This is a genomic window from Variovorax sp. DXTD-1 (assembly GCF_003984625.1).
Taxonomy (GTDB): domain Bacteria; phylum Pseudomonadota; class Gammaproteobacteria; order Burkholderiales; family Burkholderiaceae_C; genus Variovorax.
Window position 1 is genome coordinate 55704 of record NZ_RWKH01000022.1, and the last position, 46533, is coordinate 102236.

53 protein-coding genes and 1 pseudogene (1 of these 54 cut by a window edge) are annotated in these 46533 nt (G+C 66.1%); 29 read left to right on the forward strand and 25 right to left on the reverse strand.

Translation table 11 applies throughout. The annotated features are described in order from the left end of the window. A protein-coding gene (locus EJI00_RS19865; RefSeq protein WP_185868173.1) for a DEAD/DEAH box helicase crosses the window boundary here: on the reverse strand, window positions 1-1582 show its 5' portion. The gene continues 356 nt to the left of window position 1, outside the view; 1582 of the gene's 1938 nt are visible here — the first part of the coding sequence; it begins with the start codon at window positions 1580-1582; its stop codon lies off the left edge, out of view. A 230-nt stretch (window positions 1583-1812) separates the two neighbouring features. Continuing rightward, window positions 1813-2409, reverse strand: a complete 597-nt coding sequence (orn, locus tag EJI00_RS19870) for an oligoribonuclease (RefSeq protein WP_126749209.1) — start codon at window positions 2407-2409, stop codon at window positions 1813-1815. Between the two features lie 59 nt (window positions 2410-2468). On the opposite strand from orn, the gene EJI00_RS19875 reads away from it, so the two are divergent. Genes EJI00_RS19875 through rsgA form a run of 3 tightly spaced genes read left to right on the forward strand, consistent with a single transcriptional unit; the run spans window position 2469 to window position 5079 of the window. Then, window positions 2469-3734 carry a M48 family metallopeptidase gene (locus tag EJI00_RS19875; RefSeq protein WP_126749210.1) on the forward strand — a complete coding sequence of 422 codons (1266 nt, stop codon included), beginning with the start codon at window positions 2469-2471 and terminating at the stop codon, window positions 3732-3734. 31 nt (window positions 3735-3765) lie between these two features. Further along, window positions 3766-4113: a 4a-hydroxytetrahydrobiopterin dehydratase gene (locus EJI00_RS19880; RefSeq protein ID WP_126749211.1), complete on the forward strand. Its 348-nt coding sequence runs from the start codon at window positions 3766-3768 to the stop codon at window positions 4111-4113. A 12-nt stretch (window positions 4114-4125) separates the two neighbouring features. Continuing rightward, window positions 4126-5079, forward strand: coding sequence for a ribosome small subunit-dependent GTPase A (rsgA, locus tag EJI00_RS19885; protein ID WP_126749212.1), 954 nt, complete (start codon window positions 4126-4128; stop codon window positions 5077-5079). Window positions 5080-5098: 19 nt separating this feature from the next. On the opposite strand, the gene hisC is transcribed toward rsgA, so the two are convergent. The 7 genes from hisC to rpsP all read right to left on the reverse strand — a co-directional run bounded on the left by hisC (window position 5099) and on the right by rpsP (window position 10233). After that, window positions 5099-6187: a histidinol-phosphate transaminase gene (gene hisC / locus EJI00_RS19890; protein WP_126749213.1), complete on the reverse strand. Its 1089-nt coding sequence runs from the start codon at window positions 6185-6187 to the stop codon at window positions 5099-5101. 14 nt (window positions 6188-6201) lie between these two features. Continuing rightward, on the reverse strand, window positions 6202-7203 hold the full coding sequence (locus EJI00_RS19895) for a CobD/CbiB family protein (protein WP_126749214.1): 1002 nt from the start codon (window positions 7201-7203) through the stop codon (window positions 6202-6204). Between the two features lie 47 nt (window positions 7204-7250). Beyond that, window positions 7251-7970 (reverse strand): CoA pyrophosphatase, encoded by a 720-nt coding sequence (locus EJI00_RS19900; protein WP_185868174.1) that lies wholly within the window; start codon window positions 7968-7970, stop codon window positions 7251-7253. 159 nt (window positions 7971-8129) lie between these two features. After that, window positions 8130-8504 carry a 50S ribosomal protein L19 gene (gene rplS / locus EJI00_RS19905; protein WP_126749215.1) on the reverse strand — a complete coding sequence of 125 codons (375 nt, stop codon included), beginning with the start codon at window positions 8502-8504 and terminating at the stop codon, window positions 8130-8132. Between the two features lie 122 nt (window positions 8505-8626). Next, complete coding sequence (gene trmD, locus EJI00_RS19910) at window positions 8627-9373, reverse strand: tRNA (guanosine(37)-N1)-methyltransferase TrmD (protein ID WP_126749216.1); 747 nt, start codon at window positions 9371-9373, stop codon at window positions 8627-8629. 25 nt (window positions 9374-9398) lie between these two features. Further along, window positions 9399-9953 (reverse strand): ribosome maturation factor RimM, encoded by a 555-nt coding sequence (rimM, locus tag EJI00_RS19915; RefSeq protein WP_126749217.1) that lies wholly within the window; start codon window positions 9951-9953, stop codon window positions 9399-9401. A 16-nt stretch (window positions 9954-9969) separates the two neighbouring features. Further along, window positions 9970-10233: a 30S ribosomal protein S16 gene (gene rpsP / locus EJI00_RS19920; protein WP_028259818.1), complete on the reverse strand. Its 264-nt coding sequence runs from the start codon at window positions 10231-10233 to the stop codon at window positions 9970-9972. Between the two features lie 183 nt (window positions 10234-10416). On the opposite strand from rpsP, the gene EJI00_RS19925 reads away from it, so the two are divergent. Both EJI00_RS19925 and EJI00_RS19930 read left to right on the forward strand, forming a co-directional pair. Further along, the gene (locus tag EJI00_RS19925; RefSeq protein WP_126749218.1) at window positions 10417-10941 is read left to right on the forward strand and encodes a GNAT family N-acetyltransferase; all 525 of its coding nucleotides are present in this window, start codon (window positions 10417-10419) and stop codon (window positions 10939-10941) included. Then, entirely contained in the window at window positions 10938-11384 is a 447-nt protein-coding gene (locus EJI00_RS19930; protein ID WP_126749219.1) for an NINE protein, read from the forward strand. Before EJI00_RS19925 ends, EJI00_RS19930 begins: the two co-directional genes overlap by 4 nt. Window positions 11385-11407: 23 nt before the next feature. Here the strand turns inward: EJI00_RS19930 and EJI00_RS19935 are convergent, their stop codons facing one another. The 5 genes from EJI00_RS19935 to hda form a co-directional block, all read right to left on the reverse strand. Then, complete coding sequence (locus EJI00_RS19935) at window positions 11408-12418, reverse strand: inorganic phosphate transporter (protein ID WP_126749220.1); 1011 nt, start codon at window positions 12416-12418, stop codon at window positions 11408-11410. A gap of 13 nt (window positions 12419-12431) precedes the next feature. Continuing rightward, on the reverse strand, window positions 12432-13076 hold the full coding sequence (locus EJI00_RS19940) for a DUF47 domain-containing protein (RefSeq protein WP_124463399.1): 645 nt from the start codon (window positions 13074-13076) through the stop codon (window positions 12432-12434). Window positions 13077-13191: 115 nt separating this feature from the next. Then, window positions 13192-13860, reverse strand: a complete 669-nt coding sequence (folK, locus tag EJI00_RS19945) for a 2-amino-4-hydroxy-6-hydroxymethyldihydropteridine diphosphokinase (RefSeq protein WP_126749221.1) — start codon at window positions 13858-13860, stop codon at window positions 13192-13194. Beyond that, the gene (gene pcnB, locus EJI00_RS19950; RefSeq protein WP_126749222.1) at window positions 13857-15476 is read right to left on the reverse strand and encodes a polynucleotide adenylyltransferase PcnB; all 1620 of its coding nucleotides are present in this window, start codon (window positions 15474-15476) and stop codon (window positions 13857-13859) included. The genes folK and pcnB overlap by 4 nt, the downstream gene beginning before the upstream one ends. Window positions 15477-15494: 18 nt before the next feature. Next, on the reverse strand, window positions 15495-16181 hold the full coding sequence (gene hda / locus EJI00_RS19955) for a DnaA regulatory inactivator Hda (protein WP_312846484.1): 687 nt from the start codon (window positions 16179-16181) through the stop codon (window positions 15495-15497). A gap of 132 nt (window positions 16182-16313) precedes the next feature. On the opposite strand from hda, the gene purM reads away from it, so the two are divergent. The 5 genes from purM (at window position 16314) to EJI00_RS19980 (ending at window position 20744) form a co-directional block, all read left to right on the forward strand. Then, on the forward strand, window positions 16314-17354 hold the full coding sequence (purM, locus tag EJI00_RS19960; RefSeq protein WP_126749224.1) for a phosphoribosylformylglycinamidine cyclo-ligase: 1041 nt from the start codon (window positions 16314-16316) through the stop codon (window positions 17352-17354). 43 nt (window positions 17355-17397) lie between these two features. Then, a complete protein-coding gene (locus tag EJI00_RS19965) occupies window positions 17398-18462 on the forward strand; it encodes an AI-2E family transporter (protein WP_126749225.1) in 1065 nt (354 codons plus the stop codon). 112 nt (window positions 18463-18574) lie between these two features. Then, window positions 18575-19159 (forward strand): cysteine hydrolase family protein, encoded by a 585-nt coding sequence (locus tag EJI00_RS19970; protein ID WP_126749226.1) that lies wholly within the window; start codon window positions 18575-18577, stop codon window positions 19157-19159. Continuing rightward, entirely contained in the window at window positions 19156-19779 is a 624-nt protein-coding gene (locus EJI00_RS19975; RefSeq protein ID WP_126749227.1) for a DJ-1/PfpI family protein, read from the forward strand. The genes EJI00_RS19970 and EJI00_RS19975 overlap by 4 nt, the downstream gene beginning before the upstream one ends. After that, a complete protein-coding gene (locus EJI00_RS19980; RefSeq protein WP_126749228.1) occupies window positions 19749-20744 on the forward strand; it encodes a GlxA family transcriptional regulator in 996 nt (331 codons plus the stop codon). Before EJI00_RS19975 ends, EJI00_RS19980 begins: the two co-directional genes overlap by 31 nt. A gap of 15 nt (window positions 20745-20759) precedes the next feature. On the opposite strand, the gene EJI00_RS19985 is transcribed toward EJI00_RS19980, so the two are convergent. The 6 genes from EJI00_RS19985 to murJ all read right to left on the reverse strand — a co-directional run bounded on the left by EJI00_RS19985 (window position 20760) and on the right by murJ (window position 26013). Beyond that, a complete protein-coding gene (locus EJI00_RS19985; protein WP_126749229.1) occupies window positions 20760-22058 on the reverse strand; it encodes an RNA polymerase sigma factor in 1299 nt (432 codons plus the stop codon). Window positions 22059-22060: 2 nt separating this feature from the next. Then, a complete protein-coding gene (locus tag EJI00_RS19990) occupies window positions 22061-22480 on the reverse strand; it encodes a YciI family protein (protein ID WP_126749230.1) in 420 nt (139 codons plus the stop codon). Between the two features lie 29 nt (window positions 22481-22509). After that, window positions 22510-22938: a YciI family protein gene (locus EJI00_RS19995; RefSeq protein WP_126749231.1), complete on the reverse strand. Its 429-nt coding sequence runs from the start codon at window positions 22936-22938 to the stop codon at window positions 22510-22512. A 133-nt stretch (window positions 22939-23071) separates the two neighbouring features. Continuing rightward, window positions 23072-23500 (reverse strand): bleomycin resistance protein, encoded by a 429-nt coding sequence (locus EJI00_RS20000; RefSeq protein ID WP_126749232.1) that lies wholly within the window; start codon window positions 23498-23500, stop codon window positions 23072-23074. After that, window positions 23500-24351, reverse strand: coding sequence for a SirB1 family protein (locus tag EJI00_RS20005; protein WP_126749233.1), 852 nt, complete (start codon window positions 24349-24351; stop codon window positions 23500-23502). The genes EJI00_RS20000 and EJI00_RS20005 overlap by 1 nt, the downstream gene beginning before the upstream one ends. Before the next feature lie 108 nt (window positions 24352-24459). Beyond that, on the reverse strand, window positions 24460-26013 hold the full coding sequence (murJ, locus tag EJI00_RS20010) for a murein biosynthesis integral membrane protein MurJ (RefSeq protein ID WP_126749234.1): 1554 nt from the start codon (window positions 26011-26013) through the stop codon (window positions 24460-24462). Window positions 26014-26119: 106 nt separating this feature from the next. Between murJ and rpsT the strand changes: the two genes are divergently transcribed. After that, window positions 26120-26434, forward strand: a complete 315-nt coding sequence (gene rpsT, locus EJI00_RS20015; RefSeq protein WP_007831346.1) for a 30S ribosomal protein S20 — start codon at window positions 26120-26122, stop codon at window positions 26432-26434. A 137-nt stretch (window positions 26435-26571) separates the two neighbouring features. On the opposite strand, the gene EJI00_RS20020 is transcribed toward rpsT, so the two are convergent. Next, entirely contained in the window at window positions 26572-26901 is a 330-nt protein-coding gene (locus EJI00_RS20020; protein ID WP_126749235.1) for a DUF3579 domain-containing protein, read from the reverse strand. A gap of 160 nt (window positions 26902-27061) precedes the next feature. Here EJI00_RS20020 and EJI00_RS20025 point away from each other — a divergent pair, with 160 nt between their 5' ends. From EJI00_RS20025 to EJI00_RS20065, 9 genes are all read left to right on the forward strand, one after another. Next, window positions 27062-28270 carry an aspartate aminotransferase family protein gene (locus tag EJI00_RS20025; protein WP_126749236.1) on the forward strand — a complete coding sequence of 403 codons (1209 nt, stop codon included), beginning with the start codon at window positions 27062-27064 and terminating at the stop codon, window positions 28268-28270. Next, window positions 28267-29202: an ornithine carbamoyltransferase gene (gene argF, locus EJI00_RS20030; RefSeq protein WP_126749237.1), complete on the forward strand. Its 936-nt coding sequence runs from the start codon at window positions 28267-28269 to the stop codon at window positions 29200-29202. The genes EJI00_RS20025 and argF overlap by 4 nt, the downstream gene beginning before the upstream one ends. 22 nt (window positions 29203-29224) lie before the next feature. Then, window positions 29225-29533, forward strand: coding sequence for a YkgJ family cysteine cluster protein (locus EJI00_RS20035; RefSeq protein ID WP_126749238.1), 309 nt, complete (start codon window positions 29225-29227; stop codon window positions 29531-29533). 74 nt (window positions 29534-29607) lie between these two features. Beyond that, a complete protein-coding gene (gene kynB, locus EJI00_RS20040; protein WP_126749239.1) occupies window positions 29608-30264 on the forward strand; it encodes an arylformamidase in 657 nt (218 codons plus the stop codon). A 12-nt stretch (window positions 30265-30276) separates the two neighbouring features. Continuing rightward, window positions 30277-31563, forward strand: coding sequence for a kynureninase (kynU, locus tag EJI00_RS20045; protein WP_126749240.1), 1287 nt, complete (start codon window positions 30277-30279; stop codon window positions 31561-31563). Window positions 31564-31576: 13 nt separating this feature from the next. Beyond that, a complete protein-coding gene (locus EJI00_RS20050) occupies window positions 31577-31909 on the forward strand; it encodes a hypothetical protein (protein ID WP_185868175.1) in 333 nt (110 codons plus the stop codon). A gap of 16 nt (window positions 31910-31925) precedes the next feature. Then, window positions 31926-32762 carry a tryptophan 2,3-dioxygenase gene (gene kynA, locus EJI00_RS20055; RefSeq protein WP_126749241.1) on the forward strand — a complete coding sequence of 279 codons (837 nt, stop codon included), beginning with the start codon at window positions 31926-31928 and terminating at the stop codon, window positions 32760-32762. Between the two features lie 203 nt (window positions 32763-32965). Continuing rightward, entirely contained in the window at window positions 32966-34381 is a 1416-nt protein-coding gene (locus EJI00_RS20060) for a reverse transcriptase family protein (protein ID WP_126749242.1), read from the forward strand. Window positions 34382-34447: 66 nt separating this feature from the next. Beyond that, window positions 34448-35701 (forward strand): SMI1/KNR4 family protein, encoded by a 1254-nt coding sequence (locus tag EJI00_RS20065; protein ID WP_126749243.1) that lies wholly within the window; start codon window positions 34448-34450, stop codon window positions 35699-35701. Window positions 35702-35722: 21 nt separating this feature from the next. Here the strand turns inward: EJI00_RS20065 and EJI00_RS20070 are convergent, their stop codons facing one another. Genes EJI00_RS20070 through EJI00_RS20085 form a run of 4 tightly spaced genes read right to left on the reverse strand, consistent with a single transcriptional unit; the run spans window position 35723 to window position 39423 of the window. Then, window positions 35723-36907, reverse strand: coding sequence for an FAD-dependent monooxygenase (locus tag EJI00_RS20070; RefSeq protein WP_126749244.1), 1185 nt, complete (start codon window positions 36905-36907; stop codon window positions 35723-35725). A gap of 6 nt (window positions 36908-36913) precedes the next feature. After that, complete coding sequence (locus EJI00_RS20075) at window positions 36914-37201, reverse strand: DUF6587 family protein (RefSeq protein ID WP_126749245.1); 288 nt, start codon at window positions 37199-37201, stop codon at window positions 36914-36916. Window positions 37202-37229: 28 nt separating this feature from the next. Continuing rightward, the gene (locus EJI00_RS20080) at window positions 37230-39125 is read right to left on the reverse strand and encodes a ferrous iron transporter B (RefSeq protein WP_126749246.1); all 1896 of its coding nucleotides are present in this window, start codon (window positions 39123-39125) and stop codon (window positions 37230-37232) included. Further along, a complete protein-coding gene (locus EJI00_RS20085; protein ID WP_126749247.1) occupies window positions 39118-39423 on the reverse strand; it encodes a ferrous iron transport protein A in 306 nt (101 codons plus the stop codon). Before EJI00_RS20085 ends, EJI00_RS20080 begins: the two co-directional genes overlap by 8 nt. 342 nt (window positions 39424-39765) lie before the next feature. Here EJI00_RS20085 and EJI00_RS20090 point away from each other — a divergent pair, with 342 nt between their 5' ends. The 9 genes and pseudogenes from EJI00_RS20090 to EJI00_RS20130 form a co-directional block, all read left to right on the forward strand. Further along, window positions 39766-40197, forward strand: a complete 432-nt coding sequence (locus EJI00_RS20090; RefSeq protein ID WP_221885054.1) for a TcpQ domain-containing protein — start codon at window positions 39766-39768, stop codon at window positions 40195-40197. Further along, a complete protein-coding gene (locus EJI00_RS20095; RefSeq protein WP_126749249.1) occupies window positions 40197-41171 on the forward strand; it encodes a virB8 family protein in 975 nt (324 codons plus the stop codon). The genes EJI00_RS20090 and EJI00_RS20095 overlap by 1 nt, the downstream gene beginning before the upstream one ends. After that, window positions 41168-41947: a TrbG/VirB9 family P-type conjugative transfer protein gene (locus EJI00_RS20100; protein ID WP_126749250.1), complete on the forward strand. Its 780-nt coding sequence runs from the start codon at window positions 41168-41170 to the stop codon at window positions 41945-41947. Before EJI00_RS20095 ends, EJI00_RS20100 begins: the two co-directional genes overlap by 4 nt. A gap of 32 nt (window positions 41948-41979) precedes the next feature. Next, complete coding sequence (locus tag EJI00_RS20105; RefSeq protein ID WP_221885055.1) at window positions 41980-43200, forward strand: TrbI/VirB10 family protein; 1221 nt, start codon at window positions 41980-41982, stop codon at window positions 43198-43200. A 16-nt stretch (window positions 43201-43216) separates the two neighbouring features. Then, a complete protein-coding gene (virB11, locus tag EJI00_RS20110) occupies window positions 43217-44257 on the forward strand; it encodes a P-type DNA transfer ATPase VirB11 (protein WP_126749251.1) in 1041 nt (346 codons plus the stop codon). A 31-nt stretch (window positions 44258-44288) separates the two neighbouring features. Further along, a complete protein-coding gene (locus EJI00_RS20115) occupies window positions 44289-45083 on the forward strand; it encodes a lytic transglycosylase domain-containing protein (protein WP_126749259.1) in 795 nt (264 codons plus the stop codon). Window positions 45084-45122: 39 nt separating this feature from the next. Next, window positions 45123-45569: a TrbC/VirB2 family protein gene (locus tag EJI00_RS20120; protein WP_126749252.1), complete on the forward strand. Its 447-nt coding sequence runs from the start codon at window positions 45123-45125 to the stop codon at window positions 45567-45569. A 7-nt stretch (window positions 45570-45576) separates the two neighbouring features. Then, window positions 45577-45870, forward strand: coding sequence for a type IV secretion system protein VirB3 (locus EJI00_RS20125; RefSeq protein WP_260590791.1), 294 nt, complete (start codon window positions 45577-45579; stop codon window positions 45868-45870). A 20-nt stretch (window positions 45871-45890) separates the two neighbouring features. Continuing rightward, window positions 45891-46533, forward strand: a pseudogene (locus tag EJI00_RS20130) (VirB4 family type IV secretion/conjugal transfer ATPase); the annotation flags it as partial.

The window sequence follows — 46533 nt, forward strand, 5'->3', positions numbered from 1 at the left end:
CGGCATAGCCGCCGCCGTTGTTGCCGCGGTAGCCACCGCCGCCGCCTGCACCGCCGTTGCCGAACTTGCGGTCGCGCGACTGGTTGTCGCCGCGGCCACCGCGGTACTCGCCCATGGGCGGACGCGATTGCGGCATGCGCTGTTGCGGCTCGAGGCCTGCAACCACTTCAGCCTTGAACTGCTGGCGGCTGTATTGCTCGATGTCCATGATCTTGCGGCGATCGCGGAACTCGGCAAACGTGATGGCCAGGCCGTCGCGGCCTGCACGGCCGGTTCGGCCGATGCGGTGGGTGTAGTCCTCCGCCTTCATCGGCAGGCCGAAGTTGAAGACGTGGGTGATCGTGGGCACGTCGATGCCGCGGGCGGCAACGTCGGTGGCCACCAGGATCTGAACTTGGCCTTGGCGCAGCGCCATCAGGCGGCGGTTGCGCAGGCCCTGGCTCAGGGCGCCGTGCAGCGCGACGGCGCTGAAGCCTTCTTGCTGCAGGTCGCTGGCGAGGCCGTCGCACTCGACTTGCGTGCTGGCGAACACGATCGCCTGGTTGATGCTGGTGTCGCGCAGCCAATGGTCGAGCAGCTTGCGCTTGTGCTGGCTGTTGTCGGCCCAGTACAGCGATTGCTTGATGTTGGCGTGCTTTTCCTGCGGGCTGTCGATGGTGATGCGCTGCGGCTCGCGCATGACGCGCTGGGCCAGCTGCTGGATGCGCGGCGCGAAGGTGGCGCTGAACATCATGGTCTGCTGGCGCTCGATGGTGAGCTGGTTGACTTCAGCCAGGTCGTCGGAGAAGCCGAGATCGAGCATGCGGTCGGCTTCGTCGACCACCAGGAACTTGACCTGGTCGAGCTTGAGCTGCGACGAGCGCTGCAGGTCGAGCAGGCGGCCGGGCGTGGCAACCACGAGGTCGGCGTTCTGCAGCTTGGCGATTTGCAGCTGGTAAGGCATGCCGCCCACCACGTTGGCAACGCGGAGGCCCCGGCAATGGCGAACCAGCTCGATGGCGTCGTGCGCAACCTGCTGCGCGAGTTCGCGCGTGGGGCACAGGATGAGGGCGCCAGGGGTGGCGGCCTTGAAATGGCGGGCGTTGGTCGGGTCCTTGCGCTTCGGCTTCTTGGGTACGGCCTCGCCGCGGGCGGCGGCTTCAGCGGCCAGGCGCTGGAACTCGGCCTTGGCTTCGGCTTCGGCTTCGGCCTGGCGCTTGAGCAGCGTGTGCAGCACAGGCAGCAGGAAGGCAGCGGTCTTGCCCGAGCCGGTCTGGCTCGAAACCATCAGGTCGACGAAGCGTGCCTTGCCGTCCTGGCCGGCTTCACCGGCCATGGCGAGCGGAATCACCTTGTCTTGCACGGTGGTGGGCTGGGTAAAGCCCAGGTCCGCCACGGCGGCAATCAGTTCCGGCGCGAGGCCAAGCTTGATGAAGCCGTTGGGAACGCGGGCTTCTTCGGCCACGGCCGCTTCGGGAGCGGCGGCGTCGAGCGCCTCGAGAATCGGCGCTTCGGACATGGTGTCCGCGGCAGCGACAAATTCGTTGTTGTTGGTGGATTGCACAGGCGCGAACTCGCCCTGCGCTTCAAAAGCGTCGGTCATGTGAATATCAATCTCAAACGCGAGCGCTGCCGTAGGCGGCGCCCCGTTGGTGGTTAAAAACATCAACCATCCAACGACATTCAACTTCTGGCTTTCGCCGGAGGCTGCGGCCCTTTTTGATCAGCGGATGCGATCGGGCGCGGTGTGCAAGATAGGGAGATGCAAGAGACGCTGAACGGAAAACCCCGATCAGCGAAGCCCTCGATTATGACACGGCTCGGGGTTTTTACCTAATCCGTTAATTTCAAGAAGGTTTCCCGGTAGTGCGCGAGCTCCTCGATGGATTCGTGCACGTCGGCCAGCGCAGTGTGCGCCTGCTGCTTCTTGAAGGCGCTGTAGGCGGAGGGCTTCCAGCGCTTGGCCAGCTCTTTCAGGGTGCTGACATCGAGGTTGCGGTAGTGAAAGTACGCCTCCAGCTTGGGCATGAACTTGACCAGGAACCGACGGTCCTGCCCGATGGTGTTGCCGCACATCGGCGAGCCGCTCCGGGGGACGTATTTGGCAATGAATTCGAGCAACTGCTGCTCGGCGGCGGCTTCGTCGAGCGTGGAGGCCTTCACCTTGTCGATCAGGCCGCTGCGGCCATGCGTGCCCTTGTTCCACGCGTCCATGGCGTCGAGCACCGCGTCGATCTGGTGAATGACGAGCACCGGGCCGTCGATGCGGGGGGTGAGATCGGGGCCGGTCACGACCACGGCGATCTCGAGCAGGCGCTCTTTTTCGGGGTCGAGGCCGCTCATTTCGCAGTCGAGCCAGACCAGGTTCTGGTCGCTTTTCTTCAGGAACGGCGGGGTCGTGACGATCGTGGGGTCAAGGGATTCGGGCATTGCAGGATTGTCGTCGAAGGCCTGCGCCGGCCGGACCCGAGGGCTAAACTCGACGCTCCATGTCCTATTCGCTCATCTTCACCACTGCCTTCGCGGCTGCACTGGTCCTTGGCCTGCTCGTGAAGTTCTGGCTCGCATCGCGGCAAGTGCGCCATGTCGCACGGCACCGCGGCGCCGTGCCGCCCGCTTTCGAGCACAAGATCACGCTCGCCGCCCACCAGAAGGCTGCCGACTACACCATCGCCAAGGCGCGCTTCGGCATGGTCGAGATGGCGTGGGGCACGGCGCTGCTGCTGGGCTGGACGCTGCTGGGCGGCCTCGATGTGCTCAACAAGCTGCTGCTCGCCTGGCTCGGCGGCGGCATGGTGCAGCAGCTGGCCCTGCTGGCGGCCTTCGCGGTCGTCGGCGGCTTGCTCGAGCTGCCCTTCACGCTCTGGCAGACCTTCAGGCTCGAAGAGCGCTTCGGCTTCAACAAGATGACGTTCGGCCTTTGGCTGCGCGACACCGTCGTCTCCACGCTGATCGGCGCGGCCATCGGGCTGCCGATCGCGGCGCTGATCCTGTGGATCATGGGCGCTGCCGGCACCTTGTGGTGGCTCTGGGCCTGGGTAGCCTGGATGGGCTTCAACCTGCTGCTGATGGTCGTCTACCCGATGTTCATCGCGCCGCTCTACAACAAGTTCAAGCCGCTTGACGACCCCACCGTCAAGGAACGCGTCACTGCGCTGATGGCGCGCTGCGGTTTTCGCGCCAAGGGGCTGTTCGTCATGGACGGCAGCCGGCGCAGCGCACATGCCAACGCCTACTTCACGGGCTTTGGCGCGAGCAAGCGGGTGGTGTTCTACGACACGCTGCTGCGCCAGCTGAACGCGGCCGAGATGGAGGCGGTGCTCGCGCACGAGCTCGGCCATTTCAAGCACCGCCACATCGTGAAGCGGCTCGCGGCAATGTTCGCGCTGAGCCTCGCGGGCTTCGCGCTGCTGGGCTGGGTGTCGACCCAGGCGTGGTTCTACACCGGCCTCGGGGTGCAGCCGAACATGGCGCCCACAGCGCCGAACAATGCACTCGCGCTGCTGCTGTTCATGCTCTCGGTGCCTGTGTTCGGCTTCTTCGTCGCCCCCCTGCCCGCCCGGCTTTCGCGCAAGCACGAGTTCGAGGCCGACGCCTATGCCGTGGCCCAGACCAGCAGCGCCGACCTGTCGGCCGCACTGCTCAAGCTCTACCAGGACAATGCATCGACGCTCACGCCCGACCCGGTGTTCGTCAAGTTCTACTATTCCCACCCTCCGGCCTCCGAGCGCCTTGCGCGCATGACGGCGGCCTGAACCACGATATTTCTCCCCGGAAACCGAGCCCATGAGCAGCATGTTCAAGCCCAAAGACTGGAAAGCCATTCCACGCCACGCACTGAGCGCCACCGAGATCGTTTCCGGACTGGCCAAGCTCGACGGCTGGAAGCTCACCGGAGACGGCGCCGACGTCGCCATCGAGAAAACCTTTACCTTCGCCAACTACTTCGAGACCATCGCCTTCGTGAACGCGCTGGCCTTCGTCGCCCACACGCAAGACCATCATCCGGACCTGTCGGTGCACTACAACCGCTGCGTCGTGCGGTTCAACACGCACGACGTCGGCGGGCTCTCGGTCACCGATTTCGAGTGTGCGCGGCAGGCCGATGCGCTGGTTGCGGAACCCGCCGCATGACGGAACACGCCCGTGGCTAAACCGGGCCGTGCCGCCGCCTCCGCATCCACTGCTGCGAAGACACTTCACGACGGCCTCGTCGTTGCCAGCCATGGGCGCCATTGCCTGGTCGAAACGCCAGCAGGCGACCGCCTGATCTGCCATCCGCGCGGCAAGAAGAGCCAGGCCGTGGTCGGCGACCGCGTGCGTTGGCAGGCGACGGAAGACGAGGGCACCATCGAAGAGGTATTGCCGCGCCGCAATCTCTTCTATCGGCAGGACGAGATCCGCACCAAGTCGTTTGCGGCCAACCTCGACCATGTGCTGATCCTGATTGCGGCCGAGCCGGAGTTTTCCGAGCACCAGCTGGCGCGCGCATTGATTGCGGCGGAGGCCGAGCGCATCACGCCGATCATCGCGCTCAACAAGAGCGACCTGATCGAGCCCTTCGCGCGCGCATGGAACAAACTGGCGCCCTATCGCCGCATGCATCACGGCGTGCTGCCGCTATCGCTGAAGGCGTCGGGCGAAGCAGACTACGCGTCGCTGATGAAGCTGCTCGCCGGCAAATCGACCCTCGTGCTCGGGCCCTCCGGCTCGGGCAAGAGCACCCTGACCAACCTGCTGGTGCCGGGCGCGACCGTGCTGACGCAAGAGATTTCGCAGGCGCTCAACTCAGGCAAGCACACGACCACCAGCACCACCTGGTACTGGATCAACGAGGCACGCACCACCGGCCTGATCGACTCGCCGGGGTTCCAGGAATTCGGGCTCAACCACATCCAGCCGATGCAGCTCGCGAAGCTGATGCCCGACATTGCCGAGCACGCGAACGACTGCAAGTTCTACAACTGCACCCATCTGCACGAGCCGGGCTGCGGCGTGATCGCGAATGTGGATTCGCCCGCCAAGCCGGGGCCGATCAGCGCAACGCGCTACAGAATTTACGGCGAGCTCTTTGCCGAACTCAGCCAGTCGCGCTACTGAGGCCCGTCGAGGTTGGCGCTCACAGGCTGCCCAGGATTTCCTGCAGCCGCTGCACCAGCACGCTGCATTGCTCCCGCGAGCCGATGCTGATGCGCAGGTACTGCGCAATGCGCGGCTGCTTGAAATGCCGCACCAGCACCGCACGCTCGCGCAGCAGCGACGCCAGTTCGGCCGCATCGCGCTCCGGATGCCGCGCAAACACGAAGTTGGCCTGAGAAGACAAGACTTCGAAGCCCAGATCCTCGAGCTGCAGGCCGAGCCCCTCGCGCGTATCGACGATCTTGTCGCGTGTGGACTCGAACCACGCTTCATCCTCTAAGGCGGCCACGGCACCTGCCGTTGCAAGCCGGTCGAGCGGATAGGAATTGAAGCTGTCCTTCACGCGCACGAGCGCATCGATCAGGTGCGCCTGGCCGCAGGCAAAGCCGACGCGCAAACCGGCCAGCGAGCGCGACTTGGACAGGGTCTGTACCACCAGCAGATTCGGATAACTGCCGACGAGCGGCAGCGCGCTCTCCCCGCCGAAGTCGACATACGCCTCGTCCACCAGCACTACGCGCTCGGGGCACGCCGCAAGCAATTGCTCGATGCGCGCGAGCGGCAGGCCGATGCCGCTAGGCGCATTGGGGTTGGCGATGACCAGGCCCGCGCAGCCGCGGCGGGCCCTGGCGGCCATGGCACCGACGTCGATGCGGAGCCCTTCGTCTACCGCCAGCAATTCGCAATCGATGCCGTACAGCTGCGCATAGACCCGATAGAAGCTGTAGCTCACATCGGGCATCAACAGCGGCTCGGCCTGCTGGAAAAAGGCGAAGAACGCGTGTGCCAGCACTTCGTCCGAACCGTTGCCCACAAAGACCTGATCGGCCTGCAGGCCGTGCCGCCGCGCAACTGCTTCGCGCAACGCGAGGGAAGTGGGATCCGGATAGCGCTCCAGGCCGCTTGCGGCCGCCTGTTGAATCGCATCGACAGCCATCGGAGATGGCGGATACGGGTTCTCGTTGGTGTTGAGCTTGACGAGGTTTTCGATGCGCGGCTGCTCGCCGGGCACATAGGGTTCGAGCGCGCCGATGCGCGGGCTCCAGAAGGCCGGTATAGCAGCGGGCATGGCAGTTCCGAGGCTCAGCCGAGCAGGCGAGCCAGGGTGAGCAAGGCCAGCAGCACCATCCACATCACAACCGAACGCCAGACCAGGCCGACCACGCTGCGCAGATGACCGGGCTCGGGCTCACGTCCCGGCGTGCTGCCGCTGTCGAGCCGGCGGCCGTCGGCCATCGAATCACCGGCTTGCGCACGCGGCAGGGGGTCGGCCACCGGAATCGGGCTCAACGCTCCGCCGCCCAACCGCACATTGACCGCGCCCGAAGTCGCCGCAAGGATCACGCCGTCGTTCTCGCTTCGGAAACGCCGTGCGTCGTTGCGCCAGCAGTCGATCGCTTCTTCAAAGCTGCCGACCACGGCAAAGCCCAGCGCGGTGATCCGCGCGGGCAGCCAGTCGATGGCATGCCATGCGCGCTCGGCGGCACGCTGCACCGAAACGCTCGAAGGCTGCACCGCCGCGCCGTTCTTGTGCATCCAGTAGCGCGACACGAATTCGCTCATGCGATAAAACACCGCGCCGGCCGGGCCGAGCCCCATGGCGGCGAGTATCGAGAACCACGCCAGCACGCCGAACACATGGCGGTGCGCTGCAATTACCGAATGCTCGATCACATGCCGCACGATTTCGCTGCGCGGCAGCTCTGCCGCATCGACGCCCTGCCAATGCGCGAGCAGCGAACGCGCGAGCGGCTCGTCGCCTTCGTCGAGCGCATCGCGGATGTCCGTGAAGTGATGGCTGAACTGCCGGAAACCGAGCGTGACGTAGAGCACGGCAATGCTCCAGAGCACCGCAAAGGGCAAACCCAGCGTGTACACCAGCAGCAAGTGAATGCCCAGCGTCAACAGCGTAGGCACCAGCACCGCGAGGCCCCAGGCGACCCATCCGTGGTGCGGCTTGCCGGCATCGAAGTTGCGGCTTGTCCAGCGGGTCCAGGCCAGCACGCCGCCATACACCGGGTTGTGGGGGGCGAGCGGCCGCACCTGCTCGATCAGCAACGCACACAGGATGGCAAAGAAGCTCATCCTTCGATGATAGCGAGAGCGCCCGGCGATCTCGATTCAGGCCAGGGTCAGGCGGCGAGAAAGCGATAGAGGTTGCGCAGCATGCCGGCCGTGGCGCCCCACACGAAGCGCTCTTCGGCGCCGTCCCGGTAGGGCATCGAGTACCACTCGCGCCGCGTGCCGTCTGGTGCGGGCACGGTGTGCCGGCGGTGATTGGCCGGGTCCATGAGCCAGGCCAGCGGCACTTCGAAGGCCAATGCCACTTCGTAGGGATTGATGGTGAGTTCGAAGTCCGGCTTCACCAGCGCGACCACGGGCGTCACGACGAACGAGGTAACGGTCGTGTAAGTCGGAAGGCTTCCGAGCACCTCGATGAAATGGGCCGACAAGCCCACTTCTTCCCAGGCCTCGCGCAGCGCAGCCGCTGCGATGTTCGCGTCTTCCGGATCGACGCGGCCGCCCGGAAATGCGACCTGCCCCGAATGATTCGACAGGTGCGCCGTGCGCTCCGTCAGCAGCACGGCCGCGCCTTGCGGGCGCTGCACGATGGGCACCAGCACGGCCGCTTGCGCAGGAGCGCGGTCGGTCAGGCGCGGCTCGCGCCGAAGCTCGGGCGTCCACTCCGGCGGCGTGGCAAAGCGCCTGCGCAGGGCATCGGGCGTCAGCTGTGCGGGTTCGACGGCAGGCAGGCCGTCAGGACCGCCGACCACAGGCGCCTTGCGCGGATCGATCGGCAGCAGCGTGGGCGGCACCACGGCATTGACGGGTTCGACGGGGGCAAATTGCATGGAGGCGGTGGAGTCGGTCAAGTGCTGGAGTTTCAGTGAAGGAGTAGAGCTTAAAAAAGCGGCGCTGTCTTTTTGCGGAAAGCCCGCAAGAAGCATGTACGGCGCAACAACGCAAAAAGCCGCCAGAGCGGCGGCTTTTTGCAAGGCAGAAGGCAGTGCTTACTTGGCAGCCTGCGACTTGCCCGGCAGCTTTTCCTTGATGCGTGCCGAACGGCCGCTGCGGTCGCGCAGGTAGTACAGCTTGGCGCGGCGAACGTCGCCGCGGCGCTTGATTTCGATGCCGGCGATCAGCGGGCTGTAGGTCTGGAACGTACGCTCCACGCCTTCGCCGCTGGAGATCTTGCGCACCGTGAAGCCGCTGTTGAGGCCGCGATTGCGCTTGGCGATCACGACGCCTTCGTAGGCCTGCACGCGCTTGCGGGTGCCTTCGACGACGTTCACGCTGACGATGACCGTGTCACCGGGCATGAAATCGGGGATCTTCTTGCCGAGGCGGGCGATTTCTTCCTGCTCGAGGGTTTCGATGAGGTTCATGATTTCCTGATATTCGATCGTGCTCGCGCTACACAAAAGGCGCCGTTGGTTTCATTGCCGTGCTCACCGGGGTGGACAATGAAAGCCGGACGCGGCCGGGCAGAGGATCGGGGAACCGAAGATTATAGCTTTTTTTTCAGCGCCGTGTCATCGGCTTTGCTCAGGCGGCCTGCAGCACGCGCGGCGGCAATCAGGTCGGGGCGCCGGGCTGCGGTAATGGCCAGCCGCTGGTCGCGCCGCCAGCGCTCGATCTGCACGTGATGCCCCGAGAGCAGCGGCGCAGGCACGCCCTGCCCGTTCCACTGTTCGGGCCGGGTGTAGTGTGGGCAATCGAGCAGGCCATCGAGCGCGGGGTTGAAGCTGTCCTGCACGTGGCTGGCTTCGTCGCCCAGCACGCCGGGCTGAAGGCGGGCCACGGCGTCGAGCAGCGCCATGGCTGCAATTTCGCCGCCTGAAAGAATGAAATCGCCGAGGCTGATCTGGTGCGTGACGCGCGTGTCGATGAAACGCTGGTCAATGCCTTCGTAGCGGCCACAGACAAGCACCGCGCCCTCGCTGGCGGACCAGCGCTCGACCGCCTCATGCCGGAGCGCCTCGCCGATGGGAGAAAACAACACCACCGGCGCTTGCGCCCCGCGCGCGGCCAGCGCCGCGTCGAGGCAGGCGGAAAGCGGCTCCGCCATCATCACCATGCCCGGTCCGCCGCCGAAGGGGCGGTCGTCCACACGCTTGTAGTTGCCTTGTGCGAAGTCGCGCGGGTTCCACAGCACGACCTCGACCTGCTTCGACTCGTAGGCACGGCGCGTCACGCCGCTGGCCATCAAGGGCGCGAACAGTTCGGGGAAGAGCGTGAGGACGTCGAAGCGCATGCGCGCAGGGCCCGGATCGGCGGAATCAGAAATCGGGCTGCCAGTCGACCGTGATCAGCCGGCCGGCCAGGTCGACCTTGTCGACGAAGACCGAGACGAAGGGCACCATGCGCTCGATGGTCCTGCCGTCTTCTTCGGCCGTGAGCACCAGCGTGGTCTGCGGGCCGGTGGCGAGCAGTTCGCGCACCGTGCCGAGCGTGACGCCTTCGCGATTGACCACCGAAAGGCCGATCAGGTCGACCCAGTAGTACTCGTCGTCGCCGGCCGTCGGAAAGCTCGAGCGCGGCACGAACACGCGCGCGCCGCGCAGCGCCTCGGCCGCATTGCGGTCAGGCACGTCTTCGGACGATGCGACGATGCAGTCGGAATGTTCTTTGGCTTCGCGGATTGCGAGCCGGAAAGCCGCGGTTGCCGAAGCTCCGGGAGCCTGCAGGAACCAGCGCTTGGAAGAAAAAAGCGCCTCGGGCTGGGCGCTGTGGGGCAGGACCTTGAACCAGCCCTTGATGCCCCATGCGTCGGCGATGCGTCCTACCTCGATCGCATCCGCCGGCAATTCGGCGGCTTCGAGTGCGGGCAACATCGCCGTGCCGGGCAGCTTAGGCTGCCGCCTTGGGGGCCGCAGCAGCAGCTTGCTTGATCAGGCGCAGGACCGTGGGCGAAGCTTGTGCGCCGACGCTCTTCCAGTAGGCCAGGCGATCCTGGGCAATACGGATGCTTTCTTCGTTTTCCTTGGCGATCGGGTTGTAGAAACCCAGGCGCTCGATGAAACGGCCATCGCGGCGAACGCGCTTGTCCGACACGACGATGTTGAAGAACGGACGGCCTTTGGAGCCGCCGCGGGAGAGTCGAATGACGACCATGATTTATCCTTGGGTGGTGCAGCAAGCCCGTTTTCTAAACAAGAAGCCCGCTCACAGTGTTCTTTCAACGTCGAGACACGCGACATGGCCACCCGGCCAGCGACACGCTGAAAAGCCTGCGATTATAGCCCGACCTGCGTTTTCTCCGAATTCCGGCCTTTGAGCCGTTTGCTTGCCACCTGCATGACCCTCACCATCCGCCCCAGCCGCGACGAAGACATCGCGGCCATCACGGCCATCTATGCCCACCACGTGCTGAACGGCACCGGCACCTTTGAAACCGAGGCCCCCTCTGCCGCCGACATGGCTGCGCGGCGTGCCGATGTGCTCGGCAAGAACCTGCCCTACCTTGTTACCGAAGAAGATGGAGAAGTGTTGGGTTTTGCCTACTGCAACTGGTTCAAGCCGCGCCCGGCCTACCGGTTTTCGGCGGAAGACTCGATTTACATGTCCGAAGCCGCGCGCGGCAAGGGCCTTGGCGCGCAGCTCCTGGCAGCCCTTTCACAGGCCGCCGAAGCGGCCGGCGTCCGCAAGCTGATCGCGGTCATCGGCGATTCGGCCAATGCAGGCTCCGTCGGCGTGCACCGCCGCAACGGCTTCACGCACGTGGGCGTGCTCAAGGACTGCGGCTGGAAGTTCGGCGAGTGGCGCGATGTGGTCCTGATGGAAAAAGTGCTCGGCGAAGGCAGCACCACCAAACCCGAATGAAAAACAAAACCGTTGCCGCCTGGCTCTCTTTCCTGGGCGGCCCGCTGGGCCTGCACCGCTTCTACCTGCGCGGCATGGGCGACTGGCTCGGCTGGCTGCTGCCCATTCCCACGGCGCTCGGCCTCTACGGCATGGAGCGCGTGCGCATGTACGGCGTGGACGACGGCTGGAGCTGGGTGCTGATACCGCTGCTGGGCTTCACCATTGCAGGCTGCGCGCTGATGGCCATCATCTATGGCCTCATGACGCCCGAGAAGTGGAACGCCCGCTTCAACGCCGGCGCGCCGCCGGACGCCGAGCCAGGCCGTACGAACTGGGCCACCATTGGCGCCGTGGTGCTTGCGCTCTTTTTCGGCAGCACCGTGCTCATGGCCAGCATCGTTTTCAGCTTTCAGCGCTACTTCGAACACCAGGTCGAAGAAGGCCGGAAAATTTCGCAGTAGCTGGCGCGCCAGCTCTGCCGGCCTCAGAAGATCTGCAGGCTGAGCCAGTACGCGATTGCGGCCACGAAAGCCGACGCCGGGATCGTGAAGATCCAGGCCCAGACGATGTTGCCCGCCACGCCCCAGCGCACGGCGCTCGCGCGCTGCGCGGAGCCCACGCCGACGATGGCGCCGGTGATCGTGTGGGTTGTCGACACGGGAATGCCCAGCGCGGTGGCCAGGAACAGCGTGAGCGCACCGCCTGTCTCGGCGCAGAAGCCGCCCACGGGCTTGAGCTTGGTGATCTTCTGGCCCATGGTCTTCACGATGCGCCAGCCGCCGAACATGGTGCCCAGGGCAATGGCGGCGTAGCAGCTCACGATGACCCAGTTGGGCGGCGCCGCGTCGCCGGCCGCGGCATAGCCGGTGGCAATCAGCAGCATCCAGATGATGCCGATGGTCTTCTGCGCGTCGTTGCCGCCGTGGCCCAGGCTGTAGGCCCCGGCTGAAACCAGCTGCAGCCGCCGGAACCACCGGTCGACCCGCGACGGGGTTGCGCGCCGGAAACCCCAGGCCACCACCACCATCATCATCGAGCCCAGCACGAACCCGAGGAACGGCGAAACGAAGATGAAGGCCACAGTCTTCCAGATGCCGGTGGCCACCAGGCCGCTGGCACCGGTCTTCGCTATCACGGCGCCGACGATGCCGCCAATCAGCGCGTGCGACGAGCTGCTCGGAATGCCGTAGTACCAGGTCACCAGGTTCCAGCTGATGGCGCCGATGAGCGCGCCGAAGACCACGTGCACATCCACCACCCCGGGCTGGGCAATCCCCTTGCCCACCGTGGCCGCCACGCTCAGGTGAAAGATGAAGATCGCGATCAGGTTGAAGAAGGCCGCGAACAGCACCGCGTGCCCAGGTTTGAGCACGCCGGTCGACACCACGGTGGCGATGGAGTTCGCAGCGTCGTGGAAGCCGTTCATGAAGTCGAAGGCGATCGCGAGCGCGACCAGCAATATCACCACCCAGAGGGCGACCTGAACCGTTGCCATCGATCGCTACCGCTCAGGAGTTCTCGAGGACGATGCCCTCGATCACATTGGCCACGTCTTCGCATTTGTCGGTGATCGTTTCGAGCAATTCGTAGATTGCCTTGAGCTTGATCACTTCGCGAACGTCGGGCTCCTCGCGGAACAGCTTGCTCATGGCGCTTCGCATGACGCGGTCGGCGTCCGACTCGAGGCGGTCGATTTCCTCGCAGGTCTTGAGCACGGCCTCGGCCACCGCCGGATCGGCGATCTTGCCGAGAAACTTGACGGCGTCCTTGAGGCGGTCGCAGCACTTCACGCTCAGCGCCGTGAGGCGCACGATCTCGTCGGTCATGTGCCGCACGTCGTACAGCGCCATGGTCTCGGCCGAATCCTGGATCAGGTCGGCCACGTCGTCCATCGTATTGATGAGCTTGTGGATCTGCTCGCGGTCGATGGGCGTGATGAAGGTCTTGTGGATCAGCCGGTTGACGTCATGCGTCACGCGGTCGGCCGCGCGCTCGGCATTGTCGACGTCGCGGTTGTACTGCTCGCGCAGGTGCACGTCGCTGTAGTTGGCCACGAGTTGTTCGAACGCCCGCGCCGCTTCGACGATGCGCTCGGCGTGCTGGTTGAACATCTCGAAAAAATTCCCCTCGCGGGGCAGCAGCTTGCCGAACATTGGAACTCCTGGGGCGCGTCAATCACAATTTCATGACGCCTTCATGAAAAACCGACGAAGTTTAACGGGCGCGCCGGTTCGACCCCACTCGCACCGTTTTTCGGGGCTGCCTTCTTCAGACGATGCGCTTGACCACCTGGCCTGTGACGCGTGCCAGCGCAGCGCGCGGCACCTTGTCGGGCGCGATTTCAGCGAGCGGCTTCAGTACGAAGGCGCGCTCGCGCATGCGGGGGTGCGGCAGGGTCAGCGTCGGCGTGTCGATCACTGAATTGCCGTGCATCAGCAGGTCGAGATCGAGCGTGCGTGGCGCATTGGGGAATGGCCTTTCGCGGCCGGCCTGCGTTTCCAGGCGCTGCAACGCCACGAGGAATTGCTCGGCGTCCAGGCCGGTGCGCACGGCCACCACTGCATTGATGAAATCGGGGCCTTCGGCATCCACCGGCTCACTGCGATAGAGCGACGAACGAGCCGTCACCTGGGTCCGCTGCAGCGCGCCGATCGCAGCCATGGCGGCCTTCACGGCCGCCTCGGCATCGCCCAGGTTGGCGCCGAGGGCGACGAAGGCCTGCACGGTGGGGTAGTCCTCGCGCGGGCCGCGCGGGCCGCGCGGGCGACTCGTGGGCGCGCGCGCAGGCGCACGGCGTGCAGGAGGGGTGCCGGGCGGGCCCTTCCTGGCGCCGGCCGGCGGGGGCCTGGCACCGCCCGCGCGCGGTGGAGCGGCCTTGGCCTTGTCACTGGCCTTGGGACTCTTCTTGCCGTCCTTCGGCAGGTCGGACGTGCTCATGCGCCTTCGGCGCTGCCGCCGCCCTCACCGCCACCACCAGTGCGCGGCTTGCGGCGGCGACGGCGCTTGCGCGGCGCTGCGGCCTCGCCATCGGGGGGCACGGCAGCGCCTTCGGTTTTGACCTCGTCGTCCTGCTGCGAATCGGTGTCGCCCGGGCTTTGCTGGCGCCCGACCGGCTCGTTGCGGGGCTTCGGCGCCACCGGATCGCGCGTGCGCACGCGCTGGCGGGTCTTTTGTTCGTCGCGCACCTGCTCCAGCAGGTCTTGCTGGCGCACGTCGTCGGCGGTGCTGAACTCTTGCCACCATTCGGCAATGGCCTCGCTGACCTCGCCTACGTCGGCGCGCAGGCGCATGAAGTCGAAGGCGGCGCGGAAGCGCGCCTGGTCGACGAGGCTGTAGGGCGTGGAGCCGGTGCGCTTGTCGAAGCGCGGCTGCATCATCCAGATCTCGCGCATGTCGCCGGCGAGCTTGCCGCGGCCCGACACGTCCCCGATGCGGGCGTTGAACACGTCGTCGATCGCGTCCTGCAGCGCCGGGAAAGGCGGCTGCGGGCGCTGGCCGTGCCGGCCTTCGATGCGCTGGGCCCAGCCGTCGCGCACATCGGCCCACAGCACGCAGGCCAGCAGGAAGCTGGGCGCCACGGGCTTGCCTTCACCCACGCGGCGGTCGGTGTCCTGCAGGGCGGCCTTCACGAAAGGCGAATCGGCACGCTCCACCACCACGTCGAGCAGCGGGTAAATGCCCGTGACCAGACCCAGCTTGCGCAATTGCTCGACCGTGGCGATGGCGTGGCCGGTTTGCAGCAGCTTGAGCATTTCGTCGAAAAGGCGGCTTTGCGGCACGTCGGCCAACAGCTTGCTCGACTCGACCAGCGGGGCCGCTGTCTTGGCTTCCATCTTGAAGCCCAGCGCCGCGAGCTTGGCCGAGAAGCGAATGGCACGGATGATGCGCACCGGATCTTCGCGGTAGCGCGTGGCCGGATCGCCGATCATGCGCAGCGTGAGCTTCTGCGCGTCCTTGATGCCGTTGTGATAGTCGACCACGACCTGGTTGGCCGGGTCGTAGTACATGGCGTTCACGGTGAAGTCGCGGCGCGCCGCGTCTTCCTCCTGCGGGCCCCACACGTTGTCGCGCAGCACGCGGCCGCTGGCGTCCACTGCGTGCTTCATGCTTGCGAGCTCGCCCTTGCTGGTGCGCTCGTTGCCGGCCACCTGCTCGGCGGCGGCGTTGTCCATGTAGGCGCGGAAGGTCGAGACCTCGATCACCTCATGCTCGCGGCCCCGGCCGTACACCACGTGCACGATGCGAAAGCGCCGGCCGATGATGAAGGCGCGCCTGAAGAGCGACTTGACTTGCTCGGGCGTGGCGTTCGTGGCCACGTCGAAGTCCTTCGGTCGCAGGCCCAGCAGCAGGTCGCGCACCGCGCCGCCCACCACATAAGCCTCGTAACCCGCCTGCTGGAGCGTGGTGACCACGTTTTTCGCGCGTTCGTCGACCAGGGCCGGATCGATCTTGTGAACCTCCGCAGGCACCTCCTGGCGCTTGCCGAAGCGGCTCTTGCCCTGCGCGCCGCCGGCCGATTTGCCGAGCAGCTTGTCGATGAATTTCTTGATCATTGTTGGTTGAAGCTCTTCTTATTCGTTTTCGAGCATGGATCGGATCAGCGGGATCGTGATCGCGCGCTGTGTCTGCAGGGCATAGCCGTCGAGCTGCGTGAGCAGTTCCATCAGGCTGCCCAGGTCGCGGCTGAAGCGGTGCAGCATGTAGTCGAGCACGTCGTCCGACAGCATGACGCCACGCGCATCGGCCGCCTGGCGCAGCACCGCGCGGCGTTCGCTTTCGCTCAGCACCTGCAGGTGGAACACATGGCCCCAGCCCAGCCGGGTGCGAAGGTCTTCGCGCAACGCCAGGTCGGCCGGCGGCAGCGCCCCCGCGGCCACCACCCCGCGCTGCAGGGTTTGCGCGTTGACGAACCAGTTGAAGGCCGCGTGCTGCTGCACGGCGGTGTAGAGGTGCACGTCGTCGAGCAGCACGGCGCCCCAGCGCTCGTCGAACTCGGGCGGCTCCAGCAGGCCGGCGTGCAGCCAGCCCACGCTCGCGCCCTGCTCGCGCAGTGCGACACGCACCGATTCGAGCAGATGGGTCTTGCCGCTGCCGCTTTCGCCCCAAAGATAGGTGGGCACAGGGGAGTGAGGCACCGAATTGCCGGCGCCGCCCACCCACAGTTGCAGGTGCCGCAGCGCCGCCTCGTTCGGGCCGGCAAAAAAAGCGTCGAAGCTGGGGCCCGTCGCAATGCCGATATCGAGCGCGAGCTGTTTCATCCCGGGAAGGTTCATGGAAGGGGCCGCTGGGGCCCTTAAAATCGTGAGGAATTCTATCGGCCCGGCCGCTTCGGTTGCCGGCGCCTCCACCTCTTCGCCTCCTTCCCGTCCCTTTCTCGACACCGTCCGACCATGACTTCCCCTACGCCCACCCCGCTCAGCTACAAGGATGCCGGTGTCGATATCGATGCCGGCGACGCCCTGGTCGACCGCATCAAGCCGCTCGCCAAGAAGACCCTGCGTGAAGGCGTGCTGGCCGGCATCGGCGGCTTCGGCGCGCTGTTCGAGGTGCCCAAGCGCTACAAGGAGCCGGTGCTGGTGAGCGGCACCGACGGCGTGGGCACCAAGCTCAAGCTGGCTTTCGAATGGAACATGCACGACACCGTGGGCATCGACCTGGTGGCCATGAGCGTCAACGACGTGCTGGTGCAAGGCGCCGAGCCCCTGTTCTTTCTTGACTACTTTGCCTGCGGCAAGCTCGACGTGGACACGGCCGCGGCCGTAATCGGCGGCATCGCCCGCGGCTGCGAAATCTCCGGGTGCGCGCTGATCGGCGGCGAAACCGCCGAAATGCCCGGCATGTACCCGGCCGGCGAATACGACCTGGCGGGCTTTGCGGTCGGCGCGGTCGAAAAATCGAAAATCCTCACCGGCGAGAACGTGAAGCCTGGCGACGTGGTGCTGGGCCTGGCCTCGGCCGGCGTGCATTCCAATGGTTTCAGCCTGGTGCGCAAGGTGATCGAACGTGCCGGCGCAGACCTGCCCGCCACGCTCGACGGCAAGCCCTTCCGCCAGGCCGTGATGGAGCCCACCCACCTTTATGTGAAGCCGGTGCTCGAAGCGCTGGCCAAGCACCCGATCAAGGCGCTGGCCCACATTACCGGCGGCGGCCTGCTCGAGAACATTCCGCGCGTGCTGCCCGAAGGCACGGCCGCCCACCTCAAGAAGGGCAGCTGGCCGCAGACCGAGCTCTTCGCGTGGCTCCAGAAGGTGGCCGGCATCGACGACATCGAGATGAACCGCACCTTCAACAACGGCATCGGCATGGTGGTGGTGATCGACGCGGCCGAAGCGGCCGCCTGCGCCGCCACGCTGCGCACGGCCGGCGAGTCGGTGTACGAGATCGGCATCATCGCCGAGCGCGGCACCGGTGCCGCCGTGGTGGTCGGTTGATCCTCCTTCCGAGGCTCGCAACAAGCGCAGCACCCGGACCCTGATGACCAAACCGCTCGTCGTCAACATCGACACCAAGCCACAGCCCGCCTCGCGCAACGTGGTGCTGGCCAGCTATCTTCTGATGCCGGCCGCCCTGCTGCTGGTGATGTGGCAGCACCTGCTGCCGGGGCTGCTGTGCGTATGCATCGGCTTTCTCGCCACCCGCCGTTTTGCGCGCCTGATCGGCGGCGGCCTCGCCCGGGCAAGGCTGCCACAAACCCGTGCCGATGTGCTGGCCCGGGTACTGGCGGTCACGCTGGTGCTGCTGGCGCCCATCGCGCTGATCTCGGTGGGGCTTTCGCAAGCGCGCGAGTACATCGTCGACGCGCCTGACCAGTACCGCGAACTGCTCGACTACACGGCCCGCACGGTGCTGGAACTGCGGCTCAAGCTGCCGCCTGAGATTGCGGTCTACCTGCCGGAGGGCGCGGCCGAGGTGCAGCGCGTGGTGGCCAACTACCTCCGGGCCCAGGCCGGTTCGCTGGCGCTGGCCGGGCGCGCGTGGCTGGGCGGGCTGCTGTTTGCCTATGTGGGCCTCATCGTGGGCGGGCTGGCCGCCATTGCGCCGCCGCCGCTGCAGCGCCGGCCCCTGGCCGCGCAGCTGTACCGCCGCATCACCATCTTCGGCGAGGCGTTCGGCCAGATCGTTGCGGCGCAGTTCTGGATTGCGGCGTTCAACACCCTGCTGACCGCCATCTTCCTGCTGTTCCTGCTGCCGCTCTGGGGGCCGCACCTGCCCTACACGCCGGCACTCATCACCCTGACCTTCGTGGCGGGCCTGGTGCCGATCGTGGGCAACCTGGTCTGCAATGCGGTGATCACGCTGGTGGCGCTGTCCGTCTCGCCGATCACGGCGCTGGCCTGCCTGGTGTTCCTCATCATCATCCACAAGGCCGAGTACGTGATCAACGCCAAGGTGGTCGGCAGCCGCACGCAAATGCGGGTGTGGGAACTGCTGGCCGTGATGTTCGTGGCCGAGGCGGTGTTCGGCCCGGCCGGGCTGGTGGCGGCGCCGCTTTTCTACGCCTACCTCAAGAAAGAGCTGCAGGCCGCCGGCCTGGTCTAGCTCGGACGATGTCCTGATTTGATCGGTTCTGGTCCGCTTCGGCGCGGACCGGGGGCTGGCGGCACACAAGAATAGGCGGCATCATCCACTCCGCCCTTCGAGCCCCACACCCATGAAATCGTGTCTGATAGTGATCGACGCGCAGGAATCATTCCGCCAGCGCGCCTACTGGTCCGAAGAAGTTGCACGGCCTTATTTCGCGGCCCAGAACGCGCTGATCGAAGGCTGCGCGGCCGCCGGCATTCCGATCGTGCGGGTCTTCCATGTGGATGAGCCTGCCGTGGCAAGCCACCCCTTCGCCGTCGAGTCGGGCCTGGTGCGGCCGATCGAAGGACTGGCGGCATTCGAGGCCGCGGCCACGTTCACCAAGCACCGCCACAGTGCGCTGGTCAACAGCGGGCTCGACATCTGGCTCACGCAGCACGGCATCGGCCGGCTGATCGTGAGCGGCATCCGCACCGAGCAATGCTGCGAAACCACCACGCGCCATGCTTCCGACCTGGGCTGGGAGGTCGACTACGTCACCGAGGCCACGCTCACTTTCGACATGGTGCAGCCCGACGGCCGCCCGCTTGCCGCGGCCGACATCAAGGCCCGCACGGCGGCCGTGCTGGATGGCCGGTTCGCCACCGTCTGCACCGTGGCCCAGGCGCTCGACCGCGCCGGCGCTCTCGCCGCTGGGACAGTGGCGGCATGACGCTGCGGGTACTGATCCTTGCCTTCGACGGTGTCGAGGCGCTCGACTTTGCAGGCCCTTTCGAGGTGTTCACCACGGCAAGCCGCGTCAGCCAGCGCCTGAATCCCGGCACGGAGGCGCCGTTCGAGGTCGCCTCCGTGGCGCTCGCAAGCGAAGGCCAGCCCGTGCAGGCACGCGCCGGCCTGCGCCTGCTGGCGGACCATAGCTTGACCGACTACCCCAGTGCGGACCTCCTGATCGTGCCCGGCGGCGTGGTCGATGCGCCCATGGCAAGCACCGTCACCCTGCGATGGATTGCCGAATGCGCGGCCGGCACACAGCTGGTCGCCTCGGTATGCACCGGCGTGTTCCTGCTCGCAAAAAGCGGCGTTATCACGCGAGAGGCCGTCACCACCCACTGGGAAGACATCGCAGACCTGCGCGAACAGTTCCCGCTGCTGGACGTGCGCGAGGGCGAACGCTGGATTGACAGCGGCCGCGTCGTCAGCTCCGCGGGTATCAGCGCAGGCATCGACATGAGCCTGTACCTGGTCGAGCGGCTGGCCGGCCGCGCGCTGGCCGAACACACGGCGCGCCAGATGGACTACGCATGGAACTCCGGCAACCACCCATCCGCGTAGTGTTCGTGCTGCTGCCGGGCAGCCTGGTGCTCGATTGGGCCGGGCCTGCCGAGGCGTTGCGCATCGCCAACCAGCGGCTGCGCGCCGCGGCCCAGCCGGAACGCTTCGAGATCGAATTCGCGAGCCCGCGGCCCACGTCCGTCGGCTCGGTGGGCGTGGCGCTTGCCAACCTCGCGCCGCTGCCAGCGCAATGGCACGGGCCGGCGTGGCTGGTGCTGGTTGGGCTGCCCGGCGACTTCATCGCGATCGACAACGCAGAGACGCAGGACCTGCTGCACTGGCTGCGCGGCCAGCGTTTCGAACGCGGCCGGCTCGAGCTGGTCACCGTCTGCGCCGGCGCCCTGCTGGCGGCGCATGCGGGCGCGCTCTCAGGCCGGCGCGCCACCACGCACCACCATCACCTGGGCGAGTTGCGCGCGGTGGAGCCGCGCTGCGACGTGGTCGCCAACCGGGTGTTCGTGATCGATCCGCCGGTCTACAGCAGCGCGGGCGTCACGACCGGCATCGACCTGATGCTGCACCGCATTGCGGATGTGTGCGGCGAAGCACTCGCGGCCCAGGTGGCGCAGACGATGGTGGTGGCGCAGCGGCGTGGCCCGCATGACCCGGAGCTTTCGCCTTTTCTGGCTTACCGGAACCATCTGCATGCCGCCCTGCACCGCGTGCAGGACGCCGTCAGCGAACAGCCCCAGGCCGACTGGAACGTGCCTCGCATGGCGGAAGTGGCCCACACCTCGGCGCGGCACCTGACGCGGCTGTTCGTGGAGCACGCAGGCGTGGCGCCCCTGGCCTATCTGCGCCGGCTGCGGCTGGCGGCGGCGCAGCTCGCGCTGGCCTCGGGCGCGAGCGTGACGCGGGCGGCAGAAATCTCGGGCTTCGGCTCGGACACGCAACTGCGGCGCGCGTGGCACCAGTTCGGATTGCCGGGCTCGCCTTCGGCCGCGGCCTCTTCGCCGACCGCCTAGCGGCGCGGTGCGCAATCATGCAGGCGGAAGGAGGCAGGCGCGTGCCCGCGCCAGCAGCAGCGTCCGCTCGCGCGTGTTGCGCGTAAGCGCGGCGGCGCGATCGAATTCCTTGCGCGCCTCGTCGTAGCGGCCCAGTTTGAAGAGCAGGTCGCCGCGTACCGCCGGCAGCAGGTGATAGCCCTTCAATGCGGGCTCGCCGAGTAGCGCATCCACCACCTCCAGCCCCGTCGCTGGTCCGAATGCCATGGACAGCGCCACGGCGCGGTTGAGCTCGACGACAGGCGACGGAGAAAGCTCGGCCAGCGCGTCGTACAACGCCGCAATGCGGGGCCAATCGGTTTCCCCGGCCGTGCGCGCGCGCCCATGGCAGGCGGCAATGGCGGCTTGCAAGGCATAAGGTCCCAAGGCTCCTCCGAGAGCCTCCGCACGCGCAAGCGCCGCCAGGCCGCGGCGAATCAGCATGTGGTCCCAGCGCGCGCGGTTCTGCTCCAGCAGCAGCACCGGCTCGCCCGATGGGCCGACACGGGCTGCCGTGCGAGAGGCCTGGATTTCCATCAACGCCACGAGGCCGTGCACTTCCGATGCATCGGGCACGAGCTCGGCCACGATGCGGCCGAGCCGCATGGCTTCGTCGCACAGCGCGGGCCGCATCCAGTCGTCACCCGCCGTGGCCGAGTAGCCTTCGTTGAAGATCAGGTAGAGCACCTCGAGCACCGAGGCGAGCCGCGCCTCGAGTTCGTGCCGGCGCGGCACCTCGAAGGGCACGCGCGCTTCGAGAAGGCTGCGCTTGGCGCGCACGATGCGCTGCGCCACCGTGGCCTCTGGCACAAGGAACGCGCGGGCAATTTCATCCGTCGTGAGGCCGCCCATCAGGCGCAGCGTGAGCGCCACGCGCGCCTCGGTCGAAAGCACCGGGTGGCAGGCCGTGAACACCAGCCGCAACAGGTCGTCGCCGATGTCGTCGTCGAGCGCGGCATCGACCGCTTCGGCGAAATCGGCCTGCGCCATTTCATGCTGGGCGTCGAGTTCGCGGCCGATCTCGCCGGCCTTGTGCTCGGCCATTTGCCGATGGCGCAGCCGGTCGAGCGCGCGGCGCTTGGCCACGGCGGTGAGCCAGGCGGCGGGATTGTCGGGCACGCCGGTTTCGCTCCATTGCTCCAGGGCCGAGACCAGCGCGTCCTGGGCCAGCTCTTCGGCGAGGCCCACGTCGCGCACCATGCGCGCGACTGTGGCAATGATCTTCGCGGACTCGATGCGCCACACCGCCTCGATGGTGCGGTGAATGGCGGCCTCGTCCCGGGCCGCAGCGCTCATTCCTATGCTTTCTTGACCGCCTGCATCGACGCCATCTCGGCCGTCAGGGCCTGCACGTCTGGCGGGTAGTCGGCAATCTCCTGGATCTGGCGGACCTCGATCACTTCGTTTTCGCTGCCGGGGCAGCGCGTCGCCCATTCGATCGCGTTGGCGCGCGAAGGCACGTCGATGATCCAGTAGCCGCCGAGCACTTCCTTGGCTTCGGCAAAGGGGCCGTCCACCACCTTGGGCTTGCGGCCCGGAAAGCTCACGCGGGCGCCCATCGAGGGCGGATGCAGGCCGTCGCAGCTGATCAGGATGCCGGCCTTCTGCATCGACTCGTTGTAGGCCATCATGGCCCCGACCGCTTCGACGTCGTCCGGAATGGTGCCGGGGGCGGCTGTTTCGTAGCCGTGGGGAATCATCAGCAGCATGAATCGCATGGCAGGTCTCCTTGATGCGGTTTCTTGATTCAGTTGCCGGCCTTGGTACGGGCCGCGGTCTCGGCGCGCAGGCGGTCTTCCTGCGCCAGCAGTTCGGGCGTCATGGAGTCGCCGAAATCGGACGCCTCGAACACCTGGCGGATCTCGATCTCGCCCTCCTGGAACGGGCTGCGCTTGATCCATTCGATGGCTTCTTCCTTCGACTTGACCTGAAGCAGCCAGAAACCTGCGAGCAGCTCCTTCGTCTCGGCGAAGGGACCGTCGATCACCGTGCGCTTGGAGCCTTCGCAGCGCACGCGCGCACCCTTGGAAGACGGATGCAGGCCTTCGCCCGCCAGCAGCACGCCGGCCTTGACCAGCTCCTCGTTGAACTTGCCCATGGCTGTGAGCACTTCGGTGCTTGGCATCACGCCCGCTTCGGAATCCTTGTTGGCCTTGACCAGAACCATGAATCGCATGTCGTTTCTCCTGAAGGTTGATGAATGAAGCCGGAGGCGTTGAAAACTGCGCGCTCCTGTTCACACGTCGGACGAGGGGAAGCCGGATCGACACGCTGGCGCCGGCCCACTTGTAATTTTATGTATCAGAAATTCAGGGCAAATAGCCGCAGAAGCGCAGGATATGCCCGTCGGGTTCGCGGATCGCGAATTCGCGCAGGCCCCAGGGCTGCGACGTGGGCGGCTCCACCACGGTGACGCCCCGCTTCACATAGGCGGCGTGCAGGCCGTCGATGTCCTTGCCCACGTGGATCACGATTTCGCCGCGCCAGGGCGCGGCGCCACGCGTGTTGCATTGCCACAGGCGCAGGTAGACCGGATCGCCATAGGTGCGGTCGCCCTTCTTCACCCGGGCGTAGCTGGGCGGCTCGCCGGCGATGAAATCGAGCTCGAAGCCCAGGATGTCCCGGAACCAGCGCGCGGCGCGCGTGACGTCGGACACCGGCAGCACCGGCTGCACGCCGTGAAACTCGTGAAGCGTGCCGAGATCGGATGCGTCGGCAACGCCGTTCCGCGCGCTCATCAGTTGGCCGCTCGGCGCAAGGCAGTCACCCGCTCCGCAATGACGTCGACGTCCAGCGCGTCTTCCGCGTGCTCCAGGTAGGTTTCGAGGTCCCGCACCGCGGCCGCGGTGTTGCCCTGCTCGGCATGCGCGATGCCGCGGTCGCGGTACTCGCCCCAGGCGGTGGGCAGCAGCGCAATCAGGCGGTCTTGCACGGCAATGGCCCGCTGCCAGTCTTCCTGGGCGCGGTGCACTTCCTTCAGGTTGCGCAGCATGCGGCCGATGATTTCGCGCGAGCTGGCGGGCTGGAGGTAAAGGCCCAGCGGCACGTCGAAATCGCCGACCAGCCCGTTGCTGCGCTTGTAGGGCTCGAGCCGCTCGCCGAGTTCTTCGCGCGAGAGCGACTTGCCGGTGAAGGGATCGATGACCACCTGCCCCTTCGGCAGCGTGACCTTGAGCATGAAATGCCCCGGAAAACCGATGCCGCGCGCCTGGAGGCCCAGGCCCTGCGCCAGCTCCATCCAGAGCACCGCCAACGAAATGGGAATGCCGCGGCGCGTGCGCAAGACGGCGTTCAGGTAGCTGTTGTCGGGGTCGTAGTAGTCGTTGACGTTGCCGCCGAAATTCAGGTCATTGAAGAAGAACTGGTTGAGCGCGCGCAGCCGGGCGAGCGGCGCGGCGTCGGCGGGCAGCCGGCGCTTGAGGCGGGCCAGCAACTGGTCGACGTCGCCGAGCACCTGCTGCACGTCGAGGTCAGGGTATTCGTCCTGCGCAAGGCTGGCGGCAGCCTCGAGCAGCGGAAAGTGGTCGTCGCTCTGCACCAGCGATTCGAAATACGCCAATGCCGTGGGAACCTGAAAGCTGAACGTCATGTGTCTTTGTAGAGGAGCATTCGGGGAGCGTCAAGGCGGTGTTTTCAGCTTGCGTAATTCGAGAACAGCCCTGTTGCGAAAGACGCAACCCGGCCCGTCTGCGTGTGCCTACCGGCGCATGAAACTGCGCAGCCGCACGCCCACGGCCGCCAGCACGGCAAAGTACAGCAGCCCCGCGCCCGCGATCAGCGCCGCCAGCAGCCCGATGCGCTGCAGCCGCTGGGCCCGAAGGCCGATCCAGTCGAAATAGTACGAGCCCCAGGCCAGCAAGGCGGCCAGCACCAGCGTGCCCGCCGCCACCTGCAGGATGAACTTGCCCCAGCCCGGCTCGGGCTTGTAGCTGCCGCGCCGGATCAAGCCCACCAGCAGCCAGATGGCGTTGACCACCGCGCCGATGCCGATGGTGAGCGTGAGCGCGGCATGCTGCAGCACCGGCACCAGAAAGACGTTGAGCAGTTGGGTCAGCACCAGCACCGAGACGGCGATGATCACCGGCGTGCGCATGTCGTATTTGGCGTAGTAGCCCGGCGCAAGCACCTTGATGGCGACGATGCCGACCAGCCCGACGCCGTAGCCCATCAATGCCAGCGTGGTGCGCTTCACGTCTTCGGCGCCATACGCGCCGTTGTGAAAAAGCACCGCAACCAGCGGCTGCGAGAACAGCAGGAGCGCAACGGCGCAGGGCGCCGAGAGCAGCACCACCAGCCGCAGGCCCCAGTCGAGCAGCGCCGAATAGCGCTCGTCGTCCTTGGCGGCACGCGCGCCGGCCAGCTGCGGCATCAGCACCACGCCAAGCGCCACGCCCAGCATGGCAGTCGGGAATTCCATCAGGCGGTCCGCATTGACCACCCAGGTGACGCTGCCCGTGGCAAGGTGGGATGCAATCTGCGTATTGATGAGCAGCGAAACCTGCGCCACGCTCACGCCCAGCAAGGCCGGCAGCATGAGCTTCAGCACCTTGCGCGTGGTCGGGTCGGTCCAGGCGGCGCGCAGTGCGCCAAAGCTCGCGCCGATGCGCGGCATGAGGCCGAGCGCGCGCAGCGCGGGCACCTGCAGCGCCAGTTGAAGAACGCCGCCGACCAGCACCCCTGCGCACTGCGCGTAGATCGGCTCGATGCCGTAGCGCCTGAACAGCGGCGCGCCCGCCACGATGGCAAGAATCAGCGAAATATTGAGCAACACCGGCGAGGCAGCCGGCACCGCGAACTTGCGCCAGGTGTTCAGCACCCCGCCCGCCAGCGCCACGAGCGACATGAAGCCGATGTACGGAAACATCCAGCGCGTCATCACCACGGCCGCGTCGAAGCCCGCCAGCCCGCTGGCCATGGCCCACACCAGCCACGGCGCGCCGACCACGCCGGCCACGCACACGACCACCAGCGCCCAGGTGAGCAGCGTGGCCACGTGGTCGATCAGCGCCTTGGCGCCCTCTTCCCCGGCCTCCGTCTTGTGCCCGGCCAGAACCGGCACGAAGGCCTGGCTGAAGGCGCCTTCGCCGAAAACCCGCCGGAACAGGTTGGGAATGCGGAAAGCGACGTTGAAGGCGTCGGTCAGGGCGCTGACGCCGAACACCGAGGCGAAAAGCACGTCGCGCACGAGGCCCGTGATCCGCGATGCGAGCGTCAGAAGGGAAACGGTGGAGGCGGATTTGAGCAGTGACACGGGCCGAGTGTAGGGCCCGGCAAGCCCCCGATTCGGCGGAAAACCCAACCCGGCCTATAATGGAGGGCTTTGCTGCATCATCCTCAGACACCTAAGGAACTAAATCATGGCATCCGCCAAGCCCAAGAAAAAGAACCCGCGCCTCGCCTCCGGCCGTAAGCGCGTCCGCCAGGACACCAAACTCAACGCTGCGAACACCTCGCTGCGCTCCAAATACCGCACCGCCGTGAAGAATGTCGAAAAGGCCGTTCTGGCCGGCGACAAGACCAAGGCAAGCGAACTCTTCGCGAAGGCCCAGAGCATCGTCGACACCGTCGCCGACAAGGGCATCTTCCACAAGAACAAGGCAGCTCGCGACAAGAGCCGCCTGTCGGCGAAGGTCAAGGCCCTCGCCCTCGCGCCTGAAAAGGCAGCCGCCTGACACCTGTCCGGCAAGCCCGGATCGGAATTCTCCGGTCCGCCGTTTGATCGGGGTGCGCTGCAGCAAAGTGTAAAAAACCGCCTTCGGGCGGTTTTTTCATGGGCGATCGCTTTGTGGAAAATGCGGGGCCGGCGGGCTCAGGTCTTGGGCGGTGCGCCGGGCGCGTCGGGAACCAGGCAGGCCTCGGCCACCTGCAAGTCGTTGTCCCGCGCAAAATTGACGCAAAAATCCCAGGCCATGGGCTCGGCATCGCGCAGGGCCCGGTTCACGACCACGCACTTGACACCGTTGAGGGTGGTGGGAACGCACCAGGGCGAATAGCTCAGGTGACTTCCGGGATAGGCGCCCCCAGGACGAAAAGAGCACATCACGCCGGCCAGCCGCTCGGCCCAGTCGCTCGGGCGAAAAGTCCGGCCATCATGGGTGATGCCCTGGATGAAGATTTCTTTGGCAGTGGGGGAAATCATCGTTGAATGAGGCGCCCGGAAGCAGGTGCTGCGGTGCAGCAAGAGATTCTATCCGCGGCACTTTGCGGCTCGGCCCGAGGGCATTGCTGTAATGCGGAATCCTCAATGAAGCTGTCGAACTGGACGCCTAGAATCCGCGGTTCCCTATCTGGAGAACCGAATGAGCGCTACCGCCCAGCCCACCTCGCCCCACGTCATGAACACCTACGGTCGCCTGCCGATCGCGCTGTCGCACGGCCAGGGCTGCCGAGTCTGGGACACCACGGGCAAGGCCTACCTCGACGGGCTCGGCGGCATTGCCGTGAACACGCTGGGCCACAACCACCCCGAGCTGGTGCCGGCGCTGCAGGACCAGATCAGCAAGCTGATCCACAGCTCCAACTACTACCATGTGCCCGGCCAGGAGCAGCTGGCCACCAAGCTGACCGAGCTCTCGGGCCTGACCAACGCCTTTTTCTGCTGCACGGGCCTGGAAGCCAACGAAGCCGCCCTGAAGCTCGCGCGCAAGTTCGGCCACGACAAGGGCATCGAACGGCCTGAAATCGTTGTTTACGAGGCCGCGTTCCACGGCCGCAGCATCGCCACGCTGTCCGCCACGGGCAATCCGAAGGTGCAGGCGGGCTTCGGTCCGCTGGTCGAGGGCTTCATCCGCGTGCCGCTGAACGACATCGAAGCGCTCAAGAAGGCCACCGAAGGCAACCCCAACGTGGTTGCCGTGTTCTTCGAAACCATCCAGGGCGAAGGCGGCATCAACCCGATGCGCGTGGATTACCTGAAGCAGGTTCGCGCCCTGTGCGACGAGCGCGACTGGCTCATGATGATCGACGAAGTGCAGTGCGGCATGGGCCGCACCGGCAAGTGGTTTGCGCACCAGTGGGCCGGCATCAAGCCTGACGTGATGCCGCTGGCCAAGGGCCTGGGTTCGGGCGTGCCGATCGGCGCCGTGGTGGCCGGCCCCAAGGCCGCCAACATCTTTGGCCCGGGCAACCACGGCACCACCTTCGGCGGCAACCCGCTTGCCATGCGTGCCGGCATCGAGACCATCCGCATCATGGAAGAGCACAAGCTGCTCGAAAATGCCGCTAGCGTGGGCGAACACCTGAAGAGCACGCTGGAGCGCGAAATCGGTGGCCTGCCCGGCGTGAAGGAAATCCGCGGCCAGGGCCTGATGCTGGGCATCGAGCTCGACCGTCCCTGCGGCGTCATCCTGAACCGCGCCTGCGATGCCGGCCTGCTGCTGAGCGTGACGGCCGACAAGGTGATCCGCCTCGTGCCGCCGCTCATCCTGAGCATTGCCGAGGCCGACGAAATCGTCGCCATCCTCGCGCCCATCGTCAAAACATTCCTGTCGGAGCCCGCAGCGCAATGACGACCGCCACCACGCCGAACGCCATCCGCCACTACCTGCAGTTCTCGGACCTCACGGCCGACGAATACGCCTACCTCTTCGATCGCATGGCGATCATCAAGAAGAAGTTCAAGACCTACGAGAAGCACCAGCCGCTGACCGACCGCACGCTGGCGATGATTTTCGAGAAGGCCAGCACGCGCACCCGCGTGAGCTTCGAGGCGGGCATGTACCAGCTCGGCGGCAGCGTGGTGCACCTGACCACCGGCGACAGCCAGCTCGGCCGCGCGGAGCCCATCGAGGACAGCGCCAAGGTCATCAGCCGCATGGTCGACATCGTGATGATCCGCACCTACGAACAGACCAAGATCGACACCTTTGCCGCGCATTCGCGCGTGCCGGTGATCAACGGCCTGACCAACGAGTTTCATCCCTGCCAGATCCTTGCGGACATCTTTACCTACATCGAGCACCGCGGCTCGATCCAGGGGAAGACCATCGCCTGGGTGGGCGACGGCAACAACATGGCCAACACATGGCTGCAGGCGGCCGAGATCCTTGGCTTCACCGTGCACGTGAGCACGCCCAGCGGCTATGAAGTCGACCAGTCGATCGCCGGCATCCGCTCGGGCGACAGCTACAAGGTCTTCAAGGACCCGATGGAAGCCTGCCGCGGCGCCGACCTCGTCACCACCGACGTCTGGACCAGCATGGGCTACGAATCGGAGAACGAGGCCCGCCGCAAGGCCTTTGCCGACTGGTGCGTCGATGAAGACATGATGCGCATCGCCCAGCCCGACGCCCTCTTCATGCACTGCCTGCCCGCCCACCGCGGCGAGGAAGTGCAGGCCGAGGTCATCGACGGTCCGCAGTCGGTGGTGTGGGACGAGGCCGAGAACCGGCTGCATGCGCAAAAGGCGCTGATGGAGTTCCTGCTCCTGGGCAGGCTCTGAAGAAACCTGAAGGCGCGGCGGCGTGTCTCATTGCCAGCAATGCGGCGCCTGCTGCGCCAGCTACCGCGTCGACTTCAGCGTGCACGAGCTCGACGAGAACGGCGGCAAGGTGCCGTCCGGCCTCGCGGTCGAGGTGAACGACGCCCTCTGCCGCATGCGCGGCACCGACCGCACGCCGATGCGCTGCGCGGTGCTCACCGGAAAGATCGGCCAGTCGGTGACCTGCGGCATCTACGAGTGGCGCCCCAACCCATGCCACGAATTGCAGGCCGGCAGCGACGCCTGCGAGCGGGCACGCGCGCGGCACGGGCTGCCCGCACTGTCTTCCTGAGTCGATCATCTCGTCACGACGTGTGTTGGAAATAACCGACACCACGACCCCTCGCCCGGCGCTACCTTTGCGCCATGCGCTCTTCTCTGCAACCCGAATCCCGCCTCTGGGACATCTCGCCTCCCGTGCATGAAGGCGCGCCGGTGTTCCCTGGCGACACGCCTTACCAGCAGCGATGGGCCGCGACCATCTCGCCGGAGTGCCCGGTGAACGTCAGCGAGATCAAGCTCTCGCCGCATGTGGGTGCACATGCGGATGCGCCCCTGCACTACGACCCCGAAGGCCAGACGATCGGCCAAGTCGATCTCACGCCCTTCCTCGGCCCTTGCCGCGTGATCCACGCGATTGCCAAGGGCCCGCTGATCGAGTGGGAGCACATTGCGCATGCGATCGCGAGCGACCTGCCGCCCCGCGTGCTGGTGCGCACCTATGCGGCGATGCCCATCGCCCAGTGGGATCCGCAGCTCGCGGCCTACGCGCCTGCCACCGTCGAACGCCTTGCGGCCATGGGCGTCAAGCTCATCGGCATCGACACGGCCAGCATCGACCCGGCCGACAGCAAGACGCTGGAAAGCCACCAGCGCATCCGCCGCCTCGACCTGCGCGTGCTCGAGAACCTCGTGCTCGACGATGTACCCGAGGGCGACTACGAACTCATCGCGTTGCCGCTCAAGCTGGTCAGCGCCGACGCTTCCCCCGTTCGCGCCGTGCTGCGCGACCTTCCACGCTGAAAACTCCGCCCAATGACGACCCTTGAAGACTGCCGCGCGCTCGACGCGCAAGACCCGCTGCGCTCGCTGCGCGACCAGTTCACCTTGCCGCCGGGCGTGATCTACCTCGACGGCAACTCGCTCGGCGTGCTGCCCAAGGCCGCGCCGGCACGCATTGCCGAAGTCGTCGCCGAGGAATGGGGCCAGGGCCTGATCCGCTCGTGGAACACGGCCAGCTGGTTCGACCTGCCGCAGCGCCTCGGCGACAAGGTGGCCCGGCTGATCGGCGCCGCACCGGGCGAAGTGGTGTGCACCGACAGCACCTCGGTCAACCTCTACAAGGTGCTCTTCGCGGCACTCTCGCAGCAAAAGGACAGCGGCCGCAAGCTGGTGGTCAGCGAGCGCAGCAACTTCCCGACCGATCTCTACATCGCCGAATCGCTGTGTCGCGAGCGCGGCTTCACACTCAAGCTGATCGATGCGAGCGAGCTGCAAGGCCCGGGTTCGGTGCTGACCGACGAGGTGGCCGTGCTGATGCTCACGCACGTGAACTACCGCACCGGCGCCATGCACGACATGAAGGCCATCACCGCCGCGGCACACGCAGCCGGCGCGCTCACGGTGTGGGACCTCGCGCACAGCGCAGGCGCGGTGCCGGTTGCGCTGAACGAAAGCAATGCCGATTACGCGATTGGCTGCGGCTACAAGTACCTGAACGGCGGCCCCGGTGCGCCGGCCTTCGTGTGGGTTCATACGCGGCATGCGGGCAAGTTCGATCAGCCGCTGTCGGGCTGGTGGGGCCACGCGGCGCCTTTCGAATTCACGCCGCACTACCGGCCTGCGCCGGGCGTGGGCCGCTATCTTTGCGGCACCCAGCCGATCATCGCGATGGCGGGACTCGAATGCGGGCTCGACACCGTGCTGGCGGCCGAGGCGTTCGACGGCGGCAAGGGCGGGCTGGCGGCCCTGCGTGCCAAGTCGCTCGCGCTCACCGACCTTTTCATTGCGTTGGTCGAAGAACGCTGCGAAGGGCAAGGCCTTTCGCTCGTCACGCCGCGCGAGCATGCGCGCCGCGGCTCGCAGGTCTGCCTGAGCCGCGGCGAAGGCGCCTATGCCATCGTGCAGGCGCTGATTGCGCGCGGCGTGATCGGCGACTACCGCGCAGGCGATTCGCAGATGCCCGACATCCTGCGCTTCGGCTTCACGCCGCTGTACCTCGGCTTCGAGGATGTGTGGAACTCCGTCGAGCACCTGGTGCAGGTGCTGGAAGCGGGCGAGTGGAAGCGCGAAGAATTCAATCGCAAGAACGCAGTGACCTGAGCAGCACGTACCCATGAAACACAACAAGACCGTGACCCCCGATGTCAGCATGATCGAGTACGACAAGGTGATCGGCGACCACACGATCCGCTTCATGAAGTCCACCTATGCGGAAGGCGGCGCTGACGCGAACAACATCCAGCCGTCCCTGACCGACAAGGCCGCCTTCGAGCGGCTGGTGAAGGAAGTGCGCGCCGCGGGCTACGCACCGGCTGAAAAGGGCCGCATTCCGGGCGGCGAGACTTACCAGGAGTTCAAGCGCAAGAACGACGTCGTGCGTTTCGTGTATCCCGCAAAAGATTCGGTACCGGGCCGCCCGTCCTACACCGCAGTGGTCTGGCGATGACCCGACAGCAAGCATCATGAGCACCGAAAAAATCGTTCACGAAGAAAAAGCGCAGCTGGATTTCAGCGCGTCGATGAGCTACGGCGACTACCTGCATCTCGACCAGATCCTCAACGCGCAGCACCCGCTCTCGCCCGCGCACGACGAAATGCTGTTCATCGTGCAGCACCAGACCAGCGAGCTCTGGATGAAGCTCATGCTGCATGAGCTGCGTGCCGCCACCAGCTGCATCGCGCAAGAAAAACTGGCCGACGCCTTCAAGATGCTGGCCCGCGTGAGCCGCATCATGGAACAGCTGGTGAGCGCATGGACCGTGCTCTCGACCATGACGCCGCCCGAGTACACGGCCATGCGCCCCTACCTGGCCAATTCGAGCGGCTTTCAGAGCGCGCAATACCGCTGCATCGAATTCGCGCTCGGCAACAAGAACGCCGCCATGCTCAAGCCGCATGCGCACCGGGCCGATCTGCTGGCACAGGTCGATGCGGCCTACCGGTCGCCTTCGCTCTACGATGAGTCACTGAAGCTGCTGGCACGCCATGGCCTTCCGGTGCCCGCCGATCATCTGGAGCGCGATTGGACGCAGCCTTATGAAGCCAGCGACGGCGTCGAGGCGGCGTGGCTCACGGTCTATCGGAACCCGCACGATCACTGGGACCTGTACCAGCTCGGCGAAAAGCTCACCGATCTCGAAGACGCTTTCCGGCTCTGGCGCTTTCGCCACGTGACCACGGTCGAGCGCGTGATCGGCTTCAAGCGCGGCACGGGCGGCACAGGCGGTGTGAGCTACTTGCGCAAGATGCTCGACGTGGTGCTGTTCCCCGAAATCTGGAGGCTGCGCACCGACCTGTGACCGGCGCGCCGCGCGCAACGACCCGCCCCTACAATCGCCGCGGCACCGGCTCTTCAAGACTCGACAAGGCGGGCGATTCGTCGTTTTGCCTTGTGCTGCGGGGTAACCCCGCGGTGGATGGATGGCTACCCGTTTCGGCGCGTGAGCGGAACTGCGCTGTCGCGCAGCACTGCTGGCGCATCACCGGCTGGTTGAAGGGCCGGTTGCCACCTACGTTCCACTTCGTCACCTTCATGATGCGCGAACCGAGCTACAGGGAATGGATTGCACGCAGCCTCGCGCGCGCCTTGCTGGCCGATGCGAGGCAGCCCGGCGCCACGGCCCCCTGTGCATTGCGTGCGCGGGCTGAAGCGGCGCTGGGCGCCAATCCCCCGTGGCTCGCGCTTCTTTCGGAAGAGCTCGGCAAAAGGTCGCTCGCTACATGGCAGCGCACGGATCTGCCCGCGCTGGCGAAGGCGATTCATGACATGCCCGCGCTGGACCTGGCCTTCGAGCAGGACGAACTGCCCCGTGTGCGACGCCTCATCCTGCGGCCGGCCGAGATGCTGCCGCGCCCGATGGGCCTCGACGATTGTGCGTTGCCGAACCTGCCCACGCTGGCCGACCTCGCGCAATGGCTGGAACTCGAACCGGACCGCCTGGCCTGGCTCACCGCTGCATCGCAGGTCTTTCGCGAGCCCGATGCACCGAAGACACGCGCCGCATCGCACTATCGATATCTATTGCAGCCCAAGCGCCTCGGCGGCCTGCGCCTGCTCGAGATTCCCAAGGCCGACCTGAAGCGTGTGCAGCGCCGCATCCTCGAGGGTCTGCTGGCGCATGTGCCTGTACACGAGGCAGCCCATGGCTTCGTGCAAGACCGCTCGGTTGCGAGCCATGCGGCGGCACACGTCGGCAAGGAGGTGGTGATCGGCTTCGACCTGCGCGACTTCTTTCCCAGTGTTCGTGCATCGCGCGTGCATGCGCTGTGGCGCACGCTGGGCTATCCCGAGGGCGTGGCACGCGCACTCACCGCGTTGTGCACGCACCGCACCTCCGCCGCCGTGATCGAGCGCCTTCGCGACGACGGCGGGCTCGACTGGATGGGTGCCAAGCGTCTGGCCGAACCGCATCTGCCGCAGGGCTCACCCTGCTCTCCCGCGCTGGCCAACCTTTGCGCCTTCCGGCTCGATCTGCGGCTCGAGGGGCTGGCCTGGGTTTTCGGTGCCGCCTATACGCGCTACGCCGACGACCTCGTGTTCTCGGGAACCGAAGCGCTGCGCGGGCAGTTCACCGCATTGCGCGCGTGGGTCGATGGCATTGCAGCCGACGAAGGCTTCGAGCTTCATCCACGCAAGGTGCGGTGCATGCCGCAGCACCGCCAGCAGCGCGTAACCGGCGTGGTCGTGAACCGGAAGGCGAACGCGCCGCGCGTCGACTTCGACAGGCTCAAGGCCGTGCTGCATCAATGCGCGATGCACGGGCCTTCGGGCCAGAACCGCGCGGAGGTGAACGACTTCCGCGGTCACCTGCTGGGCCACATCGCGTGGATCGGGCAATTCAATCCGACCCGCAAGGCAAGGCTGATGCGCATCTTCGAACGCATCGAATGGCCCACTCCCGCACAGCCGTCAGGGTGAACACCCGATGGTCGTGCTTGCTCCGCTCGCGCAAAGCGCTACATTGGCAACAACGGAGGCACTGCCATGAACAACAACGTCCAGTTTTCTCTCGAAGAGCTTGCTACCCTGCGCGAGCACGGCGTGGTCCTGTTCGCGAACCGCGTGATCTTCGATGCGCAGCCGCCGATGCCCCCGCAGCAGATCGCCGCCATCCAGGCGCTGTGCGCGGGCCCGATTCCCGAGCCGCTGCTCGAACTGTGGCGGCAAACGGCGGGCGGCCGGCTCGACTACGACCTTTCGCTGCCGATGAACGGCAACATCGAATCCGTCAGTTGGTCGGAGCTGTTCTGGAACGGCAGCGACGGTTATCGCGACCTGCAGGGCTGGATCGAGCATGAGCAGGAGCTGGCCGAAGAGGCTGCCGAGGAAGATGGCCGCGACTGGAGCGGCAAGCTCACGCACCTGCCCTTCGGCGGCTTCGAGTATCTGGACCGGGTTTACGCGGTGGTCGAGCCCGGCCCCGAGCACGGCCACATCACCGCGTGGAAGCACGGGCTGCCGCCGGCCTGGACGCATGCGCTGCATGAAGACGGTGTGAGCACCATCGCGCCCGATCTGTACAGCGCCTTAGGGGCACTGCATCTCGATGAAGACCCGCTGGCACCCACCGGCGATTATTTTTCCGGCCAGGCCCTGCTCCAGTACCTGGACGACCGGCACCAGGACCATGGCCTGGACCTTGACCTGATGGACAAGCTGGTGAGCTTTTATTGCCGCGCGGTGATCGACTGGCGCACACCGCTGGCCAACGGAACGCTGCGCCGGTTGCCGGCCACTGCGCGCGCGGCGCTGCACCACGCCATTGCCAGCGACGACGCGGACCTGGTCGCCGAACTCGCCGCCGCGGGCGTGAGCTTCGACGGACCGCAGCAGGGAAGTGCGCTGGCCACGGACGTTGCCATAGGCAACGGTGCCTTTGCCGCGGCCATGGCGCTGGTCCGTGCGGGCGCCCCCGTGGCACGCGACGCCTTGCGCAACATCGACGGCCAGATTTCACCCGAGCTCACGCATGCGCTGCTCGTGAACGGGGCCGAGCCGAACGTGGCCGCCATCGTCAAATGCGCGGCCTGCGGCGCGCCCGCAAGCGCGCACCTGATCGCCGATGCGTGCACGCAGGCCGGCATCGACGTGGCGCCCGCTTTCGCGGCCGAACGCGACGCGATGCTGGCCGAACTAGAGGCCACGCTGCTCGAGGTGCGCGACGGCTCTCACGGCCACTATCTCGGCCCCGAGGGATTGGCCGAGCGGATCGAGCACCTGCAGACATTCAGGCTTTGAGAGCCCCGCCGCAGCGGCCTTTCAGCCTCCGTACAGCCAGGGCTGGTCCAGCAGCCGCACGCCCAGCGTGCGCAGGGCAAGGTCGCGGCCCAGGCGCATGGGGCCGGTGGCATGAAAGGCTTGCCCGTTGCGCCGCGCCCTTGCCTGCACCGTGGCATTGCGCTGCCAGCGAGCCTCGGCATAACGGGCAAAGGCCGCCGGAACTTCGGCCGCCCCGCCGTCGCCGAGCGCCTCGGCCAGCGCCGCAGCGTCTTCGATGGCCATGCCTGCGCCCTGCGCGAGGTAAGGCACCATCGGATGCGCGGCATCGCCGACCAGCGCGATGCGCTCGTGTGCCATGTCCCCCGCGGAGGTCAGCGGCGCACGGTCGCAGAGGGTCCAGGCGCGCCAGTTGGGCATCGCTTCGAGCAAGGCTTGCAGGGCACGGCCATTGTGGCCGGTGGCCTGCTGCAGCGCGGCAAGGCTGCTGGCCTGGTCCCAGTCGCGTGCATCGCCTGCCGGGGCGGCTTCGGCAATCACCACCACGTTGAGCCAATCGCCGCCGCGCACTGGGTAGGCCACCACATGCAGGCGCGGACCGAGCCATACATCGATGCGGCGACGGCGCAGCGCCTGCGGCAGTTCGGCCTGGGCGACCAGCCCGCGCCAGGCCGTATGGCCGGTGATGCGAGGCGGCTCGGCGGCCGAGGGAGATTCGAGCCGCTGGCGCACCACGCTCCAGAGGCCGTCGGCGCCAACCAGCGCCTCACCCTCCCAGGCGCGCGCGCCGCTGCTCGATATGCAGACGAGGTCGTCGCTCATTTCGACCTGCGCAATGCGGGCATCGGTCACCAGGGTGCCCGCGCCCTGCGCCCGCACGGCGTCGAGCAGCAATGAATGCAAGTCGGCGCGATGCACGCACAGGTAGGGAGCGCCATAGCGCCGGTGCAGGGCATCGCCGAGCGGCTGGCGGGCCAGTTCGGCACCGTTACCGGCGCTCTGCACCACCAGTGCATCCGGGCGCGCTGCGATGGCATCGAGGCTCTTGTCCAGGCCCAGCTGCCGGAGGCGCCGCGTGACATTGGGTCCGATCTGGATGCCGGCGCCGATTTCGGCGAATGCAGCCGCCTGTTCGAAGACATCGACGCGATGGCCGCCGCGGGACAGCGCCAGCGCGGTAGCGAGCCCCCCGATGCCGCCGCCGGCGACGAGGATGTGTGTGGGCATCGGCCTTCAGCGGCTGTGCGTGGACAGCGAGCCGCGGCCGGCTTCTTCGGCGTCTTTTCTGTCGGTGGCCTTGGGGCCGCAACTGCCGCAGCTGTCGCAAGAGCCGCAGCCCGAGGTCTTGGCGAGCGAAGCCGCCAGTTGGTCGGCACGCTCCTGATCGACAAGGCCCGCACGGTGCGTGCCAGCCGCGAGTTTGCGAGCGGCGCTGCGCCGCCAGCCCGCGGGCATCCAGCGCCACACCGCGTAGAACGCGGCGGCGGCGACGATCAATCCGACGATCAGTTGCTGTGCCATATCTTCTTCAAACCTTTCATTGCAGGTTTTAACCTGCCCCGAGCGCCACTGCAACGCGGTAGGTAATGAAGCAGGCCGCGTAGGCGAGCGCGAAGAGATAGCCCGCCATGATCCACACATAGCGCCACGAACCGGTCTCGCGCTTCACGGCCGCCAGAGTCGAGATGCACTGCGGCGCAAACACGTACCAGACCAGCAACGACAGCGCCGTGGCGAGCGACCAGCTCCCCGCGATCAGCGGCTCGAGCTGGCCCGCCACGTCGTCGCCGCTGGCCGAGAGCGCATACACCGTGCCGAGCGCGCCCACCGCGACTTCGCGCGCCGCCATGCCTGGCACCAGCGCAATGGAGATCTGCCAGTTGAAGCCGATCGGCGCGAAGATGTGCTCCAGGCCGCGTCCGATCATGCCGGCCAGGCTGTACTGGATGGCCGGCCCCGTGGCGCCTTCAGGCGGCGAAGGAAAGGTCGACAGGAACCACAAGAGGATGGTGAGCGTGAGGATGATCGTGCCCACGCGCTGGATGAAGATCCATGCCCGCTCGTAGAGGCCCAGCGCCAGGTTGCGCAGGCTGGGCCAGCGGTAGGCCGGCAACTCCATCATCAGCGGCGACTGCTGCTTGTTGTCGCGGAAGCGCTTCATCACCCAAGCCACCGCCATCGCCGAGACGATGCCGAAGACATACAGCGCGAACAGCACCACGCCCTGCAGGTTGAACACGCCGCCGACGGTGCGCGCCGGAATGAAGGCCGCAATGAGCAGCGCGTAGACCGGCAGGCGCGCCGAACAGGTCATGAGCGGCGCAATCATGATGGTGGTGATACGGTCGCGCCAGTTGCTGATGGTGCGCGTGGCCATCACGCCGGGAATGGCGCAGGCAAAGCTCGAAAGCAGCGGAATGAACGAGCGGCCCGAGAGCCCCACGGTGCCCATCACGCGGTCGAGCAGAAACGCGGCACGCGGCAGGTAGCCCGAATCTTCCAGCGCCAGGATGAACAGGAACAGGATCAGGATCTGCGGCAGGAACACGATCACGCCGCCCACGCCTGCAATGACGCCGTCGACCAGCAGGCTTTGCAGCATGCCCTCGGGCATGCGGGTCTTCAGCAGCTCGCCAAGGCCCTCGGTCGCAGCCTTGATCGCGTCCATTGGCACATTGGCCCAACTGAACACGGCCTGGAACATCAGGAACATCGTGACTGCGAGTACCAGCATGCCCCACACCGGGTGCATCACCACGCGGTCGATGCGGTCGCTGGTGGCCAGGCTCCCGACCGGCTCGCGCACGGCCATGCCGAGAATGCGGCGCACTTCGCGCTGCGTGGCAAGCACATCGTCGAGCCCGGGCGCCTGCCAGGGCTGCGGCGCGGCGGCGGCCACGGGCGCATCGAGGGCCTCGAGCAGGCCCCGCGCGCCGCCCGAGTGCACGCCGACGGTCTCGACCACCGGCACGCCCAGTTCGCGCGACAGCACGGCCGTATCGACCGCGATGCCCTGCTTCTTTGCCATGTCGGTCATGTTGAGCGCCACCACCATCGGCAAGCCGAGGCGCTTGGCCTCGAGCACGAGCCGCAGGTTGAGCCGCAGATTGGTGGCGTCGGTTACGCACACCAGCAGGTCGGGCAACGGCTCGCTGCTCTTGCCAGTGACCACGTCGCGCGTCACGGCCTCGTCGGCGCTGAGCGCGTTCAGGCTGTAGGCGCCGGGCAGGTCGAGCACGAACACGCGGCGGCCCGATGCGGTGCGAAGCGTGCCCTCTTTGCGCTCGACGGTGACGCCGGCGTAGTTGGCAACTTTTTGACGGCTGCCGGTGAGCAGATTGAAAAGCGCGGTCTTGCCGCAGTTCGGGTTGCCGAGCAGCGCGACGCGAGACGGCTGTGCCGTGGCGGCAAGGCGCCCCGGCCCCTGGATGACCGCCTCAACCATGGCTGGCGCCCTCCGGCACGCCCGGCGCCACGTGGATCAGCGCGGCCTCGTGGCGGCGCAGCGCAAAGGTGGTGTGGCCCAGCCGCACCGCAAGGGGCTCGCGACCCGGGAGGCCACTGGCGACGATGCGCACGGCCTCGCCGGGCACGAAACCGATTTCTGTCAGGCGCAGTGCCAACTCTTGCCCCTCGGCATCGGCCGACCGCGCGACGTCCAATACCGTCGCCCACTGATGGTTGGGTAGTTCGTCCAGGCGTATAGAAACAGGCGCAGCAGCCACGGGAAGAGGGATCGTCATGCGGGTTGGAACTCGTTCATCTCAGCAATGAGAACTATTATCATTGAAACGGGCTCACCCCTCGCCTCGGTGGGCCATCACTGCCTGCCCCGACGTCGACGAGTTGCGCCCTGAGGTCTCTATTCGGCCGAATCCGCGAGGACGAGGAACCCACGCCGTCCGCGAAGCAGCCAGCGCTCCAAAGTGTTAACGATATGCAGCCTGATTGCGGTCGATTCGTGCACTCCTGCACAGCCGTGCGCTAGCGCGGCCGCCTCATCTACATAAGATGAGCGGACATAAAAAAGACTTCAGGGAGTTGCAGTGTTTAACCAAATGCAAGCTATTGCGTGGGGCGCTCGTGTGCGCGCTACAACCCGCCTTGCGGCGGGTGCGGCCTTGTTCATTCTGGCCGTCACGCTCGTCGGGTGCGGCGCGCCTGCACCTAAAGACTATGGTGGCTCCTGGACGCCAGTGAACCGGTTCCAGAGTGCGGCCACCGAGATTCCGCTCTCGCCCGCCTACACGTTCTACGCCTCGCCCATGGACGCGACGCTCAGGACCATGCTGAAGCGCTGGGCGTCGGACAACGGACTGCAGTTGGCCTATCAAATAGGTTCCGACTTCACCCTCCACCAACCCGTAGCGAAGGTTCGCACCAACGACCTTCAATCCGCCATGGGTGAGCTGAGCGCCATCTACGCGCCGCAGGGTGTCTCCATTTCGGCGGACGGCAAGCAAATCCTGGTTCAGGCCACGAGCGCCGCTGCACCAGCCACACCCGGGCCGCGCTGATGTTCAAGAACAAGGCGTCGGCTTCGAAGGTCGACGAAGCCATCGCTCAATCGGTCGACTTCGAGCTCACTGTTGCGGACATTGCACGGCGCAGCGAGCGGCGCGCATGGTGGGTCGCCGGCTCTGCCGTGGCCATGTCGCTGGTGCTGCTGGGCGGCTACTTCTACATGCTGCCGCTCAAGGAAAAAGTGCCGTACCTCGTCATCGCCGATGCGTACACAGGCACCAGCACCGCCGCGCGCCTGACCGACGATGTTGCCCTGCAACGCATCACCACGAGCGAAGCGATCAATCGCAGCAACGTTGCCCACTTTGTGCTGGCCCGCGAATCCTACGACCTCGCGATCACCAATTTGCGCGACTGGACCACGGTGCTGACCATGTCGTCGGGCAACGTCTCCGGCGGCTACACCAACTTGTATTCGTCGGGAAATCCCGCCAACCCGTACACGCTTTACGGCAAGGACAAAGCCATCCGGGTCCGCATCCTGAGCATCACCCTGATCGGCGGCGGAGGCGGCGAAGTTCCCAAGGGCGCCACGGTGCGCTTCCAGCGCAGCGTCTACAACAAGCAGAACGGCTCCTCGGCGCCCTTGGACAGCAAGATCGTGACGATGGCGTTCACCTACAAGTCGAATCTCGCGATGGACGAGCAGCAGCGAATCGAAAACCCGCTCGGCTTCCAGGTTACCGACTATCGCGTGGATACCGACTACGCGTCATCGCCGCCCGAAGAAGTCCTGAGCAATCCCAAGCCCGCCGAAAGCATGCCCGCGATGCCCGGCGCAGCGCTCCCGCCGGGTACCGATGCCCTTCCTGGCGCGGCAGGCAGTGCCCAAGCAGTGGCTCCGCCTGCGCAAACCGCTATGCCAACCACTCCTCCTCCACCGGGCTTCGGGGCACCAGGCGCTCCCGCGCCCGCCGCCCCAGCCGCCCTGCCAACAAGTGCCAATCAGGGAACGCGCCGCCGATGAAATCACAACAGCCCCACCACCGCCGGCGAGCGCTCCTGGCCGCGGCCTGCGCAGTCATCGCCAGCGCCGTGCCCTGCGCCTTTGCCCAAACCGTCCAGATGTACGAGTACCAGCCCGACCGCATCTACACGGTGCGTGCCGGCCTGGGCATCAGCACGCAGATCGAGCTGAGTCCCGAAGAAAAAATCCTCGACTACAGCACCGGCTTCAGCAGCGGCTGGGACCTCAGCCGCCGCGACAACGTCTTCTACCTGAAGCCGAAGAACGTCGATGTGGACACCAACATGATGATCCGCACCGCGACCAATTCGTACATCTTCGAACTCAAGGTCGTGGCCACCGATTGGCGAACCCTGGAACAGGCGCGCAACGCGGGCGTCCAGTACCGGATCAAGTTCACCTATCCCGCCGACATGACCTTCGGCAGGGAAGCCAAGGCCGTCGCCGAGGCGCCGGCGCTCAATACGGCGCTGCTCAAGGACCGGAGCTACAACTTCGAGTACGACTTTTCCACCAGCAGCGCCGGCGCTGCGTGGTTGGTTCCGGTCAATGTCTACGACGACAGCCGTTTCACCTACATCAAGCTGAGCGACCTCAAGCAGTTCCCGACGGGCAACTTTCCAACGGTCTACATGCGCCAGAAGGAGCGCGACGAGGACTCCGTGGTGAACACCACCGTCGAAGGCAGCACCCTCATCGTCCACGGGACCTACCCCTACCTGGTCATCCGCCACGGCGACAACGTCGTGGGTCTTCGCAGGAACACCGCCCAGTGAACCAACATCCTCCTTCCCGACCAGGAGACGCCGTGCCTGACCACGATCAACAAGATCCCTCGTACGGCAACAGCCAGCCTGCTTCAGCAGCCAACCCCTATTCGAAGCAATTCGAGGGCATGGGTGCGCCCGCCGCACCCAACCTCGATGCGCATGCGCCGGAACTCAAGTCCAGCGAAATGCAACGCATGAATCGCCGTGCACTCGGCTTCCTCGCGGGCATCGTGCTTCTGCTCGGGTTGGCTGCCATTTGGCTGATCGGCAACGTGCTGCGCCCCGAAAAGCCACAACAAGCCAAGGAAGAAGTGGTAACGGTCCCAGCGGCGCCTCAACTTCCGCCGCAACCGCCGCCTCCACCGGTCACCGCGCCACCGGCCCCTCCCATTCCCTTGGCCCAGCCGGCGCTGCCGCAGGTGCCATCCGGACCGCAAGGCCCACAAGGTCCGACGCTCATGGAACGCCGCATGGCATCGAGCGCGGGCACTATCGCAGTGGGCCCCGCTGATGGTGGCCAGCCCGGACAGGGCCAATATCCCGCCATGGCGCCGGGCATGGGCGGCATCCCTGGCATGCCCGGCGCGGGCGGCGACCAGGGCATTGCGCCGAACAGCGCCTATCGCATGAAGCCGCTGTCGGCCGTGTCGAGCGCACAGGCCCTCGTTCATCCGAACGTGCTCATGCTGCGCGGCACGTACATCCGATGCGTGCTGGAGACGCACATCGTCAGCGACATTCCGGGCTTCACGTCCTGCGTTGTGACCGAACCGGTCTACTCCGTCACCGGCAAGCGCATGCTGTTGCCGAAGGGCTCCAAGGTGCTCGGAAAGTACGACACCGAACCCAATGGCGATCGCATTGCCGTCATCTGGGACCGCATCGTCACCCCGAACGGGATTGATGTGAACATGGCCAGTCCCGGCGTCGACAACCTCGGCGGCTCGGGTCATCCGGGCCACCTCGATCAGCACTGGGGACAGCGCATCACTTCGGCTCTGCTGATCAGCATGTTCGCCGACGTTTTCAAATACGAACTGGCAAAAAGCGGCCCACAGTCGACCACCGTTGCAGCGGGCGGGCTTGCCGTTCAGTCGCCTTACGAGAGCACCACGGCGCAGACGTTGCAGAGCCTGGCCAGCCAGGCCGTGCGCCGCAACGCCAACCGGCCCGACACGATCACCATCAACCAGGGCACTGTCGTCAATGTCTACGTCGCCAAGGACGTCGACTTCAGCGCCGTGGTCGCGAGCTTCTGACACGGCATAGCGTTAAATGACCGAAGAACTCGTTGCCGCCGTTTCGAACGAATTTCTGGATTACCAGTACCAGGTGCTGGGCATCCGGGACTTCATGCACTCGCCTGACGTCACTGAAATCTGCATCAACCGGCCCGGCGAGATTTACCTTGAGAACCGGTCCGGCTGGCAGCGCGTCGAGGTGCCGGGCCTTACCGCCGCGCGTGCGCTGCAGTTCTGCACCACCGTGGTCAACGAGAGCAACACAGGCCAGCGCATCACCGACGTCAACCCCGTCGTTTCGCTGACCTTCCCCACCGGCCAGCGCGCGCAGTTCGTCATTCCCCCGGCCGTCGAAGCAAGCCAGGTGTCCATCACCATCCGGCTTCCGTCCAGGCAGACTCGCACTCTCGGCCAGTATCACGAGGACGGATTTTTCGACAAGCTGCTCGAAGAAACATCAGGCATCAGCGCGCACGACAAGGAACTGCTCGAACTGCGCGCCGCGGGTCGCTACGCGGACTTTTTCAGGCAAGCCGTTCTTCACAAGAAGAACATCGTGGTCTCGGGTGCCACCGGCAGCGGCAAGACCACCTTCATGAAGTCGCTCGTGCACCACATCCCGTCGGATGAGCGCCTCGTCACCATCGAAGACGCACGCGAGCTCTTCATCGAGCAGCCGAACGTGGTGCACCTGCTGTACTCCAAGGGTGGCCAGAGCACCGCCAACATCACCGCCAAGGCGTGCATGGAAGCCTGCCTGCGCATGAAGCCCGACCGGATCATCCTCGCCGAATTGCGCGGCGACGAGGCGTTCTATTTCATCCGCAATTGCGCCTCGGGCCATCCGGGCTCCATCACAAGCTGCCACTCGGGCAGCACCGAGCAAACCTGGGATCAGCTGGCGCTCATGGTCAAGGCCTCCAGCGAGGGCGCCGGGCTCGAGTTCGCCACCATCAAGCGGCTGCTCATGATGACCATCGACATCGTCGTGCACATCAAGGCCCATGCGGGGCGGCGGTACATCACGGGCATCGACTTCGACCCCGGTCGCCTGGCGCCATCCGGCGCTTCCTGAGGCCGAAGGAATAAACACCGTGTTCCCGGGAATGGAAGCCATCGCTTGCCCCAACCTCGCCGTTCCGGCGCAGGTGATGCGCCACGTCGTGCACGTCGAATCCGGCGCCAATCCGTTCGCCATCGGCGTTGTCGGAGGCCGGCTCGTGCGCCAGCCCAAAACACTGGAAGAAGCGGTGGCCACGGCGCAAATGCTCAAGTCCAAGGGCTACAACTATTCGCTTGGCGCAGCGCAGGTCAACCAGGTCAACTTTCGCAAGTACGGGTTCGACACCCACGAGAAAGCCTTCGATCTTTGCGCCAATCTGGCCGCCGGTGCCAGCATCCTGGCCGGCTGCTATGCCCGCGCCGGCGGCGACTGGGGCAAGGCCTTCAGCTGCTACTACTCCGGCAACTTTGTGACTGGCTTTCGCACCGGCTACGTGCAGAAAATCTACGACTCGATCGGCCGCGGCGTCACTCTCGCGCAAGCACCGGGTGCACCGCCCGCCGCGATTCCGCTGCGCGCTGCGGGCGCGCTACCGACCGCCGCCGTGCCGGCACCCGTGCCCGCCCCAGCCGGCGCCCCATCCGTCGCGGCGGTGCAACCCACCACTGCGGCATCGCGCATCTCGATGCGCGTGGTTCCGCTGGGTGCTTCCACGCAACCAGTTACTGCGCCTGCAATCAATGCCGCGCCCGTTATCCCGCCAGTTGCTGCGACAGCGGGCGCGCCCGATGTCTTCGTGCCGCAGATCCGCCATTCAGGTACCGGCAATCTGCCAGCCGCAGCAGCACCGGCCGCTCCGACCGATCGCCCCGCCGGCGACGGCGCCTTTGTTTTCTGACGCGACCCTTCATTTTTATCAACCAGAGAGGAACTCACCATGCACCGCCCACACAACAACACCGCTTCGTCGTTTACCCGCAGCGCACACGCACGCACGCTTCGCGATCTCGCCATTGCCGCGCTGGTCGTCCTGCCTTGCATGGCCATCGCTCAGTCGGCGGGGTCGGCAGACGGCGGACTCGGGGACACCGCCTGCAAGATGGTCAAAACCGTCGTCGGCGTGCTCAACGCCGTGTCCATCGTGGTGGTCACCATCGCCATCATCTTCTCGGGCTACCAGATTGCATTCGCCCACAAGCGCATCAGCGACGTGGCCCCGGTCTTCATCGGCGCCCTGCTGATCGGCGCGGCCACCCAAATCGCCAAACTGTTTCTCGGCGGCAGCTCCACCGTCGGCGGCGGCAGCACCTGCTCGGCCAGCATCGCGACCGACCCGCTGACCCAACTCGCCGGCATCGTGCAATCGCTGGCCCACTATGCATAAGAACGCGATGTTCCGCGGTTGCACCCGCCCGCCCATGTTCATGGGCGTGCCCTACGTGCCCTTCTTTCTGGGCGCGGGCGGATGCATGTTGCTGGCCATGTACTTCAACCTGTTCTATCTGCTGCTGATCCCGCCGGTGATCTTCGCCATGCGCCTGATGGCCAAGCGCGACGAACTGATTTTCCGGCTGCTGGGGCTGCGACTGCAGTTCCGCATTCGCACGCGCAACATCGGCCAGCATGAAGGTATGTGGGTGTTCACGCCCAACGTGTACCGCGGGCAGTCCAGAGACAACGTCTAGAAGAAGCCGGGAGCCCAACCATGTCCACGCCGCCCTTCAGTCCTGACACGCCCGTCAGCGAATTCATCCCGCTGTCCACGCACGTGTCTCCCACCGTGCTCAAGACCACGGGCGGCGACTACCTCCTGACCTGGAGGCTGGAAGGGCTGCCCTTCGTCGGCCGCGAAGAATGGGAACTCGAGCACCGGCACAACACCTTCAACCGCATGCTGCAAACGCTGCGCGCGCCGGACTTCACCAATGTGGCCTTCTGGGTGCACGACTTGCGCCGCCGCCGGCAGGTCAAGGACAGCAGCCGGTTCAACGAAGCCTTCAACCAATCGCTGTCCGACGCCTACTTCAAAGGGCTCTCGTCGCAAAAGCTCATGCAGAACGAGCTCTACATGACGATGCTGTACCGCCCCGTGGTCTCGGGCAAGCGCTTCGTCGAAAAGTCGGCCGATGTCTCCCGCCTGGCGTCCGAGCAGCAGCAAGCCATCGACAAGGTGCTCGAACTGGCCAGCAACATGGAGGCCGTGCTCAAGGACTACGCGCCCACGCGCCTTCGCATGTACGAGGCCGCCAACGGCGTCGTCTTTTCGGAAACCCTCGAGTTCTTCGGCTACCTGCTCAACCGCGTCGACGAGCCCGTGCCGGTGCTGAAGGCGCCCGTCTACCGCTACC

What these genes read in the sequence shown, in the direction of transcription:
- EJI00_RS20050 (WP_185868175.1), top strand. Translation starts at nt 31,577, where the DNA reads ATGAAACACAACAAGACCGTGACCCCCGATGTCAGCATGATCGAGTAC.
- EJI00_RS19930 (WP_126749219.1), top strand. Translation starts at nt 10,938, where the DNA reads ATGAAAAACAAAACCGTTGCCGCCTGGCTCTCTTTCCTGGGCGGCCCG.
- EJI00_RS19985 (WP_126749229.1), bottom strand. Translation starts at nt 22,058, where the DNA reads ATGAGCGCTGCGGCCCGGGACGAGGCCGCCATTCACCGCACCATCGAG.
- EJI00_RS19975 (WP_126749227.1), top strand. Translation starts at nt 19,156, where the DNA reads ATGACGCTGCGGGTACTGATCCTTGCCTTCGACGGTGTCGAGGCGCTC.
- EJI00_RS19970 (WP_126749226.1), top strand. Translation starts at nt 18,575, where the DNA reads ATGAAATCGTGTCTGATAGTGATCGACGCGCAGGAATCATTCCGCCAG.
- EJI00_RS19900 (WP_185868174.1), bottom strand. Translation starts at nt 7,970, where the DNA reads ATGCAATTTGCCCCCGTCGAACCCGTCAATGCCGTGGTGCCGCCCACG.
- orn (WP_126749209.1), bottom strand. Translation starts at nt 2,409, where the DNA reads ATGCCCGAATCCCTTGACCCCACGATCGTCACGACCCCGCCGTTCCTG.
- kynB (WP_126749239.1), top strand. Translation starts at nt 29,608, where the DNA reads ATGCGCTCTTCTCTGCAACCCGAATCCCGCCTCTGGGACATCTCGCCT.
- EJI00_RS20075 (WP_126749245.1), bottom strand. Translation starts at nt 37,201, where the DNA reads ATGGCACAGCAACTGATCGTCGGATTGATCGTCGCCGCCGCCGCGTTC.
- folK (WP_126749221.1), bottom strand. Translation starts at nt 13,860, where the DNA reads ATGAGCACGTCCGACCTGCCGAAGGACGGCAAGAAGAGTCCCAAGGCC.
- EJI00_RS20125 (WP_260590791.1), top strand. Translation starts at nt 45,577, where the DNA reads ATGTTCCGCGGTTGCACCCGCCCGCCCATGTTCATGGGCGTGCCCTAC.
- EJI00_RS19875 (WP_126749210.1), top strand. Translation starts at nt 2,469, where the DNA reads ATGTCCTATTCGCTCATCTTCACCACTGCCTTCGCGGCTGCACTGGTC.
- EJI00_RS20115 (WP_126749259.1), top strand. Translation starts at nt 44,289, where the DNA reads ATGGAAGCCATCGCTTGCCCCAACCTCGCCGTTCCGGCGCAGGTGATG.
- EJI00_RS20080 (WP_126749246.1), bottom strand. Translation starts at nt 39,125, where the DNA reads ATGGTTGAGGCGGTCATCCAGGGGCCGGGGCGCCTTGCCGCCACGGCA.
- EJI00_RS19925 (WP_126749218.1), top strand. Translation starts at nt 10,417, where the DNA reads ATGACCCTCACCATCCGCCCCAGCCGCGACGAAGACATCGCGGCCATC.
- argF (WP_126749237.1), top strand. Translation starts at nt 28,267, where the DNA reads ATGACGACCGCCACCACGCCGAACGCCATCCGCCACTACCTGCAGTTC.
- EJI00_RS19895 (WP_126749214.1), bottom strand. Translation starts at nt 7,203, where the DNA reads ATGAGCTTCTTTGCCATCCTGTGTGCGTTGCTGATCGAGCAGGTGCGG.
- kynU (WP_126749240.1), top strand. Translation starts at nt 30,277, where the DNA reads ATGACGACCCTTGAAGACTGCCGCGCGCTCGACGCGCAAGACCCGCTG.
- EJI00_RS20095 (WP_126749249.1), top strand. Translation starts at nt 40,197, where the DNA reads ATGTTCAAGAACAAGGCGTCGGCTTCGAAGGTCGACGAAGCCATCGCT.
- hisC (WP_126749213.1), bottom strand. Translation starts at nt 6,187, where the DNA reads ATGCCCGCTGCTATACCGGCCTTCTGGAGCCCGCGCATCGGCGCGCTC.
- hda (WP_312846484.1), bottom strand. Translation starts at nt 16,181, where the DNA reads ATGAAACAGCTCGCGCTCGATATCGGCATTGCGACGGGCCCCAGCTTC.
- EJI00_RS20000 (WP_126749232.1), bottom strand. Translation starts at nt 23,500, where the DNA reads ATGAGCGCGCGGAACGGCGTTGCCGACGCATCCGATCTCGGCACGCTT.
- EJI00_RS20025 (WP_126749236.1), top strand. Translation starts at nt 27,062, where the DNA reads ATGAGCGCTACCGCCCAGCCCACCTCGCCCCACGTCATGAACACCTAC.
- rpsT (WP_007831346.1), top strand. Translation starts at nt 26,120, where the DNA reads ATGGCATCCGCCAAGCCCAAGAAAAAGAACCCGCGCCTCGCCTCCGGC.
- EJI00_RS20120 (WP_126749252.1), top strand. Translation starts at nt 45,123, where the DNA reads ATGCACCGCCCACACAACAACACCGCTTCGTCGTTTACCCGCAGCGCA.
- EJI00_RS19880 (WP_126749211.1), top strand. Translation starts at nt 3,766, where the DNA reads ATGAGCAGCATGTTCAAGCCCAAAGACTGGAAAGCCATTCCACGCCAC.
- virB11 (WP_126749251.1), top strand. Translation starts at nt 43,217, where the DNA reads ATGACCGAAGAACTCGTTGCCGCCGTTTCGAACGAATTTCTGGATTAC.
- kynA (WP_126749241.1), top strand. Translation starts at nt 31,926, where the DNA reads ATGAGCACCGAAAAAATCGTTCACGAAGAAAAAGCGCAGCTGGATTTC.
- trmD (WP_126749216.1), bottom strand. Translation starts at nt 9,373, where the DNA reads ATGCGCTTCGACGTCCTCACGCTCTTCCCCGAACTGTTCGCGCCCTTG.
- EJI00_RS19940 (WP_124463399.1), bottom strand. Translation starts at nt 13,076, where the DNA reads ATGTTCGGCAAGCTGCTGCCCCGCGAGGGGAATTTTTTCGAGATGTTC.
- EJI00_RS19990 (WP_126749230.1), bottom strand. Translation starts at nt 22,480, where the DNA reads ATGCGATTCATGCTGCTGATGATTCCCCACGGCTACGAAACAGCCGCC.
- EJI00_RS20100 (WP_126749250.1), top strand. Translation starts at nt 41,168, where the DNA reads ATGAAATCACAACAGCCCCACCACCGCCGGCGAGCGCTCCTGGCCGCG.
- EJI00_RS20005 (WP_126749233.1), bottom strand. Translation starts at nt 24,351, where the DNA reads ATGACGTTCAGCTTTCAGGTTCCCACGGCATTGGCGTATTTCGAATCG.
- rplS (WP_126749215.1), bottom strand. Translation starts at nt 8,504, where the DNA reads ATGAACCTCATCGAAACCCTCGAGCAGGAAGAAATCGCCCGCCTCGGC.
- purM (WP_126749224.1), top strand. Translation starts at nt 16,314, where the DNA reads ATGACTTCCCCTACGCCCACCCCGCTCAGCTACAAGGATGCCGGTGTC.
- rimM (WP_126749217.1), bottom strand. Translation starts at nt 9,953, where the DNA reads ATGTTGCCCGCACTCGAAGCCGCCGAATTGCCGGCGGATGCGATCGAG.
- EJI00_RS19935 (WP_126749220.1), bottom strand. Translation starts at nt 12,418, where the DNA reads ATGGCAACGGTTCAGGTCGCCCTCTGGGTGGTGATATTGCTGGTCGCG.
- pcnB (WP_126749222.1), bottom strand. Translation starts at nt 15,476, where the DNA reads ATGATCAAGAAATTCATCGACAAGCTGCTCGGCAAATCGGCCGGCGGC.
- EJI00_RS20020 (WP_126749235.1), bottom strand. Translation starts at nt 26,901, where the DNA reads ATGATTTCCCCCACTGCCAAAGAAATCTTCATCCAGGGCATCACCCAT.
- EJI00_RS20085 (WP_126749247.1), bottom strand. Translation starts at nt 39,423, where the DNA reads ATGACGATCCCTCTTCCCGTGGCTGCTGCGCCTGTTTCTATACGCCTG.
- EJI00_RS19995 (WP_126749231.1), bottom strand. Translation starts at nt 22,938, where the DNA reads ATGCGATTCATGGTTCTGGTCAAGGCCAACAAGGATTCCGAAGCGGGC.
- EJI00_RS19965 (WP_126749225.1), top strand. Translation starts at nt 17,398, where the DNA reads ATGACCAAACCGCTCGTCGTCAACATCGACACCAAGCCACAGCCCGCC.
- EJI00_RS19980 (WP_126749228.1), top strand. Translation starts at nt 19,749, where the DNA reads ATGGAACTCCGGCAACCACCCATCCGCGTAGTGTTCGTGCTGCTGCCG.
- EJI00_RS20070 (WP_126749244.1), bottom strand. Translation starts at nt 36,907, where the DNA reads ATGCCCACACACATCCTCGTCGCCGGCGGCGGCATCGGGGGGCTCGCT.
- EJI00_RS20065 (WP_126749243.1), top strand. Translation starts at nt 34,448, where the DNA reads ATGAACAACAACGTCCAGTTTTCTCTCGAAGAGCTTGCTACCCTGCGC.
- rpsP (WP_028259818.1), bottom strand. Translation starts at nt 10,233, where the DNA reads ATGGTCGTCATTCGACTCTCCCGCGGCGGCTCCAAAGGCCGTCCGTTC.